The organism is Kangiella sp., assembly GCF_014762745.1.
GTDB lineage: Bacteria > Pseudomonadota > Gammaproteobacteria > Enterobacterales > Kangiellaceae > Kangiella.
On sequence record NZ_JABURJ010000030.1, the window covers coordinates 1 to 43,918 of the forward strand.

Genomic DNA, 43,918 nt, shown 5'->3' on the forward strand with positions numbered 1-43,918 from the left:
GGCCAAAGCTAATGATGCAAAACTGAACAAAGAGTGTGCTAAAATCGCGCCAATTCCTGCAAGTCGAGACAAATCAGTGAGTTCCGAAGAAACCAAAAGTGAAAAACGAATCCGCAAAATCCGTAGTTACGTTCTGCGAGAAGGCCGTTTAACCAAAGGCCAACAGCGCGCACTGGAAGAGTTATTCCCAACCATGGGACTGGAGTTCCAGGAGCAGCCTTATGATTTTGAGGATATTTTCGGTCGCAAAGCGCCAGTGGTCTTAGAAGTTGGCTTCGGTATGGGCAAATCACTTGCAGAGCAAGCTGCCTCCGAGCGCGATAAAGACTTTATCGGCATCGAAGTACACAAACCCGGAGTTGGTGCCTGTCTGGTGCTGGCCGAAGAATACGAGTTAACCAACTTGCGTGTCATTAATCACGATGCAGTAGAAATTATTGATAAGTGTATTCCTGATAGCAGCCTCGACCGAATTCAAATCTTCTTCCCCGATCCCTGGCACAAAAAGAAACACCACAAACGTCGCATCGTGCAAACCGAGTTTTGCCAGAAGCTGCATAAAAAATTGGTTAAAGGCGGAGTCCTGCATCTGGCAACAGACTGGGAAAACTACGCTGAGCACATGCTCGAAGTATTAAACCCAATGCCAGAGTTCAAGAACTTGTCAGAGTCCGGAGATTATGTGCCTAAGCCTGACTCGCGTCCGCTGACTAAGTTTGAAGCGCGAGGACAAAAGTTAGGGCATGGGGTTTGGGATCTGATGTTTTCAGCCAAATAATTGTCTATTTTGCCGATAACTTTGTTATTTCATGATCTCAAAATCGTCATTACCCGATTTGGTAACTCCTCTTTTCGTTCATGAAATGCCGCGTTCTCGGCAAAATATCCTAATTATTGGAAGTTCATTGCGGGTAGAGTTTCTGCGTTACGCAAGCTTCGCAAAGTGCTCAGGGTCTGCCCTCTTGGGTATTGGCTATTTGCCAACTGCGCGACTCGAAGCTTGCAAGCCTTGAACTTCTAGCGAATCTCTCGGCTGAAAAGGGTGCTTAAGAATAACTTTGTTATTTCATGATCTCAAAATCGTCATTAATTTTTGAACATATTGGTCCGCCAAGGCACACCCTACTTCTGCTTATTGGATTTCTGGTTTTGCCAGCAGGCTGGCTCCCTGACTGGTATACAGAACCAGTTGGCCGCTGTCGTTAATATCAAAGCGGGTGACGTTGGCGAGATATTTGAGGAAGCTCGCTTCCTGTTCCATCAGTGCGGGGTCGCAGGCCATTAATGTGGTGGTGATGCTGCCAATTGACAGGCCTTCGCCGGTCAGGGTGTATGAGGTTGAGTAGCGATTGCAGCTGGCGACGCCTGCCAGCTGAGAGGTATTGTTGAAATTTAGCGAGATACGTGAGTCCTGCACCAGCATCTGGTCATTGATAGTCAGCACTGACCAGGGGGTTCTGGTAAGCAAAGAACTGGGCTGGCCCCCGCAACCTGTATAAGTGTCTTCTTCCTGTTGTATCGAAATTGTGTAGGGATAAGGCATGCCACTCATAGTGTCATGGCATAGCTTTTTTTCGGCGAGTAAGGTTAAAACCTTCCCATCCGCTTCGAATTGAATAGTTTTTCCTGATTCAATTAAAGGTGTGTGTGTTATGGCGGTGCGAATAGTTTTCTGGCCATAGTCTGTATTAAATTCCAGTTCGTCCTTAGTGAGGTTAAATGACCAGCCGGGTTCATTGCCTGTTGCAGTAAAGGGTAGTCTGAGATGTTTGTTGTCACTACCGGATTGTTGCACTGTGACTTTTTCACAGTTGCTGTATCGCTGGCCATTCAGCTCAAGGATGGCGCCATTAGTTTTCTGCCAGAAGCTGACATTATTGTTCTTACTGGTGTATTTGCTACCTGAGGCGCTTTCGACCAGGCTTAGCTGATAACTCTTATCTTCGATACTTAAGGTGAGGTTGTTGCCAAAAAGATCAGTCTTGACCAGCAGATGGGCGCAAATGTAGTCGGCTGAAATCTTTTGAGCGGAGAGATTCTCCGTCACTGTTTGCTCAGAGCTCTTGTTGGTAACTTTACTGATGCTTGGCTTTTTCTCTACGTCAGACTGATTGTCGCAGCTGACAATTAAGAGGGTGCTAAGCAGGCTTATGGTGGTCAATCTTGTGAAATCCATGACGAATATCCTTTTTATTGTGTTAGATCTTCGGGCTATCGTAAGTTTTAATTCAGAGATTTTATAGGAATTGAGTTGCTTTGTGCGGATTTAGTTTGTGAAGAATTGTCAATTTCTACAATAAACCGTTGCAATAACTCATTCAAAAACAGGCTGCCTTTCTCGGTAGGCTGAATCATGGTTTTGTCAGAACTGAGCAAACCATCGCCAATAGCCGTTTCAATGATAGGGGCTATGACCTGAGGCAGCAGTCCGGTCCGTTGTGAAAAATAAGCTGCTGGGACACCCTGTAAAAGACGCAAGGCATTCAGCATAAACTCAAAGGGTAGTTCATGCGAAGGAATCGGCTGGCTGGTACGAATTTTCGATACGGACTTCTGCAAATAATCTTTAGGGTGACGACTTTTGGTGGTGCGTTCAATGCGATCAAGATCGAGTCTGGTGATTTTGCCATGGGCACCAGCGCCAATGCCAAGATAATCGCCAAATTGCCAATAGTTTAAGTTGTGCTGGGAGCGGTATTGTGGCTCTTTGCTATAAGCGGAAACCTCATATTGGTGGTAACCATATTGCTTTAGCAAAGCCTGTCCCTGTTCCTGGATAGTCCACAGTGTATCGTCGACAGGTAAGGTTGGCGGCTGCTGATAAAACAGGGTGTTAGGCTCAATGGTCAGTTGATACCAGGAAATATGCTGTGGTTTTAAGTCAATCGCTGTTTGTAGATCGGCTAACGCCTGCTCAGTAGTCTGGTCAGGCAGGCCATGCATCAGATCGAGGTTAAAGGAGCGGAATCCGGCCTGATGAGCGAACTCGGCAGCGGCAATCGCCTGTTCGGGGTTATGCACCCGCCCTAGAAGCTCAAGGTGCTTAGCATTAAAGCTTTGCACACCAATCGAAAGACGATTGATGCCGGCCTGACGAAAACCGGCAAAACGTTCGGCTTCAAAAGTACCGGGATTGGCTTCCATGGTAATTTCAATATCGCCCTCAAAGGGAATGCGAGCACGCACTCCGCTGATCAACCGATCCATGCCTTCGGCCGAAAACAGACTGGGGGTGCCGCCACCGATAAAAATACTGTGCAACCGCCTTCCCCATACCAGCGGCAGCTCTTGTTCCAGATCGAGCAACAGCCTGTCGATGTATTCCTGCTCAGGAATTGCGTCCAGCCCGCCCAGTTGCTTAATGCCATGCGAATTGAAGTCGCAATAAGGGCATTTGCGAATACACCAGGGAATATGGATGTATAGGGATAAAGGAGGGTTGGTCAGGAGCGACATATTATTTATAGATTCCTGGCGGTGCGTAAAGCGGAGAGTTGTTCCATCAGGCTACGCAGTGCCTTGCCGCGATGGCTGATAGCGGCTTTCTGCTCAGCGGATAATTCGGCGGCGGCGCATTGATGCTCCGGACACCAGAACAACGGGTCATAACCAAAACCACCACTGCCTTGCTCCTGCTCTAAAATACGACCTTCCCAGCTACCCTGACAGATAATCGGTGTGGGGTCATCGGCATGCTCCATAAATACCAGAATGCATTGATAGCGGGCTGTTCGCTCAGACGTTGCTACGCCTTTGAGTTTCTCAAGCAGCAAATCGTTATTGGCCTGATCGTCAGCATTGCCCTGATGTTCGGGATCATTGAGAGTGGCAAAGCGTGCAGAGTAAATGCCCGGCATACCTTTGAGGTGATCGACTTCAATACCTGAATCATCGGCAATGGCAGGCAGGCCGGTTACCTTTGCAGCGTGGCGGGCCTTGATAATGGCGTTTTCAACAAAGGTAGTGCCCGTTTCAGGAACCTCGGAAACCTTGAGCTCTGTTTGTGGAATGATCTGGTAGTCGAAGCTGGCGAGTAGCTCGCTGAGTTCTTTAACTTTTTTGGCATTACCGGATGCCAGCACAATTTTCTGCATGAACACAATCTGATTGAGTGTCTGAAGTGGGAGATTATAACTTAAAAAGACTGCACCACTTAACTAAAAGCTCACTGGCTTGAAGAGCGGTGGCTTGATGTCAGGTGGCGCAGGGTGTTAGGAGTAGCGACTTATTCTGCGAAGAACTTTTGCTTGAAGCTGATGGTTTCGGGGCGCTCCATTCCGGGAACTTTAACCGTAAACTCAATGCTTGTGTCTTCTTCGGGACGGAACTGAAAGTCGGCAATATAGTAAATGGCTTTCTCTTCGCGAATTTCCTTAAAAGCCAGCTCACTAAACTGGGTCAGACTATTGGTAACTTTGCCCTGCACATTGGCCGGTACCGCCGGGCGCTCGGTTGGCTTGCCATCTTTATGAATTGAAACATTTAACACAGCAGTCAAACCGCTGCGAGGTATCTTATAGGTGCTGGCCACATCGGGCTGCAAAAAAGAGCTGTTAAAAGCGTTGTAATAGATAATATAGTCACCCACTTTCTTTTCAGCCGCCATTGCAGGGCTTGCAAGCAAACTAGCCGTGACAATAAACAAAAAAATGAGACTTGAGATTCTGGTGTTCATAATGACCTCCAATATTCCCTGGATGATGAGGCTTTCAGTTGAGAAAACCTGTCAAAGTTCTGCTTTAAAGCTCTAGTTTAATACAATAATAGCGGTGGATCATTGAAGAGTTGCCCGAATGCTTAAAAAACACCCGGGCAATATGACGGAAAAGGTCGAAGATGTGGCTTATTGGCCGAGCAGGCTGACGCCGAAGTTATACAGAATGCCCTGCAGGAAAAATAATCCGACGAGAACTATCATTGGTGAGAGATCAATAGTGCCACCCAGTGGTGGAATGATGCGCTGAATTGGGCGCAAAATGGGGCGAGTTACCTGCGCCAGAAAAACCAGACCTGGATTGTAGCGGCCACCACTCATAAAGCTGGCAATCATTAAACCAATGAACAGAATCAGCAACAGGTTTGAAATCACCATAAACAGGCCAGAAATAGGCCCCAGTCCAACCAATATCAGGAACAGCATGACCGGCGGTTTTAGCATGGCTGCATCGGCTTCAGACAGGAAATAATATTTGAATATAAAAATCTTGGCTGTGATGAGAACTAAGGCAAAGGAAAAACCCGCAAGGTTAAATTTTCCCAGATCCGGTAGCACCGTGCGTAGCGGGTTAATGATAGGTGCTGTAAATTTGTGGATAAATTGCGCGATAGGGTTAAAAAAATCGGCGCTTCCCAGTTGCAGCAGGACTCTTAACAGAAAGACCATGGCAAACAGGTTGATAACATATTCAACAATAGTAAATACAGGGTTCATGCGTCAGGATTCTCAATAAAATCAATCGTTGTCAGGCTGGCTGGCGATTTCGGCCAGTTCTTTGCCGCGCACCACGGAGGCATTAATGGCTTTGGCTATCAGGTCGGGAAGTCCACCGTCATTGAGCACATCGAGTGCCGCGGCAGTGGTGCCACCCGGAGAAGTAACATTGCGGCGCAACTGACTGATTTCAAGCTCCGCGTTGTCCTGAACCATGCGCGCAGCACCAAGTGCAGTCTGCGCTGCCAGTTGGCGGGCGGTTTGTTCAGGAAGGCCTTGCTCAATAGCCGCTGCGACCACTGACTCCATATACAAAAAGTAATGGGCTGGGCCGCTACCGGAAACGGCGGTGACCAGATCCATTTGTGATTCATCATCGACCCAGACACTTAGGCCTACAGCGTCGAAAATTGCGGTTGCAGCTGCTTTATGCTGCTCGCTGGTATGTTGATTGGCGAATAAGCCGGTAGCGCCAGCGCCAATCAGTGATGGAGTGTTGGGCATGGATCGGATGACCGGTAAAGGCTTACCCAGCAGTTGTTCAATTGTCTGGCAGGCAACGCCGGCGGCAACCGAAATTACGCAGCAATTTAAGTCCAGTGCTTGCAATGGTTTGCAAGCGAGAGCCATCTTCTGCGGTTTAACTGACAGCAATAGATAGTCAACGTTTTCGGCAACATAGCCATTGTCGTTGCTGGTATTCAGATCGGGATAACGTTCCAGTAATGCATCCAGCTTGCCCTGGCTTGGGTTGCTGATATAAATCTGATTTGCGGGAAGGCCGGACTGGATCAGACCGCCAAGAATACTGGCCGCCATATTACCGGCGCCGATAAAACCAATTTTTGCATTTGCTATAGCTTGAATTGCGTCAGACATGAGTACCTTATTTGTTTAAATCAAAATGGGTTGGAGAATTATGAGCTCGAAAAGTGCGCATAGCATAGCAAAGGCTGGCCTGACTGGCTATTTTACGGGCCTGCAGGCGTTTTAATCGCGCTGGCCGAAGATGGCGGTGCCTAACCTGATCATGGTGCTGCCAGCTAAAATTGCCTGTTCAAAGTCACCGGACATGCCCATCGACAGGGTGTCAATGTGAGGATATTGGTTCTGTAGCTCCTGATAAAGCTGATAAATCTGCTCAAATTGAGCATATTGAGCCTGCGCATCGGTTTGCTTGGGTGGAATTGCCATCAATCCGCGCAACCTTAATCGCGGCAGCTGCAAAATGGCCTCAGCGAGTTGTTTGCACGCAGCAGCATCAACGCCTGCTTTCTGGCCTTCACCAAATAGATTAACCTGAATCAGCACATTAAGCGGCGCTTGACTGTCAGCGCGATGCTGATTGAGCTTATCGGCCACTTTCAGGCGATCGACACTTTGTACCCAATCAAAATGCTGCGCAATGTCTTTGCACTTGCGACTTTGAATGGCACCAATCATGTGCCAATTAATGTCCAGATCTGACAATTGAGAAATTTTATTGAGCGCTTCTTGCACCTGGTTCTCACCGAAATCGCGCTGACCAGCAGCATAAGCTTCGCGGATGCTGTCCGCAGGATGTCTTTTACTGACAGCGACTAATCGCACATTGTGTTTAAAAATCCGTCGCTTAGCACAGGTTTTTACGATTTGTAGTTGCAGATCTGCAAGATGAGAGGCTATCCTAGACATATTATTAAAACGCAATTATCAGGTGTGGGGTCTAACATATGGATATTACAGAGCTTTTAGCTTTCAGTGTAAAGAATAATGCATCGGATTTGCATATTTCTGCGGGTATGCCGCCGCTTATTCGTGTTGATGGTGACATTCGTCGAATCAATGTACCACCATTGGAAGACAAGGAAGTACACTCGCTAATCTACGATATCATGAACGACAAGCAGCGTAAGGATTATGAAGAATTCCTCGAAGCTGACTTCTCATTCGAACTTAAAGATTTAGCCCGTTTCCGTGTAAACGCCTTCGTGCAAAACCGTGGTCGTGCTGCGGTATTTCGTACTATTCCTTCTCGCGTACTGACTCTTGAAGAGTTAAACGCACCGAAAATTTTCCAGGATATTTCATTAGAGCCTCGTGGCCTGGTGTTGGTAACAGGGCCAACCGGTTCCGGTAAATCAACCACTCTTGCCGGCATGATCGATTATGTGAATGAAAATAAACATGATCACATTCTGACCATTGAGGACCCGATCGAGTTTGTTCACGAAAGTAAGAAATGTCTGGTTAACCAGCGTGAGGTTCATCGTGATACCCACAGCTTCTCAAATGCATTGCGCTCGGCGTTACGTGAAGACCCAGACATCATTCTGGTTGGTGAGATGCGTGACCTTGAGACTATTCGCTTAGCGTTAACAGCGGCAGAAACCGGTCACCTGGTGTTTGGTACACTGCATACAACCTCTGCGGCAAAAACCATTGACCGTGTGATTGACGTATTCCCGGCTGGTGAGAAAGCGATGGTTCGCTCCATGTTATCGGAGTCCTTGCAGGCGGTTATCGCGCAGACCCTGTTGAAGAAAAATGGTGGTGGTCGTGTCGCAGCACATGAAATTCTGGTGGGTACGCCAGCAATTCGTAACCTGATTCGTGAAGATAAGGTTGCGCAGATGTATTCAGCTATGCAGACAGGTCTGTCGCTGGGTATGCAGACGCTGGATCACAGCTTAAAGCAATTGGTTAGTAAAGGTATTGTGTCGCGTACCGATGCACGTATGAAAGCCAAGAACAAAGAAGAGTTCTAGGAGTCGCTAATGGATATCAATCCACTGTTAAAAGCCTTGATGGAACACAAGGGGTCGGACTTATTTATCACAGTTCACCGTCCGCCCTGTATTAAAATTAACGGGCAGATTCGTCCGGTTACTAAAAGCATGTTGACGCCGGCACAGGTGGAAGCACTGATTCACTCTTCAATGACTGAAAAGCAGATGAAGGAATTTGAAGAGAAGAAAGAGTGTCAATATGCAATCAGTGTTGAAAATATTGGCCGTTTCCGTGCCAGTGCTTTTTATCAGCGTAATCAGCCTGGGCTGGTGGTGCGTCGTATTGAAACCAAGATCCCAACCACTGAAGAATTAAAAATCCCTAACATCCTCAATGAGCTGGCGATGAAAAAGCGTGGGATTATTATTTTCGTGGGCGCAACCGGTACCGGTAAATCAACCTCATTGGCCGCCATGATCGGTTATCGCAACCGTAACTCAGCGGGACACATCATCAGTATTGAGGATCCGATCGAGTATGTGCATCGTCATGATAAATGCATCATTACCCAGCGCGAGGTGGGCATTGATACTGAGTCATTTGAAACGGCACTGAAAAATACACTGCGTCAGGCGCCAGATGTGATTCTGATTGGTGAGGTTCGAAGCAAGGAAACCATGTCTAACGCGATTACCTTCGCGGAAACGGGTCACCTGTGCCTATGTACCCTACACGCCAACAACGCGAACCAGGCAATTGACCGTATCCTGCACTTCTTCCCGAAAGAAGAGCACTCACGGGTGTTGATGGATTTGTCACTGAACACGCGCGCGATTATCGCTCAGCAGCTGGTGCCAACCAAAGATGGTAAAGGCCGTCGTGCAGCGATTGAGATTCTGATCAATACACCATTGATTTCGGATCATATTCGCAAAGGTGAAGTTCACCTGTTAAAAGAGTTAATGGCCCGCTCCAGAGAGCTTGGCATGCAGACCTTTGACCAGGCGCTGTTCGATCTTTATGTCGAGGGCGAAATCAGTTATGAAGATGCTCTGCTATACGCTGATTCTGCGAATGACCTGCGTCTGAAAATTAAACTGCATGAAAAGGATGCCGATTCATTGACAGAAAGTACCGATGGACTACAGGTTGAGATGGATGATGACCGAAGCAATCGTATGTTCTAGCAGTTAGTTATTCATCAGTAAGAGATATCGAGGCCAGCGTAACAGCTGGCCTTTTTTTAGACTTTTGTTGCTTTGTTTTTGCGGCTTTTGAATAAGTTACTGAGTTATGAGTTTCTTGTGTTGTTTATGCAAATTCCATTTGTCGACAAACTCAAACAATTCATCCACAGTTAAAGGCTTGCTGAATAAGTACCCCTGAATCTGATAACAACCATGCTGCTTAAGCAGCTCTAATTGCTCTTTTGTTTCAACCCCTTCGGCAACGACCTTTAACTCAAATTCCTTTCCGATATCAATGATTGCCTTACTCAAGGCGAGATCTGACTGACTATCGGGTAAGGACTTAATAAAGGTACGATCAATCTTGATGGTATCAACCGGAAGATACTTTAAATAGGTTAAAGAAGAATAACCGGTACCAAAGTCATCAATGGCGATCGAGATACCATGGTTGCGCATGATTTGCAGGGGATTGTCACCATCAGAAAATAGCTCCAGTGAAATATGCTCTGTAATTTCTATCTGCAGCAGTTCTGCAGGGATATTATAGCTTTTCAGCAGCTGGAAAAATTGTTTGATAAAGACTGGGTCATGCAGATTGAGACTCGACAGGTTGATTGCAAAACGAGGCACCGGCAACCGTGATTTCAACCAGGCATTAATGTAACTAAACAGTGCATGGAGTAGCCAGATGGACAGCTTGCGAATGAGGTGATGCTTTTCTGCCAGCGGTATGAAAATTTGCGGTGAGATTGATTTGTTTAGGCTGTTGGAATACCAGCGGGTAAACACCTCGACGCCTGTTATCTTATTGCTGGAACAGTCAATCTGAGGCTGAAAAACCAGTGAAAGCTCATCATTTTGCAGGGCATTGTGAAAAGCCTGAATCAGCTCGGACTCGGTAGCTAGTTGCTTGATGACATTATTGTGATACTGGGTGTAGTGTGAGCTGGAATTTTGTAGAGTGGAAAGTGCCATATTGGCCTTATGAATAATATCAAAGACTCCACCGTCTTCTGGATAACGGGCACTGGCAAGATTTATTGCCGATAAAATGGTGTGCTGCTCCTGATTCTCATCCTCGATATGAAAAGGTGCATTGAGCACTGTCTCCAGATGCTGTAAGCGACGCTCAACAAAAGTATTGTTGGGAGAGTTGAGGAAGGGCACAAAGAGAGCAATCTGATCGTGTGACACTGAACCAACAATATAATCACGGACAAAACTGTTTTTTATCCGTCTTAGAGTTTTACGCTGAATGTCCAGCACCACCTCCTGCGAATAGCTGGATAGCAGAGAAGACATATCCTTGAAATGAATCAAAATACACAGGCCATGTTTCAGATTCGACAGCGTCAGCTTATGCATCTGTTCAATAAAGGTATTCTTATTTGGCAAATCAGTGTGATAGTCAGTCTGAATTTTGCGCAAAATTGGTTTGTAGATCCGGCGCGCGTAAATCTTCTGCAACAGGATTGTAGTCAGGGCGATAGCCAGGAACAGCAATAAGATGTTAGTCAGGCTGTGGTAAACAGGAGTGAGTAAAACGTCTTTGTCGACTTCCGCACTAAGCCACCAGTTCACGTGTTGCAGGGGATAAAACACAATGATCGAGGATTCACCGGTAAACTCGGTGACTGATGTGGCGCTTAAGGTGTTGCGTAACTCATCTCGACTGAGGCTATTAGAAAAGAACTCTGCCGGGGTTTGATCACTATCAGGATCGATAGGTCTTAATATTGCATCGCCATTACTTTTAATGAGGTTGAACTGACCGTTGTAGCTGACAGGGGTGGATAAAATCTTTTGGTGAATATCATTAAAACTGACATCACCGGTTACTACGCCATAGAACTGTTCATCTCTGATAATCGGTGCAGTAAATGCCAGGTAAGTGGTTGTGTAGTCATCAACGCCAAGGTAAGGCTCGGAAATAGTCGGCTCCATGGCCTGTTTTCCTTCGCGATACCAGGGGCGAAGTCGCGGGTCAAAGCCATCAGGTAGCGGCCAGGGATTTGAAATGTAGTAGCCATTTTCCAGACCATAGCCTAAGTACTGTAATAACCCAGTTGCGGCAATGCGTTCAAAGTATACCTGGGGAATTGATTCGCGCTGGTCGGGAGATTTATTCGCAATCTCGTTAGCTAATCCAGTAACAAGACCTAACCTTGAGGACATCCATTCGTCAAGGGTGTTGCCAGTTAGTTCGGATTGATGGGTCAGCTGTTGAAGCGCATTGTCGATAAGCTGATCGCGTTGTGCAAAGTAGCTAAAGGCAGCAAAAATGACAAAGTTAATCCACAGGAGCGCTAAAAAGCTCCACAGCAACTTTTGGTCATTTGAGAGTTTACGCAGCATTAATCCCTGTGCTTGCTCCTTATCAGTTTTGTATCAGCAAGAGTATCCGTCAAGCGGTGCTCATTTTATAACCAGCTTCGTCCTGATTATAGGCAGGTTTGTGCTGTATTGACAAATATCAAGTCAGGCAGACTGATGCTGTTCAAAGAAGCCTTTAAGAATAAGTTCTGCAGCGTAGGCATCAATCGGTTGCTGTTTAAGCTTTTTGTAGCCGCCCATTTCAAACAAGTAGTCTTTAACTTCGGCAGAACTTAAGCGCTCATCATGCAGGTAGGCTGGCAGACCAAAGCGGCCATGCAGCCGATCAGCAAATTTACGCGCTTTTTGCGTAACAAGTTGTTCGCTGTCATCCATGTTTAAGGGCAGGCCAACCACGAAGGCTTCAACGCGCCACTCCTTGATCAGCTTTTCAACCAATGCCCAATCTGGCTGGTCGTTGCTGACATCAAGCACGGTCAGCGCCTGGCTCGACATCTGAGAGCGTAGACCGGTAGCTACACCGAGACGTTTTTCACCAAAGTCGAAGCATAGATAACGTTGGGCATCGGTCAATTGCGTCATCAGGCATGCCCATCCTGTTCGGATATTTGAGTCCAGTCGATGCCAAGAAGCTGAGTGGCCTTGAGCCAGCGTTCTTCAGGACGGGTTCTGAAAATAATATCCTTATCTGCGGGAGCAAATAGCCAGGAATTTTCTTCGATTTCCTTTTCCAGCTGTCCTTCTTCCCAGCCAGCATATCCAAGAGTAATAACAACATCCTCTGGGCCCTGTCGCTTGGCAATGGCTTTTAGAATATCTTCGGAAGTGGAAAGCGCAATATCGTTGCTGATAGCTAAAGAGGATTCCCAGTTACCAAGCGGACTATGCAGAATAAAGCCTCGTTCACGATCCACTGGGCCACCGGCTAGTAAAACACGGCTATCGATATTGTCTTCTGTTTCAATATTGAGGTGCTTAAACAGCTCATCATAAGTGGCTTCCAGCGGCAGGCTCAGGACCAGCCCCAGCGCACCTTGCTCATTATGCTCGCAAACGTAGGTTACGCTACGCGAAAAAAAAGGGTCATGCAGACTAGGCATGGCAACAAGCAGATGATTGGCTAGAGATTGAATTGCTTCCATGTGCAAACTATCGCAAAAAATTAGGAGTGATTGATGTGTCTATTGTATCAATTTCTGGTATTTAAGCTATTGTCCGGTTTGAACTGCCAGGTACGAACAATTTCCAGAATATCAGTATTGTGACGAATGGATTCCGGCAATGGTTCGAACGGTGCTGACAGGCGAACAATATCAAGTGCCGCCTGATCAAGAATCTTTTCGCCAGAGGTTCTTAAAATGACAACATCGAGCAGACTACCGTCTTTATCAATACTGACCTTTAAAGTGAGGCTGCCATAAATACCGAGTCGTTTGGCCTGCTCCGGGTAATGCAGATTACCGACCTGCTCAACTTTCTTGCGCCACAGCTCTAGATACTCGGCATCGGCGGGGGATTCATAGATGGCGGCGGAAATCTGACGTTTCTTAATACCCCGAGTTTGCAGCTGATTGACCACATCCTGCTCAAGATTGTACTGCTCAAGCATTTCTGGTGGAGGAGTGATCTCTGTTGGCTTATTGACCTGATCAGGGGTATTTTGTTCGCTGTCTTCAGTCTCAACCGGTTGTTCGACCAACTGTTGTGAATCATCGCTGGTCACCAGCTGTAAAGTCTGCTGAGACTGGTGCTGTTCAGGAACCAGCTCCAGCGAGGGCATGTCGGTTTGGCCTTCGATATTCTTGAAGTGTTCGAGTTTAGTGGTGGCGCGCTCTGCGGTTTCGGACTCACCAGCGCCTTGCTGGTTGGTCTGGCCGACAAAGTCTGCCTTGTCTGGAGGATCAATGCTTTCGCGCTGAGCAAGGGTTACATCCAGCGCAATTGGTATCTGGCTCGGCTCAGACTCAGGTAACACAAAGCGCACTCCCAGGAACAGCAACAGGTGGAAACAGATAGCCAGAAACAGGGTGAACTTAAGGCGGTCACCATCTTTGACTGGGGATTGGTTGAGCTTAACCAGCTCTTTTTGTGGCGGTTGTGCGACCTGACTCATGGGTTTGTATTTATCCGCAAGCTATCTGACTGCTATTATGTAATCTTCTGCTCGAGAGCTTCAAACAGCTTGGCAGCGATATTGATATCATACTCTTTGTCCAATTCTCTCATACAAGTTGGGCTGGTAACGTTTATTTCGGTCACATAGTTACCAATTACATCCAGACCAACAAAATAGAGGCCACGTTTAACCAGCTCCGGAGCAATGGTCTCAGCAAGTGCCTGCTCCTGCTTACTGATCGGCATCGGCACGCCGCTGCCGCCGGCAGCCAGGTTACCACGAGTTTCGCCCTTTTGCGGGATTCGGGCAAGTACGTAAGGAATGACTTCGCCATTAACCACCAGAATACGCTTGTCGCCAGCAGTGATTTCGGGGATAAAGCGCTGAGCCATAGTCAGGCGACGCCCGCCTTCAGTCAGGGTTTCGATAATGACGGAAGTGTTGGGATCGTCCTGTTTAATTCGAAATATCGACGCTCCGCCCATACCATCGAGCGGCTTGAGAATGACGTCTTTTTGTTCGACAACAAACTGCTTTAAAAGCCGGGCATTAGAGGTCACCAGAGTGGGTGGTGTCAGCTCAGGAAACCAGGCGGTAAAGAGTTTCTCATTACAATCTCTAAGGCTTCTGGGGTTGTTGACTACAAGGGTTCCTTGCTGTTCAGCCAGCTCCAGCAAGTAGGTACTGTAAATATAATTCATGTCAAAAGGCGGATCTTTACGCATGAAGACCGCGCCGAACCGATGCAGGCTTTTTTGTTCGCTTGCCTCGACTTCAAACCATTTGTCAGGGTTGTTGAAAACCCGCAGCGACTGACAGTTGGCGCGTACTTCGCCCTGATCAAGATAGAGATCTTTTTGCTGGCAATAATACAGATCCCAGCCGCGACGCTGCGCTTCTAGCAATAGACCGAAACTGGTATCTTTGACGATATTAATCTGGTCAATGGGATCCATGACCATTAAAAGAGAATGTGGCATAAAAGAAAAAGCATGTGGTTTAATAATAAGTTATCATGAAGCATTAACCAGCAAAACCTTTATTCTCAACAGAAAAAGGTTGCATGGATTCAGCAACAGAATTAGTCTGAAAATGTGAACTGTTTTGCGACTTCTTGACTTTTATGATAAAAGGTAAGTAGAAATCTAAAAAAAAGTTGAAGAAAAGGCGCTAACTCTTTATTAAATAGTGAATTTTCGCTGTTCATAGGTAGCCATACATGAGTGATTTGTTCAAAGGTTTGAAAGTGATGGTGGTGGACGATAGTAAAACTATTCGTCGTACCGCTGAGACGCTTTTGAAAAAGCAGGGATGTGATGTCGTAACCGGCGTAGATGGATATGACGCTTTATCCAAGATCGCCGACTATAAGCCGGATATCATTTTTATCGATATTATGATGCCTCGCCTTGACGGGTATCAAACCTGTGCACTTGTTAAAAGTAACCAGAATTTCAAGAGTACCCCAATCATCATGCTGTCCAGTAAAGATGGGGTTTTCGATAAGGCCAAAGGTCGAGTAGTCGGTTCCGATAACTATTTGACTAAGCCATTTAGTCGTGACGAATTATTAAACGCCATATCCCAGCAGTTGCAAAACAAACCGGCTGTGGCTTGATTAAGAATTAAAGATTTTAAAGAGAGGTAATTTATAATGGCGCGTGTACTTATTGTTGACGATTCTCCAACAGAAGCACATATTTTAACCGGTATGCTGGAGAAGAATGGGCATCAGGTTATTACGGCTCCTGATGGTGAGTCGGGTATTGTTTCAGCAAAGGCTAACCATCCTGATGTTATTTTAATGGATGTAGTGATGCCGGGCCTTAATGGTTTCCAGGCGACACGTCAATTGAAGAAAGACCCATCAACCTCTTCTATTCCAATCATTATCGTATCCACAAAGTCACAGGCAACAGACCGAGTCTGGGGTATGCGTCAGGGCGCCAATGATTACATTACTAAGCCTGTAGATGAAGCCTCTTTATTAGAGTCAGTGAACAACGTTTTAGGATCATAACCTCTTATGTCTGGAACTGATGCGACCAATATTGTTGGCATACTTGCCGACATAGCAGAACGTAGTCAGAAACATCGCGATTCGCTACCACAGCATGATGTTAGTGGTGGCGCTTTTTATAGTGGGGTTGGTTTTATGCTTAATGGCGTGAACTATCTGGCTCCGTTGGATGAAATTTCTGAAATTATTCCTGTACCTAGCACAACTAAAGTGCCGGGAGCCAAAACTTGGCTCAAAGGCGTTGCCAACTTGCGCGGTGTATTGCTGGCGCTAGTAGATTTGCAGGAGTATCTGGGTCGCCCAAGTTCCAGAAACGTATTGAAACAACGAGTTTTGGTGCTTGATCAGCAAGGGTCTTATCTAGGGCTGATTGTTGATGAAGTGCGTGGCCTGCATCACTTTGAAGAGGATGAGCAGGTCGAAGGCAGTTTGACTGCCGATGCAGTTATTGCTCCTTACATTGTGGGGGGCTTTGAACGAAACGGGGAGTTATGGCGGGTTTTTGGGATGAAGGAGTTATCGGAAAGTCCGGAACTTCACCAGGTCGCTGTGTAAATTTTACAACAATATGAAGTCTAGATGTCTCGGGAGCAACCTATGAGTGAGACCAAAAAGAAGATGAAGAAAGCTAGCCGATCAGGGATCGGTGTTTATGCTTTTTTATTAGTCATTGTCTTGATCGCGCTAGCGGTTAATGCAGGTTATGGTTTCTTAGAAAGTCAGAACCGTATTCAGCGAACAGAGCTTGCGTCTGAAATGAAGGTATTGTCGCAACAGATTGCGACGAATGCTTCAGAAGCGGCGCAGGGTACCCAGTCAGCATTTGCTGAGTTGGATGCGGCGACTAAGCAGTTCAGTGGTAATTTACGTAAGTTGAATGATGGGGAGGGGGTTACCAACTTGCCTCCGGCACCGGCCAATGTACGTAATAATGAACTGAAAGCTCTTGAGAACTTGTGGCGTGAAGTTGAACCGCAAACTCAAGCTATCCTGGCAAACCAGGAAGTGGTAAACCGCATGTACACTAATGCGGATGAGTTGGCAGAACAAATTCCGACCATGCAACGTCAGTATGACAGTGTGATTGATATACTGCTTGATAATCGCGCCGATGGTGAAGAAGTTCACCAGGCGACCAGACAAAAATGGTTGGCCGAGCGTATTTCATCAGGCATGCAGAAAGTCCTGCGTGGTGGTGAAGAAGCACAGATTGCAGCAGAAGACTTCGGTCAGGACGTTGATACTTTCGGCGTTTATCTGGAAGGTCAGTTAAATGGTGATGCATTACTTGAGATACGACGTGTGAACAATCCCGAGGCACGCGCGGCTCTTGAAGCCATTGTAGACGAGTTCCAGAGCGTCAGTGAAAAAGTAGACTATATTGTTTTCAGTACACCAAAACTGTTTGAAGTACAGAATGCATCGGATTCAATCTACGGTTCAGCTGATGCCTTATTGGGTAGTACCACTAATGTAGAAGCAGCGTTTGCCGCAATGACTACCAGCTTCACGGAGCCGGGTAGCCCATACATTTCCGGTGCACTGTTTGTTCTTATCTTACTATTGTTAGTCGGCATGTACGCCAACCAGCGTAAAGCAGAGAAAGTTCGTTTACGTGAATCAGAGATCGCAGCAGAGCGTGAGAAAGAAGAAAATGCACGAAACCAGGAAGCGATTATTCGTCTTCTGGATGAGATTGATAGCTTGGCAGATGGTGACTTGACAGTAAAAGCGACCGTAACCGAGGACTTCACGGGGGCGATTGCTGACTCATTCAACTTAACCATTGACCAGTTGCGTGGTGTGGTAGGTGCGATTAACGAAGCGGTTGATCAGGTATCTAAATCTGCAGAAGAAACGCAGCAGACATCGACAGCACTGGCCGAAGCATCTCGCCAACAGGCGCAGGAAATTACCGGAGCTTCAGCAGCGATTAACGAAATGGCTGTTTCTATTGAGCAGGTATCTGCCAACGCATCTGAGTCTTCTCAGGTTGCGGAAAAATCGGTGGAAATTGCGAAGAAGGGTGGTGAAGTTGTACGAAACACTATCCGAGGCATGGATACCATTCGTGAGCAGATTCAGGAAACATCGAAACGTATTAAACGTCTGGGTGAATCATCGCAAGAGATTGGTAACATCGTATCCTTGATTAACGATATTGCTGACCAGACAAATATCCTGGCATTGAACGCGGCGATTCAGGCATCGGCAGCGGGCGAAGCCGGTCGTGGTTTCGCGGTGGTTGCGGATGAGGTTCAGCGACTGGCAGAACGTTCATCTAATGCGACAAAACAGATTGAAGCACTGGTAAAAACGATTCAGACGGATACCAACGAAGCGGTAATCTCGATGGAAGATACCACTTCTGAGGTTGTTCGAGGTGCTCGATTAGCGCAAGACGCGGGTGTGGCGCTGGAAGAAATTGAAACAGTATCTACTAACCTGGCGGACTTGATTCAGAGCATTTCGAATGCGGCGCGTCAACAGGCCGCTTCAGCAGGTCATGTATCCAATACGATGACCGTTATTCAGGAGATTACAACGCAAACTTCTGAAGGTACGCAGGAAACAGCGCGCTCGATTGGTAAGTTGACTGAGTTGTCAGAAGATCTTCGTCGTTCGGTATCTGGTTTCAAATTGGATTCTACCAATGATGATTACTTCCGCGGTGATGATGTCACTGTTGCTGAGGATGATTCAGAAGAAAGCTTTGAGAATATGTTCGATGATATCGAAGAGTCAGAAGAGTCTTCAGATAGTGAATTGAATGAATCTCTTGAATCATTGAATGAAGAAACTGAAGAACTTGAAGATGCAAATAATGATTTGCAGGAATCTAGCGATGAGCTTGAAGATTTCTTGAAAGAAGCTGGTGAAAGTCTTGAGGAACTAGACGAAGATATCTTCCTGGAAGATGACTCTAAAAAGAAAGACTAATCGCGGGCCACTAGTTGAAACATAGCTCTTTAACTCATGTTCCTGATATGGAGACTGCCACCTTTGAGCGCTGGCAGTCTCTAATTAGAAAGTATTCAGGAATCTGGATTCCGGCTAATAGACAGCTTTTTTTAAAAACCAGTTTATTAAAACGAATTAGAGATCTGAATCTTAAGGACTATGACGAATATTATTTGAGGCTACAGGATAAAAACTGGGCTTCATTAGAATGGTTTCAATTGATTGATGCATTGACCATTCACGAAACGAGTTTCTTTAGACACAAAGAGTCGTTTGATTTAGTACAGCATGTTTGTCAACAAAAAATCATACAGTCAGCTAATTCTAACAGTGATTGTAATGTACAAATCTGGAGCGTTGGCTGCTCAACTGGCGAAGAGCCATATAGCTTGGCAATTGCTCTGGAAGAGTTAAGCTTGAACTCGTTGACAGAAAAAGGATTACGATTCTATTACGGTATAACTGGAATAGATATTAGCTATCCAGCGCTGAGTGCAGCAAGACGCGCAATCTACAGCGATAGAAAATTACACATGATGTCGCCAGATATTCAGGCATCATATTTTAATCGTCATGATAGTCGGCACTGGCGAGTAAAAGAACATATTCGTAATCGAGTATTGTTCTTACAGGGAAATCTCAATGAAATTGGGAATTCACCAAAGCGAAATTATGACGTCATATTTTGTCAGAACGTACTGATTTATTTTCGCCCAGAAGATCGAATTAAGATCTTGGAAGGTTTGGTCGATAGATTGATTCCGGGCGGCGTATTGATATTAGGACTGGGTGAAATTATTAATTGGAAACACCCGGAGCTGGTACGGATTGACGAGAAAAACTGTTTGGCATATCAGCGGCAGCTATAGCTACAAAAAATGGTGTAGGCATGAAAGATAATCAGACAAAAGTAGCTTTAAATTGGGTTAAAGACGAAATTGAAAGCACGCTCGAACAAGCGCAAAATGCGATTAGAGCTTATGCGGAAGATGAAACGGATAAAACCCAAATACACTTCTGTGCAAATTGCATGCATCAGATTCGTGGTACCATGCAAATGCTTGAGTTCTCAGGAGCCGCATTGCTAGCAGAAGAAATGGAAGCTTTGGCCGAGGCAATTGGCGAGAAAAAAGTAGACTCAAATGAGAAAGCTTATGAAGTATTCCTTTCAGCAATTTTAAGATTCCGTAGTTATCTATCCCGTTATGCTGAAGGCAAATCAGACCTTCCAGTTATTCTTTTACCGGCCATTAATGACATGCGTGCCTGTCGTGGAGTTGACAGTCTAGGCGCAGGTAATTTGATCAGTATTCCTACCGAGGGAATTGAAGCCCCTGCTCCGAAACAGAAAGTGGAGTTAAAAGGCGATATCCTGGCAGAAGTTAAGGCGTTACGCTCCAAGTTTCAGCAAGGGTTGCTGGGTGTTATTCGTGACGTTGATACTCAGAACAATCTTGATCGCATGCATCAGGTTACGCAAACCTTGTGGGGACTGGGAAATCGAGTGCCTTATGAAACCTTATGGTGGGTGACCTCGGTATTCCTAAGAAATATTGCTTTGTTGTCGAAGAAAGATAAACCTGTAGTTAAAGGTTTATTAGGTCAGGTGGATCGCCGTATTCGTGAGCTGATTGAAAAAACAGCCAACCAGGAAGAAGCCAATAAGGTATTAATTAATATTTTGTTCTATGTTGCTCAATTCGATACTGAAGATGAGCAGGTTAAGGAAGTACAGGATAAATTCCAGCTGAATCAATTAATGGATTCGCTGGGAGATCTGGAAAGTGAGTCAAGCGATTTAACCGGTCCTGACACAGAAAGTGTCCGCATTGCCCTTAATGTTATCAAAGAAGATTTGGGAGAAATTAAAGAGTCGCTTGATCTTTATATTCGAACTAAATCTCAGGAAAGCGAACCATTGGAAGATATGGTTCCAGCAATGCAAAAGATCTCCGATACCATGTCTATGCTGGGTCTGACCCAATCCAAGGAAATGATCAGTAAGCAGATGAAATCGATTGGTGATCTACTGGACGGAACCGAAGCGGATCGCGAGCAGGGCTTGGTTTATATCGCAGAAGGCATTTTGTCGCTGGAAGACTATATTGAACGCGCTCTGAAGATGGATAGTAAGCAGCTTGCCAATGAAAGCCTGGGGCAAGGCGAGGGCGAGTCACTACAGATTATCAATGCACGTTATCAGCTGGTTCAGGAAAGCCGTGGCAATTTGCACAAAGTTAAAGATGCGATTACGGATTACCTTGATGAAAGCCACAACATTAAACGTTTAGAACAGGCACCTGAATTATTAAAAGAAGTTGAAGGTGCCTTAACCTTTGCACAGTTAGACAGTCTGCTTGATGTCATATCTAAAGCTAAAAACTTTATCGTTAAGTATCTCATCAGTGAAAAAGTGGTGCTTAGTGAAGCCGAAATTTCTACCTTGGCTGATGCTATCAGTTCAGTGGATTACTACCTGGAAGGCTTGATGTCATCAGGCTTGCACGGGTTACCGGTGATATTGCAAAGAGCCATTGATAGTATCGGTGAGCTGGAAGCACACTATGGCAGTCTTGATGAAGAATCATTACCGATATTGGATGATGCGCTTGAAATGCCTGAAATCGAAATGGTTGAAAGTGAGACTTACGATGCATCCGATGATAGTGACGAGCTGATTGATGATGAAGTACGCGAGATCTTCATCGAAGAAGCCGATGAAGTTCTTGAAGAAATGCACAGCCTGCTCCCAGAATGGAAACAGGATCAAACTAATAGTGAAGCTATAAATACTATTCGCCGCAATTTTCATACTTTGAAAGGTAGCGGTCGTATGGTTGGTGCGACTGATATCGGTGAGCTGAGCTGGGCGATTGAAAATATGCTGAATCGTCTGATTGACCATAGCATTGAATATACCCCGGCACTATTTGTAACCACCGAAGAAGTAGCGAATCTGTTGCCATCAATGGTCAAGCAGTTTGCTAAAGGTGAGAAAACACAGTTCCCGAAAGAGTTAGCCGATAGGGCGAATCGAATTAGTCGTGGTGAAATCATTACTGATATTCAGCCACAGCAGGAACAAACAGAAGAAGAAGCTGATCAGGCTGCTGAACAGGAATTGTTTGATATCTTCAAGCAGGAAGCAGAAGGTCATGTGACTAGCTTAGAGATGTTTGCTAATCAGCGTCAGCAAGGAATTACCCAAAGTCAGATCAGTGACAACCTGTTACGCTCCTTGCACACCCTTAAAGGTGTTGCACACATTGCCAACATTCAGTCATTAACGAACGTGATTGTACCTGTCGAAAGTTATTTCCAGGAGTTGAAAACACGTGAGTTATTAGCAGAAGAAGGCGATATGGCTTTGATTGATCATACCAAGGATCTATTAAAGCATATCATCAGCACGCCTGAGGATGATCAGGTCATTTCAGCGCACGAAGAAGAGATTCTGCAACAGTTAAGTCAACAACAGAAACGATTTGATGAGTCTGGCGAGACTGGTCAGGAGCAAGGGCGTGATCCAGAATTAATTAAAGACATCTTTAATATTGCTTCGGATGTGTTGGTTGATATCGAGAGTACCAACCTGCAGGAAACGCCAGAGCAGCAACGTCTTGAGAAAATTTCTTACCTGATGGCCTCTGTCGACCGCCTGAAGAGCATCTTAAGCGAAGCCGAGTTGAATGAGATCGAACAGGTGGTAGCTGCACTAAGTGATGCATTACAACGCAATATGACGGCAAGTAAAGTAGATACCTCCATTGGTGTACTACTGCATGATGCCTACAACCAGCTTGAAAATCAGTTCGACTGTCTGGCTGCAAACTTATCAATACCTGAAGCTAGCGATCTGGTACAGGCGTTACAAACCTGGAAACCGGAAGAAGCGACCGAGTTAGATCTTGAGCCAGTATCAGAAAGTGAAAAAGCAGAAGCTCCATCGGATGCCAGCCATATTGAAGAGACAACTGAACAAGAGACAACTGAAGAAGTTAGCGAGCAGCAAAAGCCTGCAGATGATAACTCATTGGAGTTCAGTCTTGATGATGATTTCCTGTCTGCTAAACCAGAAGACAAACAAGAAGAGAAAAAAGAAGCATACGAGCAGGATGAAAACTCACTGGAATTCAACCTTGATGATGATTTCTTTAAACCAAAAGTCGAAGAAGAGCAGGAAAAAGCAGAGAAAGAAACTACATCTAAAGAGAAAGCTGCCACAGATGATAACTCCATTGAGTTTGAATTCTCTGATGACTTCCTGGCTTCGGAGCCTGTGGAAGAAGAACTGGCAACTGACGAGCCTGAAGAAACTGAAGATTTAAGTTTAGAAGATGCGGCTGAGGAACTTGGACTTGATCTAAGCGATGAGTTGGATTTATCCGAAGAGCTATCTGACGAAACAGAGCAGGCACCTGAAGAGACAGCTCAGGACGAAGTACTTGAAGAGTCAATCGAGCTTGATGAAGATTTGGTTGAGCTAACTGAGGAGACTGTACAAGGAACTAAAGAAGAAGCTGCAGGCTCTGAAGAGCCAGCTCAGGCTGGTACCGATGATAGTGCCGAAGAAGTTTTAGAAGAGGTTGCTGAGGCTGAAGGAGCACCAGAAGAGACTGTTGAAGAAGCCAGTGCACAACAGGAGGAAGTCAGCAAAGAATATGCAAAAACAATCAGCCTTGATTTAGACGTTGATGATGAGCTACTGGAAATCTTTAGTGAAGAGGCAGAAGAGCTGTTTGACAGCGATGCAGCGTTACTGCAGAAGTGGCGTCAGGAGCCGAATAATCACAAAATCATTGCTGAACTTCAGCGTAATCTGCATACCTTAAAAGGTAGTGCAAGAATGGCTGGCTTCTCACCAATTGGTGATTTAGCGCACGGTTTGGAAGATTTATACACAGCCATTACTGATCAGTTATTTGCTCCATCCGAACAGGCCATCGATTTGGCTGAACGAGCTGAAGATCAGTTATTGGCGATATTTAACGCACGCAATACCCCGGACAGAATTCCATCACCGGAAGCGATGCTTGATGAAATTCAGGGCTTTATTGCCGCGCAGAAAGCGGGCAAAGCTTATGTTCGTCCTCAAGCTGAGGTGACGCCTGAGCCTGAGCTAGTTAAACCACTGGAACCAGAAGCTGTAGAAGAAACAGCGCCAGTGGAAGAGCCGAAGCACCCTTCTGAGCCAGAAATCACAGAGGTAGAAGAAACAGCTTGGAATGAAGAGCTTGCTGAGTTGTTCCTGGGCGAAGCATCAGAGTTACTGACCTCTTATGAAGAGGCGATAGAGCGTTGGTCAAACGATTTACATAATGTTGAACCACTAAACACTGCAATGCGTAATCTGCATACATTGAAGAGTGGAGCAAAATTGGCTGCGATTTCACCAGTGGGAGATTTGACTCACAAATTAGAAGGGGTTATCGAAACCTTGGCCAGAGACCCAAGATTGGGCCATAGCCGATGGGCAGATATGTTGCGCCGTAGCTATGATGAGTTACATGAAATGGTTGAGCAGGTCCGTAACGGAAAGATGCCTGAGCAGCCAGTCGAACTATTACGTAAGCTTGAGAACGATAAAGCCGCTATTGAGTCACAACTTGAACAGCTTGATAAGCGTGATTTAGCAGAATCAGGCGAGCAGGCCGAAGTTAAGATTGTTTCCCTTGCAGACAGACAGAAACAGAAAGAAGAGGAAGCCAAAGAAGCAGCAAACCGCGATGTAATCCGTGTTCGCTCAGAAGTATTGGATAACCTGGTGAACCTGTCTGGTGAGGCTTCAATTTTCCGTTCACGTCTAGAGCAGCAGGTGGCTGATCTCAATTTCAACTTAAGTGAGATGTCATCCACTGTTGATCGTTTACGTGAGCAGTTACGTAATCTTGAAATAGAAACTGAGGCACAGGTACTCTACCGTCGTGAAATTGCGGGTGTGGACTTTGATGAGTTTGATCCGCTGGAAATGGACCGATATACACGTCAGCAAGAGTTAACTCGAAGTCTGCTTGAGGCAGCGAGTGACTTGATGTCAATTCAGGAAACATTGGAAACCAAGGTGGGTGATGCAGAAGCAACCCTGTTGGCGCAAGGTCGAGTAAATACAGAACTGCAAGACCGTCTGATGCGTACTCGAATGGTTCCTTTTAATAGTATCGAGAGCCGTTTGCGTCGTATGGTTAGACAAATTTCAACAGAGTTGAATAAAGACGTCGATTTGATTCTAGAGTCTGAAGGTGAAATGGACCGTACCGTGATTGAGCGTATGGTTGCACCTTTGGATCACATGTTACGAAATGCGATCGACCATGGTATTGAGTCCAAAGAAGATCGTAAGAAGGCAGGTAAGGCAGAAAAAGGTACTGTTCACTTGAGTCTGTCGCGTCGTGGTAACGAAGTTTACATCCAGATTCAGGATGACGGTGCCGGTATCCGCAAGGATAAGGTGCGTGCTCGTGCCATTTCGCAGGGTATGATTGATGAATCTTACAATCCAACCGATCGTGAACTGTTCCGCTTGATTCTTCAGCCTGGCTTCTCTACTGCTGAAACGGTGACTCAGATTTCTGGTCGTGGTGTGGGCATGGATGTCGTGCATAGTGAAATCCTCCAGCTAGGTGGCTCACTTAACATCAGCTCCGAAGAAGGTAAAGGCACAACTATGACAGTGCGCTTGCCATTTACTTTGTCATCTAACCAGGCTCTGATGGTTAAAGTGAAGGGTGAGCCTTATGCCATTCCTTTATCAAACATCACAACGGTTGCACGTGTTAGCGCAAAAGAAGTCTTGGAGATTTACCAAGATAAAGAGAAGACTTTCTCGCACCTGGGCGAAGAGTTTGAACTACGTTATCTGGGGCAGATTCTCGATCGTAATTCAGATATTGTTCCGCCTGTGGATGAGTTTGTTCCAGTTCTTATTATCCAGGGTGAAGATAAGCCAATTGCGGTTCACGTTGATGAATTAATTGGTTCACGTGAAATCGTAGTCAAGAATATTGGGCGTCAGATTTCGACAGTGCCAGGTATTTCCGGTGCTTCGATTCTGGGTGATGGTAGTGTTGTACTGATTCTGGACATGCAGACATTAGTTGACCGTTTCCACGAATGGGACTTCTCACACGAAGCTGGCATGGTTCAGGAAACTCCGGTCGAAGATCGCATACCAGTGGTAATGGTTGTGGATGACTCGATTACGGTTCGTAAAGTAACTGCAAGATTGTTGCAACGTCACCAGTTCCAGGTGATGACAGCAAAAGATGGTGTAGACGCGATCACTCAGTTGCATGATGATATTCCTGATGTGATGTTGTTGGATATTGAGATGCCACGAATGGATGGTTTCGAATTGGCTACCATTATTCGACATGATGAAAGACTCAAGCATTTGCCAATCATCATGATTACTTCTCGTACTGGTGAAAAACACCGTGAACGAGCAGAACAGATTGGTGTTAACCGCTACTTGGGTAAGCCTTATAATGAGGAAACTCTTTTAGGCACTATTGATGAAATGCTGAAGTTGGAAGACTAAAGGATTTAACAAACTGTAATGAATACAATGTTGGTGCTGTTGGCTGCCTCAACCGGTGGGCCAGCAGCAGTAAAGGCTTTTATTGATGCCTTGCCCGATAAGCCGTTACCGGTTTGTTTTGTTCTGGCAAACCACATTAATGAAGGGTCACTGCCGAGTTTACAAGCAATGCTCAATGAGCATGCTTTTATTGATGCTGAAATAATTGATCAGTATAAGGACATAAAGCCTGGCAAGCTGTATATCGCACCAATTGATAGGAAAATCAGTTTTGTAGTGCAGGGTAAGATCATTATTATTGATGAAGAGTGGAGCAAGCCTTATGCTCCAAATATTAACGAATTATTTGCCGAATCACTTGAGCTAAAGGATGTAGAAAAGTTAGCAATCATTTTTAGTGGTATGGGTGATGATGGTTCAGCAAATGCTGATTTGCTGACCGAGAGTGGGGTTGATATCTGGTGTCAGACTGTTGAAAGTTGCATTCAGTCATCAATGCCTGAAAGTATGATTAAAACGGGAAAAGTGACTTACAAAGATGACCCTGCCGGTTTGGCCGAACAACTGGTTATTCTGTTGGAAGCATTATTTCCAGTTGACCAATACGCGTGAGAGAAAGCATGACCGACACAGTAAAAGATGTTTATAGCTTTTTGATTCCAATGATAGAGAACAGCTTGTTGTTACCTAATGCAACGGTTGCAGAAATTGTTCCTTTCATGAATGTGGATCTGATGGAGGATGCTGAGTCGAGCGATGACTGGCATATTGGACAAATCGTCTGGCGAAATATCAGAATTCCGGTGGTTTCGCTGGAAAGGGTGCAGGGCAGAAAAGATCTTGGTGAACTGCGCCGCTCACGCATTGCTATTGTTTATACATTGAATGGCAACCAGGAAATACCTTATATCGCGATTATGGTACAGGGAATTCCTCGCTTGGTTCCGGTTGATGAAAACAACAGCCAGATGCTCGATGAAGAGTTGCCAAAAGGTGTTAAAGCCTGGGCGGATCTTGAAGGACGTAAAGCGCTCGTACCTGATTTGGATCTGATTGAAACGATGCTTGCAGAGCGAGCCTGATATCAAAAGTCTCCCCAGACGCTATTCATAACCGCAACGGCAGCTAAGGCTGCCGTTTCTGTTCTTAGAACTCTTGGCCCAAGTCTAACAGGTTTGCAGCCATGTGTTTCTACCCAGTTAATTTCTTCGTCACTGAAACCACCCTCCGGGCCAACCCATAACTGAAGTTCTGACTGGGTGTCAGCGTTAATTGATTTGAAGCTATCGCTGGCGTCAGGATGCATAAAAAAACTGTTACTGGTGAGCTGCTCAAGTGCCGCCTGCAATTTAATCGCTGGATGAAGTGTTGGTATGATGTTGCGTCCACACTGCTCACAGGCGCTTTCGATAACCTTCTGCCAGTGTTCGTGCTTCTTTTGCCAGCGCTTTTCGTCCAGCTTTACACCGCAACGTTCTGTGATAAGAGGCGTGAATTGTTGCACACCTAACTCGACACCTTTCTGCAACGTAAGGTCCATTTTATCGCCACGAGAAACTCCCTGATACAAATGAATAGTCAGGGGAGATTCGTTATCGCCGTGTAAAACTTCTTTGATTTCAACAGAAACCTGGGTGCGATCGACTGTCGTAAGCGTACCTATGTAACTGTGGCCATCTCCATTAAACAGTTCTATTTGTTGTCCTTTGCTCATACGCAAAACACGGCTGACGTGATTGGCAGCATCTTTTGCAAGCTGAACCTGAAGTGGGGTAGATAAATCCTGTGAGGTGAAGATACGAGGGATACGCATCTTTAATCCTTAGTGGCCAACTGGATACCTTGCCAGGCAATATCAGCCAGCTTGTCTATCTCTTCCGGCGTGATGACATAGGGCGGCATGAAATAGACCACATTACCAAGAGGGCGTAGTAGTGCACCCTGTGACAGAGCATGCTCATAGACACGCATACCGCGACGCTCTTTCCAGTCGTATGGTGTGCGAGACTTCTTATCCTGAACCATTTCAGCGGCAAGAATCATGCCGGTTTGACGAACTTCAGCGATATTGGGGTGATCGGTGAAGTGGGCTGTGGCTTGCGACATGTGCTGAGCTAACACCTTATTGTTTTCAATAATCGGCTGACTCTGAAAAATGTCCAGAGTCGCTTTGGCTACAGCGCAACCGGTAGCGTAGCCGGTATAACTGTGCGAATGTAGAAAAGCGGTAAGCTTTTCATAGTCATCGTAGAAAGCCTGGAAAATGGATTCACGCGTCAGCATGGCAGACAGCGGTAAAAATCCTGCAGTCAGGCCTTTTGAAACACACATAAAGTCGGGGCTGATATCAGCCTGCTCACAGGCAAATAGAGTCCCTGTACGGCCAAAACCAACAGCGATTTCATCAGCAATTAAATGCACATCAAATTCATCACACAGTTTGCGCAATTCGGTGAGATATACAGGATGATACATACGCATGCCGGAAGCACATTGAACCAGCGGCTCAACGATAATGGCAGCGACATTTTGATGTTCTCGTTCAACCAGATCACGCATCTTCTCAAATTGACGCAAAGAATAATCATGCCAACTCTCGCCTTCTTCGCGATAAAAGCAATCCGGCGAAGGTGCGGTCATAACATCGAACATAAGTGGCTTGTATGGAGCCTTATATAAACCGAGATCAGAAACTGCAAGCGCACCAGTGGTTTCGCCATGATAACCACTTTCTAAAGCGATAAACTGGGTTTTCTCGGGTTTACCCGCTAACTGCCAGTAGTGCAGACTCATCTTTAAGGCAATTTCGACGGCCGAAGAACCATTCTCACCGTAGAAAACACGATCTAACCCTTCGGGGGTCATAGCCACCAGTTGTTCGGCCAAGTCGATTGCTGGCTCATGAGTAAAGCCAGCAAAAATCACATGCTCCAGCTTATCGACCTGCTCTTTCATAGCGTTGGCAATGATAGGATTGCTGTGGCCAAATAGATTGACCCACCAGGAGCTGACTGCATCAATGTAGCGATTACCATCATAATCTTCTAAGTACACGCCATCACCGCGTTTAATCGGTGTCATAGGGTAGCGCTCATAATCTTTCATCTGACTGCAGGGATGCCAAAGAACGGCTAAGTCACGTTTTTTTAGGGAAGCGTTATCCATAGAGATAGTTTGAAACCATTGAAAAATGATGGCGCTATTATCGCGCATTTGAGTAGAAGTCTCAAAGGATCGTAGTTATTATGAACTGCAAACTGAAGTGGCTTATATTAGAATGGCACCAAAATAGAATAACACTAAGGAAATAAAATGCTTATTAGTAGGGTGTTATCATCAACGTTGTCTACTATAAAGAGTAATAAAATTGCTTTCTTAAGGTTGTCATACCTGCCGGTTGCATGTTTTCTTATAATTGAGGTTTGGTTATTAAAGTCTGAAAGTAGAATATTGTTATTAGCTGGAATTGTTCTTAATATCTATATCTATTCAATATTTTGTATCGGTATACATAGGCTGAATCTTATTGGAAAAGGGGCAAACCAGTCGTTGGGGAATCTCAGACTAAAGTTCCGCGAATGTAAGTATATTGGCTATTTGTTTATTATTGGGTTTTTCACTACCTTAGCCAAAATGGCCGTGTTTATACCCTATATTGGGCAGCTTCTAGCAATAGTCTTAGTCATATATGTATTTTCAAGATTCGTTTTGGTTTTACCAGCTGTAGCTATTGATAGATCGTTAAGTATTAAAGAAGCATTTCATATCACTAAAGACTATCGCCTAGAAATATTCATATTGTTAGGAGTGCTCCCAACCTTAATAATATTGCCTCTGTATTTATTAGACTACAGCTTGATGAGTCAAATTATCAGTTCGATTTACACAACGATTATCATGATCTTTAATATTGGTCTAATCTCCCAGACATTTGAGCTGTTAGTTGGGGTTGAGGAAGATGAAGACAACTTAAGCGTTAAACTTTGAGAGTCTTTGATTGGGATATTTTTATTGCACATAAGTTAAAAGTTCATAGCGAGTCACTAAAGCCAGACATAAGAAAGCCGGCAATTGCCGGCTTTCTTAAAGTACTACCAGGCCACTGATTAATAACGATAATGCTCGGGTTTGTAAGGACCTTCAACCGGTACGTTAATGTAATCTGCCTGATCCTGACGGAGTGTCGTTAAGCGAGCACCAATTCTTTCCAGGTGAAGCTTAGCAACTTTTTCATCAAGATGCTTTGGTAAGATATAAACATCATTGTCGTACTTATCGCCATTCTTCCACAGCTCAATTTGAGCCAACACCTGGTTGGTGAAAGAGTTCGACATAACGAAGCTTGGGTGGCCTGTTGCACAACCAAGGTTTACCAGGCGGCCTTTTGCTAATAATGTAATGCGTTTACCATCAGGGAACTTGATTTGATCAACCTGTTCTTTAATGTTAATCCACTCGTATTTTTCCAGACTGGCAACGTCGATTTCGTTATCAAAGTGGCCAATATTACAAACGATAGCCTGATCTTTCATACGAACCATATGTTCATGGCGAATGATGTCGTAGTTACCAGTTGCGGTTACAAAAATATCAGCCTGCTCAACCACGTTAGGATCTTCAAGGTTAACCACGCGGAAACCTTCCATTGCGGCCTGTAATGCACAGATTGGGTCGATTTCTGTGACCCATACCGTCGCGCCTAAACCACGCAGCGATTGTGCAGAACCTTTACCCACATCACCGTAACCACAAACAATAGAAATTTTCCCGGCGATCATGACATCGGTTGCACGCTTAATGCCATCGACTAGCGACTCACGACAACCGTATAAATTATCGAATTTAGACTTGGTTACTGAGTCATTAACATTAATTGCTGGGAAAGGAAGTTCGCCACGTTTCTTCATTTGATACAAGCGAGCAACACCTGTAGTGGTTTCTTCGGTAACACCTTGGATATTGGCTAGAGTACGTGAATAGAAGTTACTGTCTTCAGAAAGCTTTACTTTGATTGCTTTGAATAATGCAACTTCTTCTTCACTTTTAGGGTTATCTAAAACTGAGATATCTTTTTCAGCACGGGTACCTAGAATTAGCAGAGTGGTGGCATCGCCACCATCGTCAAGAATCATGTTTGGTGAGCCGCCATCATGCCATTCCATGATGTGGTGTGTATATTCCCAATACTCATCCAAAGTTTCGCCTTTATAAGCAAAAACAGGAATGCCCTGATCAGCAATTGCTGCAGCAGCATGGTCCTGAGTGGAATAAATATTACAAGATGCCCAACGAACTTCAGCGCCAAGTGAAACTAATGTTTCAATCAACATGGCAGTCTGGATGGTCATGTGTAGAGAGCCCGCAATACGAGCGCCCTTTAGAGGTTGTTCTGAACCATATTCTTCGCGAATTGCCATTAAGCCAGGCATTTCGCTTTTTGCGATATCAATTTCTTTGTGGCCCCAATCGGCTAGAGCAATATCTTTAATGATGTGGTCAGTCATAATGTTCCCAATTTGTGTGGCTCTTCCGCAACAGGTTCTGAACCAGTGTTAGTGAAAGAGCCATAGAGTGAGTGTAAAAGTGAATAAATTATAGGCCAGCAGCAGCGCGCAAGGCTTCGGCTTTATCCGTTTTTTCCCAGGTAAAGCTGTCTTCAGTACGGCCAAAGTGTCCATAAGCCGCTGTAGCCTGATAAATTGGCTGTAGCAAATTCAGCATCTTGGTTAAGCCGCGTGGACGCAGATCAAAGTGCTCGCGAACCAGCTCTACCAGTTTATCTTCGCTGATTTTGCCAGTACCAAAGGTATTAATGCTTATAGACGTTGGCTCAGCAACACCAATCGCGTAAGAAACCTGAATTTCGCAACGATCAGCAAGACCAGCAGCCACAATATTCTTGGCAACGTAGCGACCTGCATAAGCTGCGCTGCGGTCAACTTTTGACGGGTCTTTACCAGAGAAAGCTCCGCCACCGTGACGCGCCATGCCGCCATAGGTATCAACGATAATTTTGCGGCCCGTCAAACCGCAGTCGCCCATTGGACCGCCGATAACGAATTTACCGGTTGGGTTAACGAAGTACTTAGTTTTGTCGCTGATCCATTCGGCTGGAAGCACCGGCTTGATGATTTCTTCGATCACAGCTTCCTGCAAATCTTTTTGCGAGATATCAGGGTTGTGTTGAGTCGACAGGACTACCGCATCAATACCGACGGGCTTGTCATTTTCGTAACGGAAAGTCAGCTGGCTTTTAGCATCTGGGCGTAACCAGGCTAGAGTACCATTTTTACGCAGCTCAGCCTGCTTTTGCACCAAACGATGCGAGTAGGTGATAGGAGCTGGCATTAGCACGTCAGTTTCGTTGCTTGCATAACCAAACATTAAGCCTTGGTCGCCAGCGCCTTGTGCTTCAGGGTCATCTCGGTCAACACCTTGAGCAATATCCGGGCTTTGCTTGCCGATAGCGTTCAGGACCGCGCAGGACTCCCAGTCGAACCCCATTTCAGAGCTGTTATAACCTATCTGCTTGATGGTATTACGAGCCAGCTCTTCTATATCAACCCATGCTGAAGTTGCGACTTCACCGGCAACAAGAACCATGCCGGTTTTTACCATGGTCTCCACGGCAACGCGAGCATTAGTATCTTGTGCTAGGATTGCATCGAGAACTGCATCGGAGATTTGATCGGCAATTTTGTCTGGATGTCCTTCGGAAACGGACTCCGACGTGAATACGGAATAATTGCTCATTTCTACTTAGTTACCTTTTATTAAAACTAAAGTGAAAAACCAACCTGACAACACTGACATTGCAACACTGAAATGCTGGTCAAAAAGTAGGCGGATTTTACACTGTTTAGACGTCTAAATCACCTATTTTTACACCTTTGCCTGTGAAAATCACATGAAAAGAATTAGCCTTTATTATAATTAGAGTTATAGAGAATGAAACCGTGGAAAAGTTACAAATATTAATAAAATCAATAGGAAAAACCTTACATAAAATAATGATAAGCCGTGCACAATGGGCTGACTTTAAATTAGGAAGTGCTAAATATAGTTATTACATATCACCTATGACTAAAAGTCATAATTGATTAGAATCATATTTTAAGCACTGAAGTGAATGACGTAGCAGGAACAATTAATGACGCCACATTTAAAATACCGTAAGCATAAGTTTGATGAAGGTGAGCCTTTATCTCCCTGGCGAGAAAAAATTCACGAAGTCATTTTTGAGGCTGATACCTTTGCAGGAAAGGCTTTTGACGTAGCTTTAATAATTACCATCTTTATTAGTGTATTGGCGGTGATGCTCGATAGCATTAAAGTGATTTCGGTACAATATGGTAGTTTATTGCTGGCAGCCGAATGGGTGTTTACCATTCTTTTCACCATTGAGTATATCTTGCGCTTGATCAGTGTTCGAAAGCCGTTGCAATATGCCAAAAGCTTTTACGGTGTGGTTGATTTGCTCTCGATAATTCCAACCTACCTAACTCTTATCGTTGAAGACGCTAAATATTTCCTGATAATTCGGATTTTAAGGGTGCTGAGAATATTCAGGATCTTTAAGCTGGTCAACTATATGGGTGAAGCCAGTTTAATGATGAATGCTCTACGAAATAGTAAAGCAAAAATCAGTGTGTTTTTGTACACAGTTCTTATGTCGGTGGTGGTATTCGGTTCGCTGGTCTATGTTGTCGAAGGGCCTGAAAATGGATTTAGCAGCATTCCAACTTCGGTTTATTGGGCCATCGTAACCTTAACTACTGTTGGATATGGTGACATATCGCCCCAAACTCCCGTCGGACAGTTCTTGGCATCCTGCATCATGATTCTCGGCTATGGCCTAATCGCTGTGCCCACCGGAATATACAGCGCAGAAATCACCCGCGAAGCGATTAGACAAAAGGGAATGACCAACAATGCCTGTCCTGCCTGCGCCTATGAAGGACACGATGAAGATGCTGAATTTTGCAAAAAATGTGGGGCAAAACTTTAGATAAATATCGTAAGACAAGAAAGTAAAAAGGGTAGCCATGAGCTACCCTTTTTTATGAGGAGGGTTAGGTTACTTGCCTACTAACTCTTTTGTTCCCTGTAGATATTCCTTGCCTTTTTCCTGAACCGTTTCTTTTTCCATGGTTTCTGAGGCGATATGGACTTTTTCCAGATTTTCCTGAGTTTCATCAAGGTGGTCATCGATGAATTTCAGTGCATTTTCCAGGCTGTAGGTCATTTGATGAATCTCGGCCATCTGCTGTGGTGTGGGTTCTGAGGAAATGAAGCTTTCCAGCTGCGGGTTGTATTTCTCAAGAATGGCAAAGGCCTCGGCTAGGCTTTCTGGCTTTTCACCTTTGAAATGTTTGATATCGGTAGCTTGAGCTGAGGCCACAGCGAAGCTAGCGACAGCTAGTGAGATAAATAATTTCTTGAATGTCATAAACGCCTCTTAATGAGAATGATTGTTATTTGCATGATATAGGCAAAGCTACTACTTTCCAAGTCTATTTTTCAATCTTTATGATAGAAAAGTAATATCAGTCGGCTAGACGTAATAAACACTACTAGTCATCACCTTAGACATTAGGCTCATGGCGCCTTTGATTGGATGAGGTAGTTCTGCTCCACCATGCTCAAGGGCTACGGTGGCGTGTTTAAGTTCTTCTTCACGCATCTGCTGCAGGATAACCCGACTCTTACTGTCCTGAATAGGCAGTTTTTTAAGATGGTCGTCGAGGTGTCGACAGACCTGATATTCGGTTTCAGCGACAAAGCCGAGACTCCACTTGTCACCGGCAATACCGGCTAAGGCACCGATGGTGAAGGAACCGGCATACCAGAAGGGGTTAAGCAGACTTTCCCGACTGCCAAGCTCATGAATACGTTCGCTGCACCAGGCCAGGTGATCCACTTCTTCCTGCGCAGCCTGTTCCATCTTGTCGCGAACATTGGGAAGTTTAGCAGTCAGTGCCTGTCCCTGATATAGTGCCTGAGCACACACCTCACCGGTATGATTGATACGCATCAGACTGGCGGCATGGCGTTTTTCTTGATCGGACATTTTCGATTCATCAATATCCTGCGCTGGACTTGGCCGTGGTTTAGCATCATAGATGCCACGGGTTGTTTTCAGCGCTGAATCCGCCACCAGGCAGAGACGATCAAAAAAGCTGTATTGACGCATAGATCTGCTACACTTATTCGCTCAAAGAAAAGCTATTGTAGCGATAAAACATATAAAAGTTAATCTGCGGCACCAAGGCCATAATAAGTAAATAGAGGCAATTTATTAACCATGGGCGATACATTAGAAAAAAACGATCTGGCAATATTAATAGAATCAAAAAATCCCATCATTGTTATTGAGTCACATGAAGAAAGCCGAGTGACCGAATTACTGACAAAAGTAGCCATTAAACTCAAAAAGCCACTATTTGGTTGGCATCTAACCGAAGGCTTACGCCGGGTTGAAATGACTGATTCGCACTTTGCGCCACTCGACAACACGCAAAAGCCTGACGATTGTCTTAAACACATCAAACGCATGGAGCGCCCTGGAATCTATGTACTTTATGATTTTCATCCCTTTCTGGATGAGCAGCATCCTGAGCTGGTAAGGCTGGTCAAAGATATCGCTTTACAGTTTCAGAAATATCACCAGACAATCGTTTTTGTCAGCCATAAGTTAAAACTGCCAGAAGAAATTCGACGTTTTTCAGCAAAATTTGAATTGCGCCTGCCGAGCCATGCAGAACTTGAAAAACTGATTCACGCCGAAGCGACCCGTTGGGCGATCAATAATCAGGGGCAGAAGGTCAGAACTGATAAGGCTACCATGCAGCGACTGGTGCAAAATCTGACCGGATTAACTTTGAGTGATGCACAGCAGATTATCCGTAACTTGATTTATGATGATGGTGCCATTACCGACTGTGAATTGGACAAGGTCAATCGTGCCCGTTATGAATTGTTGGATGTTAATGGTGCGGTGCACTATGAATATGAAACCGCCCACTTCGCAGATGTCGGTGGCATGCAGGCACTCAAGAACTGGCTGGAACGGCGTCGCAAAATTTTTCTAGATGATCGTGATATCGGATTGGATAAGCCTAAAGGTATCATGTTAGTTGGTGTACAGGGTGGTGGTAAATCACTGGCCGCCAAAGCTGTTGCAGGTATGTGGGGTGTGCCTCTTTTGCGACTCGATTTTGGTGCGCTTTACAGCAAATGGCATGGTGAAAGTGAAAAGAATCTGCGTGAATCATTGAAGCTTGCAGAGATGATGGCGCCCTGTGTGTTATGGCTGGATGAAATCGAGAAGGGCATTTCAACCGGTGAGAATGATGGCGGTACCTCTAAGCGTGTGCTCGGCACCATGCTGACTTTTATGCAGGAAAATAAGCTACCGATTTTTATTGTGGCGACCGCCAATGACATTTCTGCTTTGCCGCCCGAACTGGTGCGAAAAGGTCGTCTGGATGAGATCTTTTTTGTGGATTTACCGGATCATGAATCGCGTCAGGAGATTTTTCGCATCCACCTGGAAAAGCGCAAGCAGCAAGCCAGTGAGTTTGACTTAGTGGCATTGTCTAATGTCTGCAAAGGATTTAGTGGTGCAGAAATTGAGCAGGTGGTTATCGCTGGTTTGTATGCCGCTCATTATGATGACAAGCCTTTATGTGACGAAACGTTGATCAAAGAGATTGCTGCGACGCGGCCGCTGTCACAGGTTATGGCTGAGAAAATGCAGCTATTAAGAAATTGGGCTGAAGGGCGAGCAGTTCTAGCCAATTAATTAGAGCCAAAAGGAGAGAACAATGAAACTAATATATTCCACCGCATCGCCCTATGCTCGTACTGCAAGAATCTTTGTGCATGAGCTTGGTTTAGGCGAGCAGGTTGAAGAGGTCTTTCAGCATCCTTTTGAAAACCCTGCTGAGTTGATTGAAGCTAATCCGCTGTGCAAAGTGCCTTGTTTGATTGATGATGAAGGCAAGGCCATTTTTGATAGTCAGGTGATTTGCGAATATCTGGATGCGCTGGCTGGGCCCCGTTTGTTTAAAGAGATTCACAACGATTGGCATCTAAAGACATTATATTCATTAACACGTGGTCTGTTGGATTCGGCCGTCGCCTGGCAGCAGGACAAGATGCGTGAACCTGGGCAGCGTTCAGAGTTCTGGCAGGAGCGGTTCATTAAGAGTATTGATCGTGGGTTGGAATATTTTGAGCAGCGGTTAGATGAACTTCCGAAAGAATTTTCAGCCATACACGCCAATCTGATCACGGTATTGGAATATCTGGATTTCAGGCATCCGGGATATCAGTGGCAGGAAAAATTTAACGGGTTAAAGAACTGGTGGATCGCTTATAAAGAAAAGCCTTCGCTTGTGGAAACACAACCAAAGGCTTAGAGGTATTTACTAACAGGCTAGACTGCTATTTTTTACGCCAGGCTCCATTGATGTTGATGTAATGACCTGGCTGGGTTTTTTCTAGATTGCGCTTGGCGGCAATCGCCTCAACTTCGGCCAGGGTGATGTTAGCCTTCTTAGCCTGTTGAGCATAAATATCGCGGCGTTTATCGTTAATATTAGCCACAAAAGATTTCACTTCGGCTGTCGGGTTGGAGATGACTATGCCAACATAGCCAGTGGACATCTCGCCCACGATACCCTGATCCTTAAGCGAGCCAATATCCAATGCAAAGGCCTGCGCTGATAAAAGTAGGCTGATCAACAGGGCCATGATTGAGTAATTTAACTTTTTCATCATTAACTCTCCTAAAATAAGCCTGAGTCTTCACTCAAAGCTTCATCCAATTCACGTTCAACCTTGACCACGATCTCATGCTTAATGGTGAAGTCACCAATGATGTGGATTGGTTTGTCTGGGGCTTCCAGCTTAACCGTGCACCCGGTTGCCAATAAAACCAGAGTGGCGGTGGTCACGAGAGCTGGTAATCCGTTGAGTTTCATAGCGGTTCCTTACACAGATTATTAACTGAGATAACTCTTATTGTACGAGCATAACATGAATTATCACTGAATTTTGAGCAAATCTTTCTGTTTTAAATCGTCAAGCACTGGGGTTGCCATATCTCCGGTTACCAGCATGGAATACAAGAGGTTCGGCAGATTACCGCGCAAGGTTAAGTCCAGTTTGATCGGGAAGCCATCATACAAGTCGGGATTAGAACCAAGAGCATAAAGCGTAATGATGTAATCGCCTTCGCTGCTGTAATCAATGGTTCCGCTGAGCTCCTGATAATGAAAATTCTCCAGAGCCTGAAAAGCGATGTTGGCATCTTTGCCACCATCGGACTTGAGTTTCAGAATCCCTGCCTGCTTGCTGATAAAAGTGCCATTGGTGATTGAACGACTGTCTGGCTGAATGACTAGAGGCAGAATGATATCAAAATGCCCACTGACCGACAGCTTCTCGCTTTCGAGTGCGGATAGCAGCTTTTGCAAATTAATGCCCGAAAGTAGCAGGCTGAATGGTTGTATTGCAGTCTTATGCATATCGAGGCGCGGAATTTCGATGGTGCCACCCAGCAACTGGCCTGTGATATTTTTAAAACGGTAATCCGTAGCGGTATGCTTCAGTGTGAAACCAAGGTTAGTTATGGTGATGCCAGCGGCCAGCTCAATACTTTCAATGGTCGCCTTGACAGAGCCTTGCAGGGAGGAAGATTTGTTGAGGCTATCCGAGATAGTGGCATTGTTGAGAGCCAGCTTGTCGTAAAGCAGGCTTAAGTCATTAATACTGAGATCGCCCTCGAAAAGAAGTTTCAACGGATCACCACTCAGCGTTTTGATATTGAGATCACCGCTCGTCACTCGCAATGCCGGATAGGCGTTTAGCAGTGGAGTCCAGCTTTTTAAGGTTAGCATCGGCAGACTGGAGCGATCGATCTGTAGATTGTGAGCACCTGTTTTCAGGTTATAAAAATAACGCGCAGGGATGGTATTTGTTGAATGCTGCAGTGAGCCTTTGGCACTAAAAACACGATCCAGTAACCTCCAGTCGAATTTACCACTAACATAGTCAACTGCGATATTGTCAGAAAGGTAGCTGGCCTGAATAAATTGGATTGCGCCTTTTAACGAACTGTCCTTAGAGCTTGGGCTAAGTTGGCCTTTAATGCCATACAGAGTTAACGGCTGCTTGGTCAAAGAGACTTGATTGGCCGAGTAGTTGAGGGTAACACCGTCGTTAGCAAGCTTGACGTCAGCACTTAATTGCCTGGCATTAATATTTTCATCAGCTAAAGCCAGTTCTACATCAATCGGCTTTACTAATTGCAGGGAAAAATTTTTGTTGGCCTGTTGGGCTTGCGAAGTATTGTCTAGCTCACTCTGTGGTGGGGTAAGTTTTTGCTGCCAGTCAATTGAGCCCTGCCATTGATGCGCTGGAAGATTAAGATGATAGGCGCTGTCTGTAAGACTACTGTTAGCGAGTTCAAGATCAAGTTGCTGGCTATTAAGCTGGATATTGCCATCAACTAAATTGGCTGAGCCATTGATATTCGCGGCGAATGATTGAGTTGTCAGCGTAAAGCGCTTATCGCCAGTTTGATAGCTGGTGGTGGGCAGCTTGAGCGACAGGTCGAGCAGGACTGATGCTTGTTGCTGTGGCGAGAAAAGTGTTGTAGACAGATCCAGATGGACCGCATCAATACTGGCCGTCGATTGTAGATTCGAATTAGTGACTGACAGGTCAATAAGACCGTTAGCTTTTACAATTTTGTCAGCAAGGTTTAAGTCCAGTTGAGTTTGTTGGCGAGCGTCGAAAGCGAGCAAGAAGTGGTTGTCGAGCTGCTGACTGTCCAGACTTAATCCAAGCTCTCTGGCATGACTGAGGATCTCCTGTTCGAACCAGGAAGGATTAAGATTAAGCGGAATTTCAAGCTTGCTTGCTTCATCTAAAGTAACTTGAAACTCTTCAGCATCAATTTGCTGGATGTTAGCGGCCATATCGAAAACAACGGTACCCAGATCCGCTGAGTACACCTGGATAAAGGGAATCCTTTGGACTTCGCCATTAAGCGCCAGTTGCCAACTAGTTTCGGGTGCAGGAGCAGCTTTGAGGGTTAAATGATTATTGTCCTGTTGTACGTTAAGACTAAGTGAAGTGACTTGCTGTTCAGTGTGTAGAATCTGACTTTCGATTTGCGCGGTTAACCCCATCCATTCAGCATTAGTGCTGAGATCAATCCTTTTGTTATCCGATGTAAACTCTATATCCGACAGGCTAAAGCTTTGCCCGGCGAGCCCTTTGATTTGTAGCTGCTTGATGGATAGTTGATTGATCGGCAATGGTGGAATGGTGATTATGTCAGGCAGCTGAAAAGCGCTTTCCTTTGGAGCTTTGCTGGAAGTAGAAATTCGAACAATGGCTTTATCAGCAGAGATCCCCTGTAACTTTTGTTGCCACAAAGAATAGCGAAGCTCAGTGTTGTGAAGTTCCAAATTGAGATTACTATCGCCCTCAAGATGCAACGTCAGTTGTTTGACTTTGGTGCGAGTCAGGCCTGGGCGTTCTAAATCAAGCGATTCGAGTTTGATTGATGGTGGTAAAAATTTAGCCAACTGACCCGGCACCCAATAGGGCGAAGTCCAGTAGGCAATCAGCAGCAGTAGTGCTAGAAAGGCGCTGATCCATGCAGTCCATTTTAGAATCTTTTTAATCAAGTAAATCCAGTCCGCGTGATGACCATGAAAAACGGGCAAAAAAAAGCCTCACACATAGTGTAAGGCTTTTCGATGAATGGTCAATGAATCAGGTTTATTTCGCCTGTTCGCGAGTGATCGCTCTGTGACCGATGTCGGTGCGGTAATAAACATTATCCCAGGAGATTTGTTTAACCCCGGCGTAAGCTTTGGCTTGTGCTTCAGTGACTGTATCGCCTAGGGCTACAACACATAATACACGGCCACCATTAGTCACAATCTGCCCTTCTTTTTCTGCGGTGCCAGCATGGAACACTTTAGCGCCAGAAACTGAATCAAGACCGTGAATAACATCGCCCTTGTTGTAGCTTTCTGGGTATCCGCCAGCGGCCATCACCACGCCTACTGCCGCGCGTGAGTCCCACTCAGCAGTAGCGGTATCCAGTTTGCCATCAAGTGCGGCTAAACAGAGTTCAGCCAAGTCTGATTGCAAACGGCTCATGATAGGCTGAGTTTCAGGATCACCAAAGCGACAGTTATATTCCAGAACCTTTGGTACACCATTGGCATCAATCATGACGCCAGCATACAAAAATCCAGTGTAAGGATGACCTTCTGCGGCCATGCCTTCAACTGTCGGAATAATTACTTGCTGCATGATGCGATCATGCATTTCAGGTGTGACCACAGGAGCCGGGGAGTAAGCACCCATGCCACCGGTATTCGGGCCTGTGTCGCCATTGTCGCGGGCTTTATGATCTTGCGAGGTTGCCAATGGCAGAATATTTTTGCCGTCAACCATCACGATAAAGCTGGCTTCTTCACCTTGCAGGAATTCTTCAATCACAACTCGATGACCGGCATCGCCAAACTTGTTGCCAGCCAACATATCGTCAATAGCTTCGTCGGCCTGTTCGATGGTTTGCGCAATAATAACGCCTTTACCTGCTGCCAGACCATCAGCCTTGATCACGATTGGGGTACCCATTTCGCGAACATAAGCCTTGGCAGGCTCGATTTCAGTGAAGTTCTGGTAAGCGGCCGTTGGAATATTGTGGCGCGCCAGAAAATCTTTGGTGAAAGCTTTTGAGCCTTCCAGCTGTGCAGCACCCTTAGTGGGGCCAAAGCATTTAAGACCTGCTTCAGTAAAGGCATCGACTACGCCAATGACCAGCGGAGCTTCCGGGCCGACAATGGTCAGCTCAACATTATTATCTTTAGCAAAAGTGATTAAGTTCTGGATGTCTTCGCCACCAATGGCAACCGTCTGCACTTTATCTTCCAGCGCAATACCGGCGTTACCCGGTGCTACAAATACAGTGTCGACCTTTGCGGATTGAGCAACTTTCCATGCCAGTGCATGTTCGCGGCCACCGCTACCAATAATCAATACGTTCATATCAATTCCTATCGCTCACACTATTAGTGACGGAAATGACGCATGCCAGTAAAGACCATGGCCATGCCATGCTCATTGGCTGCTTCAATAATTTCATCATCGCGAATTGAGCCGCCTGGCTGAATCACTGCAGTAATGCCTGCTTCAGCGGCTGCATCAATGCCATCGCGGAATGGGAAGAAAGCGTCAGATGCCATCACAGAGCCCTTAACTTCAAGGTTCTCGTCGGCAGCTTTAATGCCTGCGATTTTGGCGCTATAAACACGGCTCATCTGGCCGGCACCAACGCCAATAGTCTGGCCGTTGCGTGCATAAACAATCGCATTGGACTTAACGTATTTGGCCACTTTCCAGCAGAACATTAAATCACGCATTTCTTCTTTGCTTGGCTCACGCTTGCTGACGATGCGCAAATCGTCTTCAAAAACCATGCCCAGGTCGCGATCTTGCACTAACAGGCCGCCATTGACGCGTTTGAAGTCATGTGCGGCAACTGGAGCAGACCATTCGCCACATTCTAGCAGGCGAACATTTTGCTTGCTGGCAACCGCGGCTTTAGCTTCTTCAGACACTTTAGGCGCGATAATCACTTCAACAAATTGACGGTCAACGATGGCTTTAGCTGTTTCACCATCCAGTTCGCGGTTAAAGGCAATAATGCCGCCGAAAGCTGAAGTTGGGTCGGTCTGGAATGCTAAGTCATAGGCCTGACCAATGTTGTCAGCAATCGCCACACCGCATGGGTTGGCGTGTTTTACGATAACGCAGGCTGGCTCGTCAAAGCTCTTAACGCACTCAAGTGCAGCATCGGTATCGGCTACATTATTAAAGGATAGTTCTTTACCCTGAATCTGTTTGGCAGTCGCCACGCTGGCTTCCTGTGGGTTGTGCTCAACATAGAAAGCAGCAGTTTGATGCGGGTTCTCACCATAACGCATATCCTGTGCTTTCTTGTATTGCACAGAGTAAGTCGGTGGGAATTCGCTGTTATCGTCAGCTGCCTGCACGCCAAGATAGTTGGAGATAGCCGCGTCATAACGAGCGGTATGAGCAAAGGCTTTTGCTGCCAGGCGGAAACGGGTCGGTAGATCCACGCCGCCATTTTCAGTGATTTGGCGTGCCACTTCGGTGAAGTCATCATTTTCAACGACGATAGTCACATCCTGATGGTTTTTCGCGGCAGAACGAACCATGGTTGGGCCGCCGATGTCGATGTTTTCAATCGCATCAGACAAGGTCGCGTCGCCACGAGCAATAGTGCTTTCGAATGGATATAGGTTAACCACAACCAGATCGATACCAATGATACCGTGCTCCTGCATGACGTCATCATCCATACCGCGGCGACCAAGGATGGCGCCATGAACTTTAGGGTGTAAGGTCTTAACGCGGCCATCCATCATTTCAGGAAAACCAGTGTAATCCGCAACGTCGGTCACTGTGATGCCATTGTCGCGCATCAATTTTGCAGTGCCGCCGGTAGATAAAATTTCGATGCCTTTATCGGCAAGGGCTTGGGCAAATTCAACTACACCAG

The 43,918-nt window shown here is 45.6% G+C and carries 37 protein-coding genes; 14 read left to right on the forward strand and 23 right to left on the reverse strand.

Annotated features, from left to right (window positions below; translation table 11 throughout):
- Nucleotides 1-76: 76 nt before the first annotated feature.
- Nucleotides 77-778, forward strand: a complete 702-nt coding sequence (gene trmB, locus HUJ19_RS01660; protein ID WP_367273950.1) for a tRNA (guanosine(46)-N7)-methyltransferase TrmB — start codon at nt 77-79, stop codon at nt 776-778.
- Between the two features lie 354 nt (nt 779-1,132).
- Here trmB and HUJ19_RS01665 read toward each other — a convergent pair whose 3' ends face one another.
- From HUJ19_RS01665 to HUJ19_RS01695, 7 genes are all read right to left on the reverse strand, one after another.
- Nucleotides 1,133-2,176: an META domain-containing protein gene (locus HUJ19_RS01665; protein WP_290621842.1), complete on the reverse strand. Its 1,044-nt coding sequence runs from the start codon at nt 2,174-2,176 to the stop codon at nt 1,133-1,135.
- A gap of 47 nt (nt 2,177-2,223) precedes the next feature.
- Nucleotides 2,224-3,456, reverse strand: coding sequence for a radical SAM family heme chaperone HemW (gene hemW / locus HUJ19_RS01670; RefSeq protein WP_290621843.1), 1,233 nt, complete (start codon nt 3,454-3,456; stop codon nt 2,224-2,226).
- A 5-nt stretch (nt 3,457-3,461) separates the two neighbouring features.
- Nucleotides 3,462-4,094 carry an RdgB/HAM1 family non-canonical purine NTP pyrophosphatase gene (gene rdgB, locus HUJ19_RS01675; RefSeq protein ID WP_290621844.1) on the reverse strand — a complete coding sequence of 211 codons (633 nt, stop codon included), beginning with the start codon at nt 4,092-4,094 and terminating at the stop codon, nt 3,462-3,464.
- Nucleotides 4,095-4,225: 131 nt separating this feature from the next.
- On the reverse strand, nt 4,226-4,675 hold the full coding sequence (locus HUJ19_RS01680; protein ID WP_290621845.1) for a DUF4426 domain-containing protein: 450 nt from the start codon (nt 4,673-4,675) through the stop codon (nt 4,226-4,228).
- Nucleotides 4,676-4,843: 168 nt separating this feature from the next.
- Nucleotides 4,844-5,431, reverse strand: a complete 588-nt coding sequence (locus HUJ19_RS01685) for a YggT family protein (protein ID WP_290621846.1) — start codon at nt 5,429-5,431, stop codon at nt 4,844-4,846.
- Nucleotides 5,432-5,452: 21 nt separating this feature from the next.
- A complete protein-coding gene (gene proC / locus HUJ19_RS01690; RefSeq protein ID WP_290621847.1) occupies nt 5,453-6,310 on the reverse strand; it encodes a pyrroline-5-carboxylate reductase in 858 nt (285 codons plus the stop codon).
- A gap of 111 nt (nt 6,311-6,421) precedes the next feature.
- Nucleotides 6,422-7,105, reverse strand: a complete 684-nt coding sequence (locus HUJ19_RS01695; protein WP_290621848.1) for a YggS family pyridoxal phosphate-dependent enzyme — start codon at nt 7,103-7,105, stop codon at nt 6,422-6,424.
- Between the two features lie 38 nt (nt 7,106-7,143).
- Between HUJ19_RS01695 and HUJ19_RS01700 the strand changes: the two genes are divergently transcribed.
- Both HUJ19_RS01700 and HUJ19_RS01705 read left to right on the forward strand, forming a co-directional pair.
- Entirely contained in the window at nt 7,144-8,178 is a 1,035-nt protein-coding gene (locus HUJ19_RS01700; protein WP_290621849.1) for a type IV pilus twitching motility protein PilT, read from the forward strand.
- A 9-nt stretch (nt 8,179-8,187) separates the two neighbouring features.
- A complete protein-coding gene (locus HUJ19_RS01705) occupies nt 8,188-9,327 on the forward strand; it encodes a PilT/PilU family type 4a pilus ATPase (RefSeq protein ID WP_290621850.1) in 1,140 nt (379 codons plus the stop codon).
- Nucleotides 9,328-9,423: 96 nt separating this feature from the next.
- On the opposite strand, the gene HUJ19_RS01710 is transcribed toward HUJ19_RS01705, so the two are convergent.
- The 5 genes from HUJ19_RS01710 to gshB form a co-directional block, all read right to left on the reverse strand.
- Nucleotides 9,424-11,685: an EAL domain-containing protein gene (locus HUJ19_RS01710; protein WP_290621851.1), complete on the reverse strand. Its 2,262-nt coding sequence runs from the start codon at nt 11,683-11,685 to the stop codon at nt 9,424-9,426.
- Between the two features lie 123 nt (nt 11,686-11,808).
- Complete coding sequence (ruvX, locus tag HUJ19_RS01715) at nt 11,809-12,246, reverse strand: Holliday junction resolvase RuvX (protein WP_290621852.1); 438 nt, start codon at nt 12,244-12,246, stop codon at nt 11,809-11,811.
- On the reverse strand, nt 12,246-12,806 hold the full coding sequence (locus tag HUJ19_RS01720; RefSeq protein ID WP_290621854.1) for a YqgE/AlgH family protein: 561 nt from the start codon (nt 12,804-12,806) through the stop codon (nt 12,246-12,248). Before HUJ19_RS01720 ends, ruvX begins: the two co-directional genes overlap by 1 nt.
- Before the next feature lie 47 nt (nt 12,807-12,853).
- On the reverse strand, nt 12,854-13,777 hold the full coding sequence (locus HUJ19_RS01725; RefSeq protein ID WP_290621856.1) for an energy transducer TonB: 924 nt from the start codon (nt 13,775-13,777) through the stop codon (nt 12,854-12,856).
- Nucleotides 13,778-13,812: 35 nt separating this feature from the next.
- On the reverse strand, nt 13,813-14,760 hold the full coding sequence (gene gshB / locus HUJ19_RS01730; protein ID WP_290621857.1) for a glutathione synthase: 948 nt from the start codon (nt 14,758-14,760) through the stop codon (nt 13,813-13,815).
- A gap of 239 nt (nt 14,761-14,999) precedes the next feature.
- Here gshB and pilG point away from each other — a divergent pair, with 239 nt between their 5' ends.
- Genes pilG through HUJ19_RS01770 form a run of 8 tightly spaced genes read left to right on the forward strand, consistent with a single transcriptional unit; the run spans nt 15,000 to nt 27,380 of the window.
- Complete coding sequence (gene pilG / locus HUJ19_RS01735) at nt 15,000-15,398, forward strand: twitching motility response regulator PilG (protein WP_012800161.1); 399 nt, start codon at nt 15,000-15,002, stop codon at nt 15,396-15,398.
- Nucleotides 15,399-15,434: 36 nt separating this feature from the next.
- The gene (locus HUJ19_RS01740; protein ID WP_106645784.1) at nt 15,435-15,800 is read left to right on the forward strand and encodes a response regulator; all 366 of its coding nucleotides are present in this window, start codon (nt 15,435-15,437) and stop codon (nt 15,798-15,800) included.
- Between the two features lie 6 nt (nt 15,801-15,806).
- Nucleotides 15,807-16,355 (forward strand): chemotaxis protein CheW, encoded by a 549-nt coding sequence (locus HUJ19_RS01745; RefSeq protein ID WP_290621863.1) that lies wholly within the window; start codon nt 15,807-15,809, stop codon nt 16,353-16,355.
- Between the two features lie 42 nt (nt 16,356-16,397).
- Nucleotides 16,398-18,740, forward strand: coding sequence for a methyl-accepting chemotaxis protein (locus HUJ19_RS01750; protein ID WP_290621864.1), 2,343 nt, complete (start codon nt 16,398-16,400; stop codon nt 18,738-18,740).
- A gap of 14 nt (nt 18,741-18,754) precedes the next feature.
- Nucleotides 18,755-19,630, forward strand: coding sequence for a protein-glutamate O-methyltransferase CheR (locus HUJ19_RS01755; protein WP_290621865.1), 876 nt, complete (start codon nt 18,755-18,757; stop codon nt 19,628-19,630).
- A gap of 20 nt (nt 19,631-19,650) precedes the next feature.
- The gene (locus HUJ19_RS01760) at nt 19,651-26,298 is read left to right on the forward strand and encodes an Hpt domain-containing protein (RefSeq protein ID WP_290621867.1); all 6,648 of its coding nucleotides are present in this window, start codon (nt 19,651-19,653) and stop codon (nt 26,296-26,298) included.
- An 18-nt stretch (nt 26,299-26,316) separates the two neighbouring features.
- A complete protein-coding gene (locus tag HUJ19_RS01765) occupies nt 26,317-26,910 on the forward strand; it encodes a chemotaxis protein CheB (protein WP_290621868.1) in 594 nt (197 codons plus the stop codon).
- Nucleotides 26,911-26,918: 8 nt separating this feature from the next.
- Nucleotides 26,919-27,380: a chemotaxis protein CheW gene (locus HUJ19_RS01770; protein ID WP_290621870.1), complete on the forward strand. Its 462-nt coding sequence runs from the start codon at nt 26,919-26,921 to the stop codon at nt 27,378-27,380.
- Between the two features lie 2 nt (nt 27,381-27,382).
- Here HUJ19_RS01770 and HUJ19_RS01775 read toward each other — a convergent pair whose 3' ends face one another.
- The 4 genes from HUJ19_RS01775 to metK all read right to left on the reverse strand — a co-directional run bounded on the left by HUJ19_RS01775 (nt 27,383) and on the right by metK (nt 33,051).
- A complete protein-coding gene (locus tag HUJ19_RS01775) occupies nt 27,383-28,111 on the reverse strand; it encodes a 16S rRNA (uracil(1498)-N(3))-methyltransferase (RefSeq protein ID WP_290621871.1) in 729 nt (242 codons plus the stop codon).
- Nucleotides 28,112-28,113: 2 nt separating this feature from the next.
- Nucleotides 28,114-29,463: an adenosylmethionine--8-amino-7-oxononanoate transaminase gene (locus HUJ19_RS01780; protein ID WP_367273951.1), complete on the reverse strand. Its 1,350-nt coding sequence runs from the start codon at nt 29,461-29,463 to the stop codon at nt 28,114-28,116.
- Nucleotides 29,464-30,404: 941 nt separating this feature from the next.
- Nucleotides 30,405-31,802: an adenosylhomocysteinase gene (ahcY, locus tag HUJ19_RS01785; RefSeq protein WP_290621874.1), complete on the reverse strand. Its 1,398-nt coding sequence runs from the start codon at nt 31,800-31,802 to the stop codon at nt 30,405-30,407.
- Nucleotides 31,803-31,890: 88 nt separating this feature from the next.
- Nucleotides 31,891-33,051 carry a methionine adenosyltransferase gene (gene metK, locus HUJ19_RS01790; protein WP_290621875.1) on the reverse strand — a complete coding sequence of 387 codons (1,161 nt, stop codon included), beginning with the start codon at nt 33,049-33,051 and terminating at the stop codon, nt 31,891-31,893.
- Between the two features lie 397 nt (nt 33,052-33,448).
- Here metK and HUJ19_RS01795 point away from each other — a divergent pair, with 397 nt between their 5' ends.
- The gene (locus HUJ19_RS01795) at nt 33,449-34,306 is read left to right on the forward strand and encodes an ion transporter (RefSeq protein ID WP_290621876.1); all 858 of its coding nucleotides are present in this window, start codon (nt 33,449-33,451) and stop codon (nt 34,304-34,306) included.
- A gap of 69 nt (nt 34,307-34,375) precedes the next feature.
- Here the strand turns inward: HUJ19_RS01795 and HUJ19_RS01800 are convergent, their stop codons facing one another.
- Both HUJ19_RS01800 and coq7 read right to left on the reverse strand, forming a co-directional pair.
- Nucleotides 34,376-34,747: a DUF6746 family protein gene (locus HUJ19_RS01800; RefSeq protein ID WP_290621877.1), complete on the reverse strand. Its 372-nt coding sequence runs from the start codon at nt 34,745-34,747 to the stop codon at nt 34,376-34,378.
- A 105-nt stretch (nt 34,748-34,852) separates the two neighbouring features.
- The gene (coq7, locus tag HUJ19_RS01805; protein ID WP_290621878.1) at nt 34,853-35,491 is read right to left on the reverse strand and encodes a 2-polyprenyl-3-methyl-6-methoxy-1,4-benzoquinone monooxygenase; all 639 of its coding nucleotides are present in this window, start codon (nt 35,489-35,491) and stop codon (nt 34,853-34,855) included.
- Nucleotides 35,492-35,602: 111 nt separating this feature from the next.
- Here coq7 and HUJ19_RS01810 point away from each other — a divergent pair, with 111 nt between their 5' ends.
- Together HUJ19_RS01810 and HUJ19_RS01815 are read left to right on the forward strand one after the other, a co-directional pair.
- Entirely contained in the window at nt 35,603-37,102 is a 1,500-nt protein-coding gene (locus HUJ19_RS01810) for an AAA family ATPase (RefSeq protein WP_290621880.1), read from the forward strand.
- A 22-nt stretch (nt 37,103-37,124) separates the two neighbouring features.
- Nucleotides 37,125-37,721: a glutathione S-transferase N-terminal domain-containing protein gene (locus HUJ19_RS01815; RefSeq protein WP_290621882.1), complete on the forward strand. Its 597-nt coding sequence runs from the start codon at nt 37,125-37,127 to the stop codon at nt 37,719-37,721.
- A 25-nt stretch (nt 37,722-37,746) separates the two neighbouring features.
- Here HUJ19_RS01815 and HUJ19_RS01820 read toward each other — a convergent pair whose 3' ends face one another.
- From HUJ19_RS01820 to purH, 5 genes are all read right to left on the reverse strand, one after another.
- The gene (locus tag HUJ19_RS01820; protein WP_290621884.1) at nt 37,747-38,082 is read right to left on the reverse strand and encodes a YdbL family protein; all 336 of its coding nucleotides are present in this window, start codon (nt 38,080-38,082) and stop codon (nt 37,747-37,749) included.
- Between the two features lie 8 nt (nt 38,083-38,090).
- Nucleotides 38,091-38,285, reverse strand: coding sequence for a YnbE family lipoprotein (locus HUJ19_RS01825; protein WP_290621885.1), 195 nt, complete (start codon nt 38,283-38,285; stop codon nt 38,091-38,093).
- Nucleotides 38,286-38,348: 63 nt separating this feature from the next.
- Nucleotides 38,349-41,003 (reverse strand): YdbH domain-containing protein, encoded by a 2,655-nt coding sequence (locus tag HUJ19_RS01830; RefSeq protein WP_290621886.1) that lies wholly within the window; start codon nt 41,001-41,003, stop codon nt 38,349-38,351.
- A gap of 94 nt (nt 41,004-41,097) precedes the next feature.
- Nucleotides 41,098-42,381 carry a phosphoribosylamine--glycine ligase gene (gene purD / locus HUJ19_RS01835; RefSeq protein ID WP_290621887.1) on the reverse strand — a complete coding sequence of 428 codons (1,284 nt, stop codon included), beginning with the start codon at nt 42,379-42,381 and terminating at the stop codon, nt 41,098-41,100.
- A gap of 23 nt (nt 42,382-42,404) precedes the next feature.
- The coding region (purH, locus tag HUJ19_RS01840; RefSeq protein ID WP_290621889.1) for a bifunctional phosphoribosylaminoimidazolecarboxamide formyltransferase/IMP cyclohydrolase at nt 42,405-43,918 on the reverse strand (1,514 nt) is incomplete at its 5' end.

Coding starts and splice junctions, on each gene's coding strand:
- HUJ19_RS01685 (WP_290621846.1), bottom strand. CDS start 5,431: ATGAACCCTGTATTTACTATTGTTGAATATGTTATCAACCTGTTTGCC.
- HUJ19_RS01825 (WP_290621885.1), bottom strand. CDS start 38,285: ATGAAACTCAACGGATTACCAGCTCTCGTGACCACCGCCACTCTGGTT.
- hemW (WP_290621843.1), bottom strand. CDS start 3,456: ATGTCGCTCCTGACCAACCCTCCTTTATCCCTATACATCCATATTCCC.
- coq7 (WP_290621878.1), bottom strand. CDS start 35,491: ATGCGTCAATACAGCTTTTTTGATCGTCTCTGCCTGGTGGCGGATTCA.
- ruvX (WP_290621852.1), bottom strand. CDS start 12,246: ATGACGCAATTGACCGATGCCCAACGTTATCTATGCTTCGACTTTGGT.
- HUJ19_RS01750 (WP_290621864.1), top strand. CDS start 16,398: ATGAGTGAGACCAAAAAGAAGATGAAGAAAGCTAGCCGATCAGGGATC.
- gshB (WP_290621857.1), bottom strand. CDS start 14,760: ATGCCACATTCTCTTTTAATGGTCATGGATCCCATTGACCAGATTAAT.
- HUJ19_RS01725 (WP_290621856.1), bottom strand. CDS start 13,777: ATGAGTCAGGTCGCACAACCGCCACAAAAAGAGCTGGTTAAGCTCAAC.
- HUJ19_RS01705 (WP_290621850.1), top strand. CDS start 8,188: ATGGATATCAATCCACTGTTAAAAGCCTTGATGGAACACAAGGGGTCG.
- HUJ19_RS01800 (WP_290621877.1), bottom strand. CDS start 34,747: ATGACATTCAAGAAATTATTTATCTCACTAGCTGTCGCTAGCTTCGCT.
- HUJ19_RS01695 (WP_290621848.1), bottom strand. CDS start 7,105: ATGTCTAGGATAGCCTCTCATCTTGCAGATCTGCAACTACAAATCGTA.
- HUJ19_RS01815 (WP_290621882.1), top strand. CDS start 37,125: ATGAAACTAATATATTCCACCGCATCGCCCTATGCTCGTACTGCAAGA.
- HUJ19_RS01710 (WP_290621851.1), bottom strand. CDS start 11,685: ATGCTGCGTAAACTCTCAAATGACCAAAAGTTGCTGTGGAGCTTTTTA.
- HUJ19_RS01680 (WP_290621845.1), bottom strand. CDS start 4,675: ATGAACACCAGAATCTCAAGTCTCATTTTTTTGTTTATTGTCACGGCT.
- HUJ19_RS01765 (WP_290621868.1), top strand. CDS start 26,317: ATGAATACAATGTTGGTGCTGTTGGCTGCCTCAACCGGTGGGCCAGCA.
- HUJ19_RS01775 (WP_290621871.1), bottom strand. CDS start 28,111: ATGCGTATCCCTCGTATCTTCACCTCACAGGATTTATCTACCCCACTT.
- HUJ19_RS01770 (WP_290621870.1), top strand. CDS start 26,919: ATGACCGACACAGTAAAAGATGTTTATAGCTTTTTGATTCCAATGATA.
- proC (WP_290621847.1), bottom strand. CDS start 6,310: ATGTCTGACGCAATTCAAGCTATAGCAAATGCAAAAATTGGTTTTATC.
- metK (WP_290621875.1), bottom strand. CDS start 33,051: ATGAGCAATTATTCCGTATTCACGTCGGAGTCCGTTTCCGAAGGACAT.
- HUJ19_RS01810 (WP_290621880.1), top strand. CDS start 35,603: ATGGGCGATACATTAGAAAAAAACGATCTGGCAATATTAATAGAATCA.
- HUJ19_RS01780 (WP_367273951.1), bottom strand. CDS start 29,463: ATGGATAACGCTTCCCTAAAAAAACGTGACTTAGCCGTTCTTTGGCAT.
- ahcY (WP_290621874.1), bottom strand. CDS start 31,802: ATGACTGACCACATCATTAAAGATATTGCTCTAGCCGATTGGGGCCAC.
- rdgB (WP_290621844.1), bottom strand. CDS start 4,094: ATGCAGAAAATTGTGCTGGCATCCGGTAATGCCAAAAAAGTTAAAGAA.
- pilG (WP_012800161.1), top strand. CDS start 15,000: ATGAGTGATTTGTTCAAAGGTTTGAAAGTGATGGTGGTGGACGATAGT.
- purD (WP_290621887.1), bottom strand. CDS start 42,381: ATGAACGTATTGATTATTGGTAGCGGTGGCCGCGAACATGCACTGGCA.
- HUJ19_RS01760 (WP_290621867.1), top strand. CDS start 19,651: ATGAAAGATAATCAGACAAAAGTAGCTTTAAATTGGGTTAAAGACGAA.
- HUJ19_RS01740 (WP_106645784.1), top strand. CDS start 15,435: ATGGCGCGTGTACTTATTGTTGACGATTCTCCAACAGAAGCACATATT.
- HUJ19_RS01665 (WP_290621842.1), bottom strand. CDS start 2,176: ATGGATTTCACAAGATTGACCACCATAAGCCTGCTTAGCACCCTCTTA.
- HUJ19_RS01700 (WP_290621849.1), top strand. CDS start 7,144: ATGGATATTACAGAGCTTTTAGCTTTCAGTGTAAAGAATAATGCATCG.
- HUJ19_RS01795 (WP_290621876.1), top strand. CDS start 33,449: ATGACGCCACATTTAAAATACCGTAAGCATAAGTTTGATGAAGGTGAG.
- HUJ19_RS01820 (WP_290621884.1), bottom strand. CDS start 38,082: ATGATGAAAAAGTTAAATTACTCAATCATGGCCCTGTTGATCAGCCTA.
- HUJ19_RS01745 (WP_290621863.1), top strand. CDS start 15,807: ATGTCTGGAACTGATGCGACCAATATTGTTGGCATACTTGCCGACATA.
- HUJ19_RS01720 (WP_290621854.1), bottom strand. CDS start 12,806: ATGGAAGCAATTCAATCTCTAGCCAATCATCTGCTTGTTGCCATGCCT.